At 48.7% G+C, this 57278-nt stretch carries 58 protein-coding genes (1 of these 58 only partly in view); 39 read left to right on the top strand and 19 right to left on the bottom strand.

The annotated features are described in order from the left end of the window. The 8 genes from addA to KNP00_RS10660 form a co-directional block, all read left to right on the top strand. A protein-coding gene (gene addA / locus KNP00_RS10625) for a helicase-exonuclease AddAB subunit AddA (protein WP_215144995.1) crosses the window boundary here: on the top strand, positions 1-1358 show its end. The gene continues 2260 nt to the left of window position 1, outside the view; 1358 of the gene's 3618 nt are visible here — the last part of the coding sequence; its start codon lies beyond the left edge, outside the window; its stop codon occupies positions 1356-1358. Between the two features lie 202 nt (positions 1359-1560). Further along, a complete protein-coding gene (locus tag KNP00_RS10630) occupies positions 1561-1923 on the top strand; it encodes a response regulator (protein ID WP_215144996.1) in 363 nt (120 codons plus the stop codon). Further along, entirely contained in the window at positions 1920-4478 is a 2559-nt protein-coding gene (locus KNP00_RS10635; RefSeq protein WP_215144998.1) for a sensor histidine kinase, read from the top strand. The genes KNP00_RS10630 and KNP00_RS10635 overlap by 4 nt, the downstream gene beginning before the upstream one ends. Positions 4479-4595: 117 nt before the next feature. Then, complete coding sequence (locus KNP00_RS10640) at positions 4596-4976, top strand: YisL family protein (RefSeq protein WP_215145000.1); 381 nt, start codon at positions 4596-4598, stop codon at positions 4974-4976. 103 nt (positions 4977-5079) lie between these two features. Continuing rightward, positions 5080-6111: a class I SAM-dependent methyltransferase gene (locus KNP00_RS10645; RefSeq protein WP_215145002.1), complete on the top strand. Its 1032-nt coding sequence runs from the start codon at positions 5080-5082 to the stop codon at positions 6109-6111. Positions 6112-6180: 69 nt separating this feature from the next. Further along, positions 6181-7674: a phytoene desaturase family protein gene (locus tag KNP00_RS10650; protein WP_215145004.1), complete on the top strand. Its 1494-nt coding sequence runs from the start codon at positions 6181-6183 to the stop codon at positions 7672-7674. Next, positions 7671-9149: a phytoene desaturase family protein gene (locus KNP00_RS10655; protein WP_215145006.1), complete on the top strand. Its 1479-nt coding sequence runs from the start codon at positions 7671-7673 to the stop codon at positions 9147-9149. The genes KNP00_RS10650 and KNP00_RS10655 overlap by 4 nt, the downstream gene beginning before the upstream one ends. Next, complete coding sequence (locus KNP00_RS10660) at positions 9118-9957, top strand: phytoene/squalene synthase family protein (protein ID WP_215145008.1); 840 nt, start codon at positions 9118-9120, stop codon at positions 9955-9957. Before KNP00_RS10655 ends, KNP00_RS10660 begins: the two co-directional genes overlap by 32 nt. Positions 9958-10391: 434 nt before the next feature. On the opposite strand, the gene KNP00_RS10665 is transcribed toward KNP00_RS10660, so the two are convergent. From KNP00_RS10665 to ybaK, 6 genes are all read right to left on the bottom strand, one after another. Then, a complete protein-coding gene (locus tag KNP00_RS10665) occupies positions 10392-11858 on the bottom strand; it encodes a phytoene desaturase family protein (protein ID WP_215145010.1) in 1467 nt (488 codons plus the stop codon). Between the two features lie 23 nt (positions 11859-11881). Further along, complete coding sequence (locus KNP00_RS10670; RefSeq protein ID WP_215145012.1) at positions 11882-12949, bottom strand: glycosyltransferase family 2 protein; 1068 nt, start codon at positions 12947-12949, stop codon at positions 11882-11884. Then, positions 12946-13644: a lysophospholipid acyltransferase family protein gene (locus KNP00_RS10675; RefSeq protein WP_215145013.1), complete on the bottom strand. Its 699-nt coding sequence runs from the start codon at positions 13642-13644 to the stop codon at positions 12946-12948. Before KNP00_RS10675 ends, KNP00_RS10670 begins: the two co-directional genes overlap by 4 nt. Continuing rightward, the gene (locus KNP00_RS10680) at positions 13610-14359 is read right to left on the bottom strand and encodes a carotenoid biosynthesis protein (RefSeq protein ID WP_215145015.1); all 750 of its coding nucleotides are present in this window, start codon (positions 14357-14359) and stop codon (positions 13610-13612) included. Before KNP00_RS10680 ends, KNP00_RS10675 begins: the two co-directional genes overlap by 35 nt. Before the next feature lie 89 nt (positions 14360-14448). Beyond that, complete coding sequence (gene pssA / locus KNP00_RS10685; protein WP_215145017.1) at positions 14449-15147, bottom strand: CDP-diacylglycerol--serine O-phosphatidyltransferase; 699 nt, start codon at positions 15145-15147, stop codon at positions 14449-14451. Between the two features lie 19 nt (positions 15148-15166). Beyond that, complete coding sequence (gene ybaK / locus KNP00_RS10690; protein ID WP_215145025.1) at positions 15167-15631, bottom strand: Cys-tRNA(Pro) deacylase; 465 nt, start codon at positions 15629-15631, stop codon at positions 15167-15169. 144 nt (positions 15632-15775) lie between these two features. On the opposite strand from ybaK, the gene KNP00_RS10695 reads away from it, so the two are divergent. Beyond that, entirely contained in the window at positions 15776-16516 is a 741-nt protein-coding gene (locus tag KNP00_RS10695; RefSeq protein ID WP_240542848.1) for an enoyl-CoA hydratase/isomerase family protein, read from the top strand. Positions 16517-16537: 21 nt separating this feature from the next. On the opposite strand, the gene KNP00_RS10700 is transcribed toward KNP00_RS10695, so the two are convergent. Continuing rightward, positions 16538-17896, bottom strand: a complete 1359-nt coding sequence (locus KNP00_RS10700; protein WP_215145029.1) for an MATE family efflux transporter — start codon at positions 17894-17896, stop codon at positions 16538-16540. Positions 17897-18056: 160 nt separating this feature from the next. After that, a complete protein-coding gene (locus KNP00_RS10705; RefSeq protein WP_215145031.1) occupies positions 18057-19841 on the bottom strand; it encodes a glycoside hydrolase family 13 protein in 1785 nt (594 codons plus the stop codon). Between the two features lie 371 nt (positions 19842-20212). On the opposite strand from KNP00_RS10705, the gene KNP00_RS10710 reads away from it, so the two are divergent. From KNP00_RS10710 to KNP00_RS10735, 6 genes are all read left to right on the top strand, one after another. Then, complete coding sequence (locus KNP00_RS10710) at positions 20213-21478, top strand: extracellular solute-binding protein (RefSeq protein WP_215145033.1); 1266 nt, start codon at positions 20213-20215, stop codon at positions 21476-21478. Between the two features lie 105 nt (positions 21479-21583). Next, complete coding sequence (locus tag KNP00_RS10715) at positions 21584-22936, top strand: sugar ABC transporter permease (RefSeq protein WP_215145035.1); 1353 nt, start codon at positions 21584-21586, stop codon at positions 22934-22936. Between the two features lies 1 nt (position 22937). Continuing rightward, positions 22938-23771, top strand: a complete 834-nt coding sequence (locus tag KNP00_RS10720; RefSeq protein ID WP_215145037.1) for a sugar ABC transporter permease — start codon at positions 22938-22940, stop codon at positions 23769-23771. Between the two features lie 22 nt (positions 23772-23793). Then, on the top strand, positions 23794-25296 hold the full coding sequence (locus KNP00_RS10725; RefSeq protein WP_215145039.1) for an alpha-amylase family glycosyl hydrolase: 1503 nt from the start codon (positions 23794-23796) through the stop codon (positions 25294-25296). A gap of 54 nt (positions 25297-25350) precedes the next feature. Continuing rightward, complete coding sequence (locus KNP00_RS10730; protein ID WP_215145041.1) at positions 25351-26409, top strand: LacI family DNA-binding transcriptional regulator; 1059 nt, start codon at positions 25351-25353, stop codon at positions 26407-26409. 114 nt (positions 26410-26523) lie between these two features. Then, a complete protein-coding gene (locus KNP00_RS10735; protein ID WP_215145043.1) occupies positions 26524-26940 on the top strand; it encodes a YflT domain-containing protein in 417 nt (138 codons plus the stop codon). 102 nt (positions 26941-27042) lie between these two features. On the opposite strand, the gene KNP00_RS10740 is transcribed toward KNP00_RS10735, so the two are convergent. After that, positions 27043-27309 (bottom strand): hypothetical protein, encoded by a 267-nt coding sequence (locus KNP00_RS10740; RefSeq protein ID WP_215145044.1) that lies wholly within the window; start codon positions 27307-27309, stop codon positions 27043-27045. Positions 27310-27642: 333 nt separating this feature from the next. Between KNP00_RS10740 and KNP00_RS10745 the strand changes: the two genes are divergently transcribed. Together KNP00_RS10745 and KNP00_RS10750 are read left to right on the top strand one after the other, a co-directional pair. Then, on the top strand, positions 27643-29940 hold the full coding sequence (locus KNP00_RS10745) for a glycoside hydrolase family 65 protein (RefSeq protein ID WP_215145046.1): 2298 nt from the start codon (positions 27643-27645) through the stop codon (positions 29938-29940). A gap of 146 nt (positions 29941-30086) precedes the next feature. Beyond that, the gene (locus KNP00_RS10750; protein WP_215145048.1) at positions 30087-30935 is read left to right on the top strand and encodes a YitT family protein; all 849 of its coding nucleotides are present in this window, start codon (positions 30087-30089) and stop codon (positions 30933-30935) included. Between the two features lie 48 nt (positions 30936-30983). Here the strand turns inward: KNP00_RS10750 and KNP00_RS10755 are convergent, their stop codons facing one another. Beyond that, positions 30984-31796, bottom strand: a complete 813-nt coding sequence (locus KNP00_RS10755) for a Cof-type HAD-IIB family hydrolase (RefSeq protein ID WP_215145056.1) — start codon at positions 31794-31796, stop codon at positions 30984-30986. Between the two features lie 162 nt (positions 31797-31958). Between KNP00_RS10755 and KNP00_RS10760 the strand changes: the two genes are divergently transcribed. From KNP00_RS10760 to KNP00_RS10810, 11 genes are all read left to right on the top strand, one after another. Next, the gene (locus KNP00_RS10760) at positions 31959-32153 is read left to right on the top strand and encodes a YjzD family protein (RefSeq protein WP_215145058.1); all 195 of its coding nucleotides are present in this window, start codon (positions 31959-31961) and stop codon (positions 32151-32153) included. A 73-nt stretch (positions 32154-32226) separates the two neighbouring features. Further along, positions 32227-32649, top strand: coding sequence for a thioredoxin family protein (locus tag KNP00_RS10765; RefSeq protein WP_215145060.1), 423 nt, complete (start codon positions 32227-32229; stop codon positions 32647-32649). Further along, a complete protein-coding gene (locus tag KNP00_RS10770) occupies positions 32646-33425 on the top strand; it encodes a phosphatidylserine decarboxylase (protein ID WP_215145062.1) in 780 nt (259 codons plus the stop codon). The genes KNP00_RS10765 and KNP00_RS10770 overlap by 4 nt, the downstream gene beginning before the upstream one ends. Before the next feature lie 125 nt (positions 33426-33550). Further along, a complete protein-coding gene (locus KNP00_RS10775; RefSeq protein WP_215145063.1) occupies positions 33551-34177 on the top strand; it encodes a YqeG family HAD IIIA-type phosphatase in 627 nt (208 codons plus the stop codon). Between the two features lie 133 nt (positions 34178-34310). After that, positions 34311-35423: a ribosome biogenesis GTPase YqeH gene (yqeH, locus tag KNP00_RS10780; protein ID WP_215145065.1), complete on the top strand. Its 1113-nt coding sequence runs from the start codon at positions 34311-34313 to the stop codon at positions 35421-35423. After that, on the top strand, positions 35420-36205 hold the full coding sequence (gene aroE, locus KNP00_RS10785) for a shikimate dehydrogenase (protein WP_215145067.1): 786 nt from the start codon (positions 35420-35422) through the stop codon (positions 36203-36205). The genes yqeH and aroE overlap by 4 nt, the downstream gene beginning before the upstream one ends. Positions 36206-36211: 6 nt before the next feature. Beyond that, complete coding sequence (gene yhbY, locus KNP00_RS10790; protein WP_214789614.1) at positions 36212-36508, top strand: ribosome assembly RNA-binding protein YhbY; 297 nt, start codon at positions 36212-36214, stop codon at positions 36506-36508. Beyond that, positions 36505-37074, top strand: a complete 570-nt coding sequence (locus KNP00_RS10795) for a nicotinate-nucleotide adenylyltransferase (RefSeq protein ID WP_215145069.1) — start codon at positions 36505-36507, stop codon at positions 37072-37074. Before yhbY ends, KNP00_RS10795 begins: the two co-directional genes overlap by 4 nt. Then, positions 37064-37621 carry a bis(5'-nucleosyl)-tetraphosphatase (symmetrical) YqeK gene (gene yqeK / locus KNP00_RS10800; protein ID WP_215145070.1) on the top strand — a complete coding sequence of 186 codons (558 nt, stop codon included), beginning with the start codon at positions 37064-37066 and terminating at the stop codon, positions 37619-37621. The genes KNP00_RS10795 and yqeK overlap by 11 nt, the downstream gene beginning before the upstream one ends. A 10-nt stretch (positions 37622-37631) precedes the next feature. Further along, positions 37632-37979: a ribosome silencing factor gene (gene rsfS, locus KNP00_RS10805; protein ID WP_074032684.1), complete on the top strand. Its 348-nt coding sequence runs from the start codon at positions 37632-37634 to the stop codon at positions 37977-37979. Further along, positions 37979-38704 (top strand): class I SAM-dependent DNA methyltransferase, encoded by a 726-nt coding sequence (locus KNP00_RS10810; protein WP_215145072.1) that lies wholly within the window; start codon positions 37979-37981, stop codon positions 38702-38704. The genes rsfS and KNP00_RS10810 overlap by 1 nt, the downstream gene beginning before the upstream one ends. 39 nt (positions 38705-38743) lie before the next feature. On the opposite strand, the gene KNP00_RS10815 is transcribed toward KNP00_RS10810, so the two are convergent. Further along, positions 38744-39157 (bottom strand): VOC family protein, encoded by a 414-nt coding sequence (locus KNP00_RS10815; protein WP_215145074.1) that lies wholly within the window; start codon positions 39155-39157, stop codon positions 38744-38746. A 153-nt stretch (positions 39158-39310) separates the two neighbouring features. Here KNP00_RS10815 and KNP00_RS10820 point away from each other — a divergent pair, with 153 nt between their 5' ends. Then, positions 39311-39907 (top strand): DUF2238 domain-containing protein, encoded by a 597-nt coding sequence (locus KNP00_RS10820; protein ID WP_215145076.1) that lies wholly within the window; start codon positions 39311-39313, stop codon positions 39905-39907. Between the two features lie 83 nt (positions 39908-39990). Beyond that, positions 39991-41460 (top strand): catalase, encoded by a 1470-nt coding sequence (locus tag KNP00_RS10825; protein ID WP_215145078.1) that lies wholly within the window; start codon positions 39991-39993, stop codon positions 41458-41460. 80 nt (positions 41461-41540) lie between these two features. Here the strand turns inward: KNP00_RS10825 and KNP00_RS10830 are convergent, their stop codons facing one another. Beyond that, positions 41541-42422 (bottom strand): DNA/RNA non-specific endonuclease, encoded by an 882-nt coding sequence (locus tag KNP00_RS10830; RefSeq protein WP_215145080.1) that lies wholly within the window; start codon positions 42420-42422, stop codon positions 41541-41543. A gap of 171 nt (positions 42423-42593) precedes the next feature. On the opposite strand from KNP00_RS10830, the gene nfsA reads away from it, so the two are divergent. Next, positions 42594-43343 (top strand): oxygen-insensitive NADPH nitroreductase, encoded by a 750-nt coding sequence (gene nfsA, locus KNP00_RS10835; RefSeq protein WP_215145082.1) that lies wholly within the window; start codon positions 42594-42596, stop codon positions 43341-43343. Positions 43344-43383: 40 nt separating this feature from the next. Here the strand turns inward: nfsA and KNP00_RS14340 are convergent, their stop codons facing one another. From KNP00_RS14340 to KNP00_RS10850, 3 genes are all read right to left on the bottom strand, one after another. Beyond that, positions 43384-44505 (bottom strand): TlpA family protein disulfide reductase, encoded by a 1122-nt coding sequence (locus KNP00_RS14340; RefSeq protein WP_215145084.1) that lies wholly within the window; start codon positions 44503-44505, stop codon positions 43384-43386. 66 nt (positions 44506-44571) lie between these two features. Continuing rightward, positions 44572-45972 carry an MBL fold metallo-hydrolase gene (locus KNP00_RS10845; RefSeq protein WP_215145086.1) on the bottom strand — a complete coding sequence of 467 codons (1401 nt, stop codon included), beginning with the start codon at positions 45970-45972 and terminating at the stop codon, positions 44572-44574. 32 nt (positions 45973-46004) lie between these two features. Continuing rightward, positions 46005-46301, bottom strand: a complete 297-nt coding sequence (locus KNP00_RS10850; protein WP_215145088.1) for a rhodanese-like domain-containing protein — start codon at positions 46299-46301, stop codon at positions 46005-46007. 115 nt (positions 46302-46416) lie between these two features. Here KNP00_RS10850 and KNP00_RS10855 point away from each other — a divergent pair, with 115 nt between their 5' ends. Further along, positions 46417-46791 (top strand): rhodanese-like domain-containing protein, encoded by a 375-nt coding sequence (locus tag KNP00_RS10855; protein WP_240542842.1) that lies wholly within the window; start codon positions 46417-46419, stop codon positions 46789-46791. Between the two features lie 32 nt (positions 46792-46823). Continuing rightward, entirely contained in the window at positions 46824-47603 is a 780-nt protein-coding gene (locus tag KNP00_RS10860) for a sulfite exporter TauE/SafE family protein (protein WP_215145090.1), read from the top strand. Between the two features lie 41 nt (positions 47604-47644). Here the strand turns inward: KNP00_RS10860 and KNP00_RS10865 are convergent, their stop codons facing one another. From KNP00_RS10865 to KNP00_RS10880, 4 genes are all read right to left on the bottom strand, one after another. After that, complete coding sequence (locus KNP00_RS10865; protein WP_338082279.1) at positions 47645-47848, bottom strand: hypothetical protein; 204 nt, start codon at positions 47846-47848, stop codon at positions 47645-47647. A gap of 99 nt (positions 47849-47947) precedes the next feature. After that, positions 47948-48493 (bottom strand): cysteine hydrolase family protein, encoded by a 546-nt coding sequence (locus KNP00_RS10870; RefSeq protein ID WP_215145092.1) that lies wholly within the window; start codon positions 48491-48493, stop codon positions 47948-47950. Between the two features lie 65 nt (positions 48494-48558). Then, positions 48559-49296 carry an ABC transporter permease gene (locus tag KNP00_RS10875; protein ID WP_215145094.1) on the bottom strand — a complete coding sequence of 246 codons (738 nt, stop codon included), beginning with the start codon at positions 49294-49296 and terminating at the stop codon, positions 48559-48561. Beyond that, on the bottom strand, positions 49274-50206 hold the full coding sequence (locus KNP00_RS10880; protein ID WP_215145096.1) for an ABC transporter ATP-binding protein: 933 nt from the start codon (positions 50204-50206) through the stop codon (positions 49274-49276). Before KNP00_RS10880 ends, KNP00_RS10875 begins: the two co-directional genes overlap by 23 nt. A gap of 335 nt (positions 50207-50541) precedes the next feature. Between KNP00_RS10880 and KNP00_RS10885 the strand changes: the two genes are divergently transcribed. The 6 genes from KNP00_RS10885 to KNP00_RS10910 form a co-directional block, all read left to right on the top strand. Continuing rightward, the gene (locus KNP00_RS10885; RefSeq protein WP_215145098.1) at positions 50542-53391 is read left to right on the top strand and encodes a 2-oxoglutarate dehydrogenase E1 component; all 2850 of its coding nucleotides are present in this window, start codon (positions 50542-50544) and stop codon (positions 53389-53391) included. A gap of 18 nt (positions 53392-53409) precedes the next feature. Then, complete coding sequence (odhB, locus tag KNP00_RS10890) at positions 53410-54678, top strand: 2-oxoglutarate dehydrogenase complex dihydrolipoyllysine-residue succinyltransferase (RefSeq protein WP_215145100.1); 1269 nt, start codon at positions 53410-53412, stop codon at positions 54676-54678. Positions 54679-54879: 201 nt separating this feature from the next. Then, entirely contained in the window at positions 54880-55533 is a 654-nt protein-coding gene (locus tag KNP00_RS10895) for a DsbA family protein (protein WP_215145102.1), read from the top strand. Position 55534: 1 nt separating this feature from the next. Beyond that, a complete protein-coding gene (locus tag KNP00_RS10900) occupies positions 55535-55948 on the top strand; it encodes a disulfide oxidoreductase (RefSeq protein WP_215145104.1) in 414 nt (137 codons plus the stop codon). A 28-nt stretch (positions 55949-55976) separates the two neighbouring features. Further along, positions 55977-56540, top strand: coding sequence for an SCO family protein (locus KNP00_RS10905; protein WP_215145120.1), 564 nt, complete (start codon positions 55977-55979; stop codon positions 56538-56540). Between the two features lie 412 nt (positions 56541-56952). After that, positions 56953-57278, top strand: a 326-nt coding sequence (locus KNP00_RS10910) for a helix-turn-helix domain-containing protein (RefSeq protein ID WP_215145106.1), incomplete at its 3' end; no start/stop codon positions are given.

Here is a 57278-nt window from a genome sequence, read left to right on the forward strand (position 1 = left end):
TCGGAGACGAGGAGAACGTCGTTCGCATCATGACCGTGCATAAATCGAAAGGTCTTGAGTTTCCAGTGACCATCGTCGCCCAACTCGGAAAACAATTTAACAAACGTGATCAAATGCAACGCGTCATTTTCCATAAGCAGTATGGGATCTCGCTCGATGCGATCGACGTCGTGACACGTACAAAGTCAGAGACGTTCGTGAAAGAGATGATCCGGCGGGATTTGGATGCGACGATGAAAGCGGAAGAGATGCGCGTCCTCTACGTCGCCTTGACACGGGCGAAAGAAAAACTGATTCTCGTTGGAACGGTGGGCGAACCGCTCAAACATGTTCAGCAGTGGTTACAAGTCGGACGATCCGGAGACTTGTTGGCAAGCGAGGCGAGACGCGAGGCGAAAACTTACCTCGACTGGATTGCTCCGGCCCTTCTTCGCTTATCGAGCGCCTCCACTTGGATTGAGTCGTTCGGCTTCACGGCCCCATCCACCTTTCACGAATCGACGCCATGGATGTATCGCGTGATTGGCGAAGGAGATCTTGCCGAGATTGCGACGCTTCAGGAGATGATGGCGCAACTTCATCACGTCCAGCAATTTGAGACGATCGACTTCCCGATTCAAAACGAAGAAAGAACGGTTCATGCCGTCCGTCAGGCACTGACCTACCAGTATCCGGCGGAGGATGCGGTACGCACGGCGGCGAAACAAACGGTGACCGAACTAAAACGGGCGATGCAACTCGAACAGGCAGCGTTTGAAGATCCGGTCCGTCCGATTGACACGCCGTATCGGGAGCCGAAATGGCGTCAAGTCAAACAAAGCGGTGCGGAGCGAGGGACGACGTTACATCTGATTTTCCAATTGGCTGACCCGAACGAGCCGATTGTCGAACAGATCACCCAGTGGGAGTTGAAGGGGATGCTCAGTCCGGTCGAGGCCGAGACGGCACGCCTAGCCGTCCCTGATATCGAGGCGTTCTTCCATACGGAAGTCGGTCAGGCACTCGCCGGCGCGCTCGAACGAGGAACCGCGTGGCGAGAGTTACCTTTCACCTACACGGTACCGGGTGAACGCGTCAATCCAGATGGGCAATTCACGGATGAGCAAGTATTGATCCAAGGAATCATCGATTGCCTCTATTTTGATGGGACCTCTTACGTCCTGCTCGATTATAAATCAGATGCTGTCACACACTTATCTAGCTCCCGTGAAGATGCACATGAGCGGCTTCGGGAACGATACGCGATTCAATTGCAGTTGTATCGGGAGGCGATTGAAACCATTTGGGACATTCGTGTCGAACAGACTCTTATTTATTCACTCGATTTACAGGAAATCGTGACTGTGGCGACTAAATAATATAGAATTTTTAGAGCGATGTCGGCTGCAGACATCGCTCTTTTCTAATCGCTGAAGAAGTCGATTGAGCGGAATAAATGTTTTCAGGTCAGAGGTTTTGGAAAAAGACGTACGAAGATGAATTTCGTGCGTCTTTTTATTTTGTGTAACAATTACAAATCCGTTAAAATATAAAAATGGGATAAAAAATGGAGGAACGATTATGGTTAAAATCTTGCTTGCTGAAGACGAAGAAGTACTACGTATGCTTGTCATCGATACGTTAGAAGATGAAGGGTATGACATCGACGAGGCTCAGGATGGGATAGAGGCTTATCGATTGATTGAAGAGAACGATTATGACTTGGTCATTGTGGACCATATGATGCCTGGGATGACCGGACTAGAAGTCATTGAAAAAGTACGGAAGCTACCACAGCGACAACATACAAAAGTGATGATGTTGACGGCGAAAAGCCAACAATCTGACCGTGATTGCGCGAATGAGATTGGTGTCGACTATTTCATCTCGAAACCGTTTAGCCCAATTGAACTTGTCAAAATTATAGGAGGCATCGTGAATTGAAAAGGTGGTTTAAACAAAAACTCGGACGTGACATCATGGTCGTCCTCTATTCATTTCTCGTCATCGCATTGGTCGGGTCGGTATTGACATATGTCTATATCGAGAACCGATTAGAGGCAAACGAAGCGAAGTTGCGTCAAGTCGATGAACGAGTCGATCGACTGACGACGATGTGGGATGAATGGCAGGCCGATCAGTACGATACACGAGGTTATTTATTGTTCGGTGATATGGAATCTCTCGAACGAGCGAGCGCGAACGAAGCGAAGTTTCAGCAGGAAATCAACTGGTTCAAAGCGCAAGTCATTACTCGTCAAGGAGAATTGTTCGCAGAGGACCTTCAACAGTTTCATAACTTTTATTATGACGTCATCATCCCGGTGACATACGAATACGCACAGGCGCAACAAGATGGTGAAATCACAGAAACATTTGTCGATGCACAAACGATTGCCGAGCTACCTACGGCTGAACGCCTGATCGAGCAGGGGCTCGTGCAGTTCAATCCGGAGCGGGGAATCGACATTTTAGGACCGATCGATGAAGTTGAATCGGCACTCGTCAACTATCGTCAGCTTATGGCATCCGAAAAAGAGAGCGTCTATGCAGAATGGCGTCAAAACAATAATATGCTTCAATTGTTGTGGATTACGAGCATCGTTTCATTTGCCGCATTGATCTTATTGTTCGTCCAACCGTTCCTTCGTCGTCAAACACGTCTTATTTCTAAACTTTCGATTGCGTCAAATCGATTATTAAAAGGCGAAATCGTGGATTTGAGCGATCAAATGAAGCGAGAAGATGAGATTGGTACGATGTCCCGCTCGTTCCATAAGATGGCCGAGACACTTCGGGATAACGAGCGACATTTGATTGAAAAGAATCATGAGCTGCAAGCGCAACAAGAAGAATTGATTGCACAACAAGAAGAACTCCAGGCGCAGCAGCAAGAACTCGAAGAAATTTTAGAACAAACCCAACAAAACGAGCAGCATCTCGCTTACCGAAATGAACTGACCGAGACGTTGGCATCGCGCGATTCGCTCACGGCGTATCCGGAAATTATTGAGAAACTCGTCATGATTACCGACTCAGAGGTCGGGGCTCTCGTCTTTGTCGATGAGACGGGGTCGTATAAAGTGACAAGCCATGGATTGAATGACACGTTGTCACGTCAGTTGCTCGAAAGTGAGAATTCAGTGCTGACACGGGCGATGTCGTTGAAGACGACAGTTCATTCGTCGAAACAAGTCGCAAGTGATCATCCGCTACCGTATCCGTATTATATGTTTGAGACGGCGGTACCGGTTCATGACCCGACCGATAATTCAATCATCGCCTTCATCTATCTCGTTCGTTATAAGGATCGTTTCACACAGACGCAGATGGGTGACATCATGTCGTTCGCTCGTCAGCTCTCCCTCTCTCTCTTACGGATGCGTCTATTCGAGGAGATGAAGCGTGAGAAAGGGAAAACAGAGCGCATCCTCGACTCGATTCGGGAAGCGGTCGTCTATATCGAACATTCGACTGATGACGTATTCGTCAACCGTCCATTGTACGAGATGTTCCCAGAACTGAGTGATGTCACATCAGTCGACCTAGAGGAACAGACATGGGAAGAGTGGCGAAACCAATTGGTTGAAACCGTCGATCAGTCTGAAGATTTCATGAAATACACAAATCGTTTGTTCACCGAAGACTTCCCGCATGACAGCGTCAGCTTCTCCATTCGTAAAGGGGAGATGAACTTGCAGATGTATGCAGAACGGATTGTCGTCGGAGGTCTCTCGAAAGGGACGCTTCTTGTCTTCCGGGACATTACGAGTGAGACAGAGGCTGAACGATTGAAGAGTGAGTTCATCTCAACGATTTCGCACGAATTGCGCACACCGCTGTCATCCATTTATGGATTCACAGAACTGATGGTGAAAAAGCAGCTTCCGAATGAAAAACAGGCGAAATATTTGGAGACCATCCATGCGGAGACGGAACGCCTGACACATCTCGTAAACGACTTCCTCGATGTTCAGCGCATGGAATCGGGTAGTCAAATGTATGACCGAGAACAGCTTGATATCGAACCGGTCGTACGAGATATGTTGACGTTTTATGAGGCATCGTCTTTGAAGCATGAATTTGAAATGATTGCGGATGATTCACGGCCTTACGAGTTGTTCGTAGACTGCCAAAAGTTCAAACAGCTGATGAGTAATCTATTGTCAAACGCCGTCAAATATTCTCCGCGCGGCGGAAAAATCACAGTAGAACTCGCACACCATGAACAAGTCGTTGCGATTAAAGTGAAGGACGAGGGAATCGGAATCCCGAGCGAAGCGCTCGATCGATTGTTCGATAAGTTCTATCGCGTGGATAACTCTGACAGCCGAGAAATCGGCGGGACGGGACTCGGCTTACCGATTTGCCAAGAAATCGTCCGTGGCCATAACGGACAGATTCATGTGGAATCGATTCAACATGAGGGGTCGACCTTCATCGTTGAAATTCCAAGCTACGAATACGCCATCCAAGAATCAGAGACGACACTCGTATAAAGAAATGAGCCATCCGATGAGGGATGGCTCATTTTTGAATAAAGCGTTCACTTGACCACATGTCAGTTGATTCGTGTACAATGAAGACTGTACAACATCATAAAGGGGGACACTAGAATGCCGCTAATTGCATTCTTGCACACGCACGTCACGAGTTGGGTACTATTACTTATTTTGTTTGCCGTTGCCTACGTCGGTTATAAGAATGGGAATAAGAGCGGAAAAATCGCACACATGGCGTTTCGACTCATGTTACTCATCGCTTTCGGAACGGGATTGTACCTTTACCTTCAACTGAATGGGGGCGGTGCGTTCTATCACGTGAAAATCACGGTCGGGTTACTCGCTCTGATTTTTGGTGAGATGACGCTCGTCAAGCTGAAGAAGAACAAACCATCGAACGTCATGTTCGGCGGATTTGTGATTTTAACGCTTGCCACCATCTTCGTCGGTTATGCATTACCGTATGGATTATCTTTCTTTAACAGTTTTATTTGATCTGACTTTCCCACTTCGCATGCCGAAGTGGGATTTTTTTGTTTGTACATAAATTATTAGGGGAAAATAAAAAAATCAGTAATCATGATGATGAGGTGAAACAATGGATCAACAAGTGATGGAATGGACACGCGTGTTACATGCGCGGAAATGGATGAAGCAGACGGAATCGTTTTTACCATTATGGCACGGTTATATCGGGTATAAATTCGGGCTATTCGATGCACTACAAGGTGGGGCGAGTCGGGCTGAGATGAATTTACGATTAAAACAACCGCTGACACAGCTCGCCTTAGAGCGTTGGTTGGAGGTCGGGGTCGCTGTGCGTCATTTGAAGAAAAGAGGGTGGCGCTATTATCCGACACGGGGACTGAAGTATCAATTATCCGGTAACGACGAACGAAGTATCGGATTCATGCTTCAAGAGATGATGGAACTTCACATTCCTGCATTGATCGCCTATCCAGAATTTTTAGAGTCTGGGAAACAGAAAACGTTCGATGGTGCCGAACACGGTCAAGTCGTGGCGAAGACGTCGACGCTCGTCGGAACGGTCGCGTTTCCGATCGTGCAACAGCTGTTGCGTCAAGCGAATGTCCGTTCAATGCTTGATGTCGGTTGCGGTCACGGCGGATATTTGCGTAAGCTACAAGGTCTTGAACCAGACTGGGAGTTGACGGGAATCGATTTAGAAGAAGAAGTGATTGAAGAGGCGCGCTTGCAAGATGAGCGTGGCGAGATTCATTTCGAAGTCGCTGATTTCATGAACTGGGAAACAGAGGAGCGTTTTGATGCGGTCATGATGAACAATATGCTCTATTACTTCTCACCTGAAGAGCGGGTCAAGTTGTTAGAAAGGCTTCGGGATCGACTAGAAGAAAATGGGGTTGCGGTACTCGTGACACCGCTCGCTGAAACAGCTCTTGGCGGGCGATTCGCCTCAGCGTTCAATGCGTTCATGACGCTTCACGATAACCTGTACCCGCTTCCGACCATCTCAAGGTTACGTAGACAGATGCAAGAGGTCGGGTTCGATCAAATTCGGTTCATTCCATTCATTCCGGAAGGGTCCTGGTATATCGTGATTGCCGGCCGTGGAAAGGAGAACCTGCTCAATCAACCGATTCAGAATTGAACTTGTCTCCAGTCATTTCTATAATGATAGAGAAGCATAAGAGACTATTCACATAGGGAGTTGTTGAGTGTGTCGAAACAAAGAGTTGCCGTGATTGGGGCAGGACCAGGTGGATTGGCTGCCGCGATGCTACTGTCGCATCGTGGGGTAGACGTCACTGTATTCGAGAAACAACCATTCGTAGGAGGGAGAACGTCACGTTTAGAAGTAGGCGAGTTCGCGTTCGACCGAGGACCTACTTTTTTAAACATGCCTTATATTCTGGAAGAAATGTTTGAGGAGACTGGACGTAATCTGCATGATTACGTCGAGATGAAACGACTAGAACCAATGTACGATCTATATTTCGATCGTGGAACGAGACGGCTCTCGATGACGACAGATCGTGACCAGATGCATCGAGACATTGAAGAGCAGTTTCCTGGTAACGGGGAAGGGTATGAGCGGTTCATGAGTGAACAGGCGATCAAACTGTCTAAGTTGATGCCCGTGCTTCAAACCGCCCATGACAAACTAACCGATTATGTATCGTTGCGAGTGTTGAAGGCACTTCCGTTTCTCTCGATCGGTAAATCATTATATGACGTCTTGTCCGAGTACTTTACGAGCGAAGAGTTGAAATATGCGTTCACATTTCAGGCAAAATATTTAGGGATGTCCGCTTGGGAGTGTCCGGGTGGTTTTTCGATTTTGTCCTATATGGAACACGCCTATGGAGTCCATCACCCGATTGGGGGAGTGAATCAGCTCTGTCATGCAATGGCTAAAGTAGTCGAAGAAGAGGGTGGCGTCATTCGTTTAGGTCAACCAGTAGAACGTCTCCTGATCGATGGTCAGAATGTGACCGGACTCGTATCAGGAAGCGTCCATTACGCCTTCGACGAAGTCATTATCGGTGCTGATTTCGCACATGCGATGACGTCTTTAGTTCCGGATGGCACGTTATCGAAGTGGAGTCCGACACAACTCAAGAAGAAACGTTACTCTTGTTCGACGTTCATGCTCTACCTCGGGCTCGATCACATCTATGAGGACGTGGCACACCATTCGATTCACTTTGCGGACGATTATGAATCGAACGTCAAAGAGATGACGCAAGAATTGAAGTTGAGCGAAGACTTCTCGTTTTACGTACAAAACGCCTCACGCATCGATCCGACACTCGCACCTAATGGGAAGTCGTCGCTATATGTGCTCGTACCGGTACCGAACAATCTGTCCGGTCTCTCGTGGGATGCATTGCAGGCGACGATGACAGAACGTGTCCTCGACGCGCTTGAAACACGTTCCCCGTATCGGAACATTCGTCAACACATCGAGGTGATGGAGACGCTGACTCCAAGGGATTGGGAGGCGTTCGGCGTATATGAAGGCGCAACGTTCAACCTAGGTCACAATTTGTCGCAAATGATGTATTTCCGTCCGCACAACCAATTCGAAGAACTCGACAACGTCTGGCTCGTCGGTGGCGGGACCCACCCAGGGAGCGGGCTTCCAACCATCTTTGAATCAGCTCGAATCACATCGAACCTTTTGCGTGACCGGGCAGGTGTCGGCCGATGAAAATCAGTTTTGTAGGAGCCGGTGTCGGAACGCTTTACGCTGCCCTTTTACTGACAAAACGAAATCCGTCGCTTCAAATCACGATCTATGAGAAAGAGACTCGTGTCGGCGGTCGGTTGAACTATGTTGAATTCGAAAATGGTGCGAAGATCGACGAAGGTCCTACGATTGTCTTATTACCGAGTAAACTCAAACAACAATTGCTAGAAGCGGGTCTTCCTGAACATGAAGTCGAACTGATTGAAGTCGATCCGCTCTATCGTTTGCGCTATCAGGACGGGATGTCGTTTTATAAGTATCGGGACATTGAGCGGCAGGCTGAAGAAATTGAGCGGGCATTCGGTGAAGGGGATGCATTCCGCCACTATATGGCACAGAAAAAAGAAGAGTATCGGATCGGGTTCGATACGTTTTTGGATCGTAGCTACGAATCGAAAACAGAGTTGTTCGAACCGAGATTGTTACTGCTCCTCATGCGCTTAAAAGCTTACGAGACGGCCCATGCGAACATGAAACGATTCTTCGAGGATGAACGGTTACGTGTGGCCTATAGTCTACAGACACTTTATATAGGCGGGAATCCGTACGCGACCCCTTCTTTATACGGACTCATTCCTTATCGAGAGCAGGAAGAAGGGGTTTGGTACGTAAAAGGAGGATATTTCTCGCTCGTGACGAAGATGGAACAAGAGTTGAAACGACGAGGTGTCCAGTTCGTCATGAACGCCCACGTCGATCGCGTTCACGTCACGGATGGGGTGGCAAACGGCGTCACAGTCAATCAAGAGCATGTGCCGTATGATGCAGTCGTCGTGAACGGAGATTTTCCACTCATGGAGCGACTCATCGATGGCGTGACCCCGAAAGCGTATGAACCGTCTAGTGGCACGTTGCTCCTTTATTTCACCGTCAAAGGGGATCTTGATTTACCGGTTCATCAATTCGATTTACCGAATGATTTTGAGGGATCGATGCGCACGATCTTCGAGGATGGTAAACTAAGTGAGTACCCGGCGATGTACACGTTCAACCCGTCACGGATCGATGCGACACTGGCGCCAAAGGGAACGAGCGTGCTATACGTACTCGTCCCGGTTCCGCGGAAACTAGAACGCGTCGACTTTAAGACACGAGGGACGATCGAGCATTTATTAGGTCGAATCGAGACGTTACTACCCGATTTCCGTGAACGTGTGATCGAGATGAAAGTGCGGACCCCGATGGATGCCGAGCGGTTCGGTTTGTTCGAAGGAGGGAGCTTTGGGATTGCACCGAAGTTATCCCAGTCGGCCGCGTTCAAACCACAGGCGAGACCATACTCGAAAATCGAACGGCTGTATGCGGTAGGCGCATCTGTCCATCCGTGCGGCGGCGTACCAATCGTCATGATTGGATCACAGTTACTCGTAAAAAAAATGGAAGAAGAAATGGGGGCAATACATCGTGACGACACAAGAAGCGTATCGTCAATGTGAGGAAATCATGAAGAAAGGTTCGTTGACCTTTTATCGGGCCTTCTCTTTGCTCTCTAAACCAGATCGGCAAGCGGTTATGGCCGTATATACATTTTGCCGGACGCTTGATGATGCGGTCGATGAATCAGACCGCCCAGAAGAGAGTTTGGCGACGTTTTTGCATGCATTCGATCGTTTCTTGGCTGGTGATCATCAAGAGGAAGCATTATGGATTGCCCTTCGCGACGTATGGCAACGCTACGAAATGGACGTCGACCCATTCTTTGAGTTGGCAGAAGGAATGAAGTGGGACTTACATAAGTCACGATATGAGACGCTTGAGGAGACGGAACAGTACAGCTATTATGCGGCGAGTACGGTCGGTCTGATGCTTCTTCCGATCCTAGTCCCGAATCAGGATGCCTCGACGAAGCGTCAGCTAAGGCAGGGCGCCATCGATCTCGGCGTTGCCATGCAATTGACGAACATTTTACGAGATGTCGGAGAAGATTTGACCCGTGATCGAATTTATTTGCCACGTGCGATGATGCGACAATATGGAGTGAGTGAAGAGATGTTACGTCAACGAGAAGTAACACCATCATTCATTCAATTGTGGGAAGCATTGGCGGCACGCGCGGCATCTCTGTATGAACAGGCTAGGGAGACACACCATTTGTACCCGCCTGCAAGTCGTAAACCGGTGCAAGCGGCGGCCCTTCTGTATGAAGGGATTTTAGATGCTGCTCGCGCAAATCGATACGACGTTTTCACAAAACGAGCATATGTGACGACTTTGCAAAAAGGGAAGTTGTTGGCGAAACTATGAGATCGAATGAACTGTAGCGCATCATGCGACTGCAGTTTTTTCATACAAAAAAACCACTTTTGGCGGGGGACCAAAAGTGGCGTAAGCGTTTTGCGATCCATTCATCGGGGAAATGAATGGATCTCTTTGTGATGAAACCCTAAAAATGTGCCGGGACTCATGGGGAATGAGTCGATGGGACATCTTTGTCGACACAGGATGCTTGATGGACTAAGGGGGAACATCATACGCATGCTGTCTCGACTACGGGATACGAGTGGGGAAACTCGTTCATCACTTTCTCGGGTGTGACAAGTTCAAAACGCGATTTGGCTCGGGGAAGCCACTCGATCGCTACAGGTGTAACCGATGTTACAAAACTGTTTGAACTCGAATATGATATTATCACGTCTCAAACTTGTCGACAAGTGTCGAAACTCACGTTCACAAAATGTTCATATTGTCAGAGGTATGTCCTCTAACATCGACCGTGCGGCGAATTGTCCTGAAAGCGTGACCATTGGGCTACCGCCTCCAGGATGGGTGGAGCCACCGGCAAACCAAATGTTCGACACGTCCGTCGACCGGGCAGCCGGTCGGAAGAAGGCCCCTTTTTTTGAGTTGGCCGATGTTCCATATAGCGCACCATAATATGCATAAAAGTCACGGGACAAATCTTGAGGCGTGACGCGTTTATGATAAGTCACTTCTTCATCTTTCCAGTCCACACCGAACTGACGAAGGCGACGACGAATCAAATGCTCGTACGTATCCGCATCGATCTCGGTCAGATGAGCGGGTGCATTGATGAGGATGAACAAGTTGTCACCCGCTTCGCCCATCGACGGATCGGTCGCAGATGAATTGGATATATATATTGTCGGTTCATCCGCATAGCGCTCTTCTTGGAAAAGTGACTGAAACTCGCGTTCATAATCGTCTGAAAAATAGACGTTATGATGGGCGAGGTTCAATCTTTTTGATAATCCGATCATCATGACGAATGCAGAAATCGATGGTTCGACGGTATCACGCGTCGGGACAGGGAAGGACGGGCGATCCTTGGCATCGATGAGTCGTGGGTATTGAGTGAGCAATTCTCCATTTAGAAGAACCGCATCACACGAGAGGCTCTCCTGTTCATCTATGATGACCTCGCGTGCCTTCCCGTCCAACACTTCAATCTTCGTGACTTCATGTCCGAGTCGGAACGTCACACCAAGCTCACTTGCCCGCTTGGCGAACCCTTTCGCAATGGTCCAGTTTCCTCCTTTTGCGAAGTATACTCCTTCATTCAGCTCTAAATGCGCAATGAGAGCGAACGTGCCGGGTGTCACGTACGGACTGCTCCCGATATATGTCGCGTATCGATCGAGTGCCTGGATGATGCGCGGGTCTTTGAAGTATTTCTTATGAAGGGCGTGCAAAGTTTGAAGTGGATGTACCTTCACCATGTCTGCCCAAAGACCAGGGTCTACTTTTGTCTCCATCCGAGTAAAGAATCGTTCATTTGCGATACGGAACAGTTTCTCCGCCTCGTCTAAATATGCATGTAATTGATTTTTTTTCATTTGATCATTCGTCAATCGCCTTACTTCCGCCTCGAGTTGTGCCCGATCAGCACTGAACGTGAGTGAGGAGCCATCCGAGTAATGGTTGACGGTATGATGGTCAAGCTTGATCAATTCAAAGTAGTCGTCTGGATTGGCCCCGCTGTTTCGGATGACAGAGCGAAATACATCCGGCATCGTGATTGTATTCGGACCGAAATCGAACCGATGTCCGTCAGTGATGACAGGCATGAGCTTTCCACCAACATGTTCATTCTTTTCGATGACCGTGACGTCATAACCACGAGCCGCAAGCGTGACTGCGGCGCTGAGTCCACCGAGTCCAGCTCCAATCACAACAATCTTTTTCATACGTGTGTCCCCCTTAAGACGCGTTAAGAATAGTGACGACCTTTCCAAGTGATGGGCATCCGCCTCCACTTTCGAATGACGGCGTTCCCGAGTAAGGTCAAATAAACGAGTATACTAAGTGGATGTAACCATGTACCGGTTCCGTTTGCCTTCCAATCGACAGCGAGGCGGGCGAGAATCACGAAAAGTGCTGCACTGACCGTTTGCCAGCTCGGATCAAATATCCATGCGACCATTCCCGTCAATTGAATCGAATAATACGTCAGAAAGTACAAGGCGAGTCCTACTGATTCATTCATTCCCTTGAAAACGTTTTTTGAAAACCCGGACCATACTTCTTCGTTCGTTTCATACATATCGCAAGAGATGAACGGAGAGACTTGAACGAGTGACGTGATTTTTTTTTGGCGCTTGAACGTTCGGCATAAATCGATATCATCAATCAAAGATGTTCGAATCGCAGCGTGCCCGCCAACCTCTTCATAACTCTTCCTTTCGACGAGTACGTTCATCCCGTTCGCTGCTGCGAACGCCGGATGTTTTACTTTTCGCCAAAACAGTGGAAGGTGTTGGGCGATGAGTACATGTTGCATCGGAATGATCAATTTCCCGAGAAATCTCGACGTCGGGAATCGAGGGAATCCTGATAAAAATACGGCTCGTTCGCGACTGAGCGTGGCATGCATGCGTGCAATAAAGCTGGGGTCGATCGTGACGTCCGCATCTAAAAAGAGAAGATACGGTTCGGTCGTGCGCATCGCAAGCTGATGACAAGCATGGACTTTGCCGGCCCAGTCTTGAGGCAAGGGGACGCCTTTGATGATTGTAAAGCGGTCGTCGTCTGCGATGGCACGCTCCAATTTTTCGTATGTATCGTCTTCGGAGCGGTCTTCGTAAATGTAGACGTGGACCTTTTCCGGTATCGCCGTCTTCAGATTGGAAATCAGGTTGTCGACATGGCGAGACTCGTTCCGCATCGGGATACAGACGGCCGTTGCTGGTGTTTGTCCCGGACTTGAGAGTGGTCTCAAGAACAGCAGATTGACGATCGTGAAGATGAGCATAAAGAGGGTGATCAGCCATAATATCATGAGCCTCCCCTCCCGATTCGAAAGATTGTTTCGGTCCACTCGGCGAGGTTTCGGCGTGACCGAAACAGTGGGATATAGGCGTTTGAATGTGTGATGACGTCATGTCTTACATCGTCATACAGTTGTTCGAGTGCTTGCGCAATCTCTTGTTTCTGCGCCCTTCTTGTTGTTGCTGTCACGTTATACTTTCGAAAGCGAACATAGACAACCGGCTCCGCATGGCTTTCAAATGCGTAATACATGGCACAGAGATGGAAAGGTCGATCATTGAGTAGGAGGGTTGCTCCCGATTCGATTTCGACGGGGCGACGTTCTTGCGGCACCTCTCGACCTTGTGGATACAACCATACAGATTTACCAGACTCAAGTAACGTATTCGCATAGGCGAGGGAGGCACGAACGTCAGATAAACTTCCCTTTTTTACAGAAAATGCTCCGAGATGACGAAAGAACGGGAAGCGACGGAGTCCGTCCTCATCCATCAACACATGAATGTCATGTCTTAAAAAATGCTCGTTCACCATATACATGATGAGCCCATCCCACCAGGCGCTATGTGTGCTTAAGAATAGTCCTGGCGTCGGCACGTCGTCTGCTCTGATGTAGACGTTGTGAAACGTCGGCCGAATTTGACGCTCTCGTACGAATGTGGAGAATATATCATTGAACCATTTCTGTTTGTGTGACTCGATCATCGCGACCTCTCCTTTCTAGAAGAATCACCCCGGAAGTGATGACGCTTAGGAAGCCGATCCCGTATAGACCTGCGTTCACCGCTGTCACACCGAAGAGGACGTGTAGCATGACGAACAAGTACACCCCGTGTCGAATGAACAAAGAGTCGACAGTGCGTTCATGACGCTGTAACAGCCATGAAAAAATGAGGGATAACCCGAACCATCCGACGAAGTTTTGTGTCGGGATATCATAGTATAACCCGTCATTGGCCCATAGCCAGTAACCCTTTACATTTGCCGCGACCGGATCAATCGCCATATCGAGCCATACCGCAAGAATCGGGACGAGCCATAAAATCTTGTTACGGAATGTGAAGAGGCGGGCCACGGCAAAGCTAGAACCGATGACCGCGAGCCATGCCGCTCCGATCGTGACGGGCACGCCGAACACTGTCGGGCCAAACGCCTCGGCATAAATGTACTCGCTGAACGGGAAACCGGTTTTCACACCGAGCGTCTCCACTGCGATCGAACCGAAAAAGATAAAAGGAACGATCCAAATCCCTTGGCGCAATCCTTGATAGAGAATCGTTCCGCCGATTGCACCGGCCAACCATAAAAAGACCGGGTTCGCCCACTCCAACCATGGCGGTAGAAGGTCGAATCCGACCAAAATCAAACCGACAACATACCATAAAATAAACCACTTCCAAATAAACGGATACACTTTCATTTCATCACCTCTTCTTTCATTCTAAAGCTCATTTCAATCTTCGTCTAACAAATGTGTGTATGAAAAAAGAGCCTCGATGAGCGAGACTCTTAATTGGCGACACGTTTTCGTTTTTTCACAAATGAAAAGGCGATGAATAAGACGTAAAACGGAACGGCGATAAACCAAAATGTCGGCCATTCTTTCCACCGGGCGAACATCATATATGTCACGTAGACGAGGCTGATGGTGATGATGAATGAATGGCGAGGTAGAGGTACGTCCTTAAAACTTGGGATACGGACGCGACTCACCATTAACAAGGCAAGCCCTGTAAAGAAAATCGGTGTCAGTAGTTCGCTGACCCGGTCTCCAAACGTCGTGATGACGGCGAGGAGTCCACCAGCGGCCGTGATTGGCACCCCAGAGAAGTAACTCGCTGCAACATTCGTCGCGGATAAATTGAAGCGGGCGAGACGATATGCCCCGAATAACGGGAAGAGCGCCGCAAAAAACAATCCATAATTGCCGTAATCAATAAAGAAGGTGTAGTAAGCGAGCATCGCCGGTGCGACTCCGAACGTGACGATGTCAGCAAGTGAATCTAGTTCTTTCCCGAAGTCTCCTGCGACTCCGAGCATGCGTGCGAGGCGCCCGTCCAAACTGTCGAGCATCATCGCGATGATAATCAACAGCGTGGCGTTAGAGAAGTCACCACGAGCGGCATAGACGATGGCGATGATACCACAAAATAAATTTCCGAACGTAAAGGAGTTTGGGATCCACGAACGGATGCGTTCTTTCCACATAATTTTGCCCCCAGTAAGGTCACTGGCTGAACCAGTGACCGTTTGTGAATTGCAGTAAATCTTCAGGTGTTAATTCGATTTGGTAACCCCGTTTCCCGGCAGAGATCGTGATCGTTTTTCTATCTTTGGCAGCTTCATGGAGATAGACGGGAAACAGTTTTTTCGCCCCGATCGGAGAGACGCCACCCCGAATATAACCGGTCAAGCCCTCGAGCTCCTTCATTGGGACTGGCGATGCTTTCTTCGCTCCCCAAGCTTTTGCAGCTGCCTTTAAATCAATGTCTCGTTCTCCTGATATGAGAAAGAAGGCGTATTGTTTGTTCTCGTTCGTGAGACAAATCGTTTTGTACAGTTCATCGAGCGGTTTATTTAACGTCATCGCCACATGTTTGGCAGAGACATCGGCTTCATCGACTTCATACGTATGATAAGTGAATGGAATCTTCTTTTGTTTCAGTTGCCGAGCGGCATTTGTCAGTTGCATCTGACTCATCCTTTCGTGACCGACTCCTTTTAGAATAGCAAATCAACCAACTTCCCGGCAATTGAACTTCAAAAAACTTTTCAGCAAAGGAAGGAGTATGACGGAATGATGAAGAAATGAACAGTGATTCATTTTAAAGGGGGAATGAAAGTGGAAACGATTCAATTGACGACACATAACGGGGTAGGGTGGTTGAAATTGAACCGGCCTGAAAAACTGAACGCCTTGAACGAGACGTTACTTCGTGAAATGAAAACGGCAATCGATTCATTTGAACAAGATGACGCAGTTCGCGTCATTGTCCTTGTTGGCGAAGGACGGGCATTCTCATCCGGACAAGATTTGACGATTGAGAGCGACGCAGACTACGGGGAATATTTAGAAGAGGTATATCATCCACTCGTTCGGTCGCTTCACTCGTGCAGTAAACCACTAATCGCAGGGATTCATGGCGTAGTGGCAGGGGCGGGACTCAGCTTAGCCCTTGCGGCAGATGTTCGGATTGTCGCCAAATCGACGAAGTTCAGCTCGGCGTTCATCAAAATCGGGTTGGTGGCGGATGCGGGTGGACCTTATCACTTACGTCGACTCATGCGAGACGATCTTGCGTTAGATTGGTTATGGAGTGGCAGTACGATTGACTCGGAGGTCGCGCATACATTCGGGCTCGTCACCAAGCTCGTGGAAGATGCGATGTATACAGAGCGATTGACTTCATATGCGGAGGCACTCGCGGCGAAATCACCGGTCGCTGTTCAAGGAATGAAGGCGCTCATGCGAGCCACTTCATTTGAGGACGGATTGAATGAAGAAATCGACTGGCAACGGAAGTGTGGGGACACGGATGTGCATCGTCAGGCGATGCAGGCATTCTTGACGAAATAAAAAGCGGCCGCGGCCGCTTTTTTAGGTGATTGATTTTGCTTCGAACTGGAAGCCTTTTTGTTGCCACGTTCCGTATTTCCAACGCCGATATGCGAAAAATCCACGGAACCACTCATCGAGAGAGAAAGCGAGCCAAATCCCGAGAATCCCGAGTCCCATTTGGAGACCGAACAAGTAGCTGAACGCCACGGCGACGCCCCACATCGAGGCGATACCAATCATGACCGGGAAGCGGACGTCGCCGACTGACTTCAACGAGCCCATCAAGACGATGTTCATCGCACGTCCCGGTTCTAAAATGAGCGTCGCCCATAGTAGTGGGACACCGACCGCGATGATGTCAGGGTTTGACGTGAATAGGCCAAGGAGTGATTCACTATTAAATGCTAACAGAAGAGCAGCGATAAGAGAGACGAACATGGCGATCTTTAATGTTTTGACACCACGGTGATACGCTTCTTTAAATCGTTTCCCCCCCACATCACGGGCAATCAAAAGCTGTGTGCCTTGAGCGATGGCGACAGTGAACAAGAAGGCGAGCATTGATAAGTTCATGACATACACACGTGCGGCGAGGGAAGCCTCGCCCATCGTCGCGATGAACCCGGTGATGACGATTTGTGACGCCTGATACGACAAGTTCTCCCCGGCAGAAGGGACACCGATTTTAAGGAGTGACTGGATGTCGTCTTTCTTCGGACGAATCACTTCTTTTAACGGGAAATGAATCGTCAGTTTCTGTTTGACGAGCCAAAATAATAGAATCATTGCAGAAAAACGTGCAATCACGATGGCCCAGGCAACCCCGGCAACGCCCGTGACCGGAAGTCCGAACAAGCCGCTGACGGAAAGGATCGCTCCGGCCGCAGTGATGAGGTTGATTAACATTGTCGCGAGCATGGCATGCTTCGTCATGCCGTGACTGCGTAGAATCGAACTGAGTGCCATGATGAGTGCTTCGGTGAACAATGACAGGCCGACAATCTGGAGGAACAACAGACCGTGTTTGAACAGTTCATCCGATAGTCCGAACAAGCGTAAAAATGTCTCGCCGAACAAGAAGATGACGCCGACCATGATTGCCCCGAGCCACATGTTCAAACTGACGGCAGAGCGGGCAAAATCACGACTCTTCTTCATACGCTGGGCACCGATGGCCTGACCGATCAAGATAGTGGCCCCGACAGACGTCACACTGAATACGATTAAAAAGATGTTCAAAATCTGGTTGGCAACCCCGACGGCCGAAGCGGCAGCATCTGAGTAGTGGGCGAGCATCAATGTGGCGATGATTCCCGTTCCCATGTGAAGGGAAAGCTCGATGAAGATTGGCCAAGACAATTTGAACAGACTGAGCTGCTCTGGTTGTTTTGTCTGCATGTGGTGGATTCTCCTTTTTCTCTATAATTCTTTCTGTTAACTATTTGTTTTGTAAAAATGTCAAAGGTCATCTTACTCCTTATGAAATGAAAAAGAAAGGGGTTTGCTGAATTATTTCCAACAAGAAAAATCACCCGAAACAATCAGGTGATTTTCGAAATTATTTCAGTTTTAAAATAGCCGCATTAAACGGTGCGAGCTCGATTTCGAGTGATTCGAGATCACGGTCATTCAACAGATCGTAAGCGGGGCCGCTGTATCCGAGCGGGTTTAGTTTCGAAGTCGAGTCGGAATTGTTGAAGTAGACCAAATACGTCTCGTCCTTCGTGCAACGCTCGATGATGACCGCATTGTTCGTATCGTCGACCAAGTTGAAACGATACGAGCCGGCGTTTGCGAGCACCGGATGATCTTTTCGGAGTTGGATCAATTTTTGAATGTAGCGGAAGAGAGAACGATCTTCCTCGGCTTCATCCCACGGCATACAACGACGGCAGCCCGGGTCTTGTTCCCCTTCAAGTCCAATTTCGTCTCCGTAGTAGATACACGGACTACCAGTGTATGTGAGCATCGAGGTCATCAAGAGTTTGAACTTACCTTTATGACCTTTCGCTCGTGTCAAGGCGCGTGGTGTGTCGTGTGAGTCGATCAAGTTGAACGTGACTTCGTTGACGTTCATCGTGTTCATCATCTCGACACGCGTCAACTCGTTTCGGAACTCGGAAGCGGTCGTCCGGTCAAGCGCGAAATAGTTGAGGCTTGCGTTTGTGAACGGGTAGTTCATGACGGCATCGAACTGGTCGCCTTGTAACCACGGCTGAGCATCGTGCCAAATTTCCCCGAGGATGTAAGCTTCAGGGTTCGCTTGTTTGACGGCTTTACGGAAGTCACGCCAGAAAGCATGATCGACTTCATTGGCGACGTCAAGACGCCATCCATCGATTCCAAACTCTTCGACCCAGTAACGAGCAACTTCTAATAAGTATGCTTTTAATTCTGGATGCTCCGTGTTGATTTTCGGCATATTTTTCTCAAACGCGAACGTGTCGTAATTCGGCTTCGGTTCTGTCGTGATCGGGAAATCACGAAGGTAGAACCAATCGCGGTACTCAGAAGACGGACCGTTCTCTACGACATCCTGGAACCACGGGTGATGATATCCGACGTGGTTAAAGACGGCATCGAGCATGACCTTAATCCCGTTATCATGCAACAGGTCGACCATCTCTTTAAATTTCTCTTTCGTTCCGAACTGTGGATCGATTTCCATGTAGTCGAGTGTGTCGTATTTATGGTTCGTCGTCGCCTTAAAGATCGGGCAGAAGTAAATCCCTGTGATGCCGAGTTCGACCAAATGATCGATATGGTCGATTACTCCTTGGAAATCACCACCGAAGAAGTTTGTCGTCGTCGGTTCGGTCGAGTTCCAAGCGAGTGTCTCTTTTGGATTGAGCGACTCATCTCCGTTGGCGAAACGATCAGGGAAGATTTGGTACCAGACCGTGTCTTTCACCCATGAAGGTGCGTGGAAGATGTCAATCGGGTTAATGAACGGTACACAGAAGTAATAGCCCGTATCATCGAGTGGTTTTTCATCGAACCAACCTTTTTCCGTGTAAACGGCCGTTTCTTGTCCGTCATTCAAGCGGAACCCATATCGAAGACGTCGGAACGGCGGCTTGACGGCGATGAACCAATAGTCGAATGTATCGTCATACCCAATCTTCTCCATTGGAGTCTCATATGTACGCCAATAGCTCGGCTTGTCTGGGTCAAAGTTCCACATTGCCGGGTCTTCGGCATGCCAATCGTAAGGGTCGTTCCAAATCAAGTCTACTGATTCAATGTCGTCACGTTTCGTATGGAAACGGATATGGACCGTCTCACGATCGTATTTGTAGACGAACGGTGACATGGCGCGATGGTAAATCGATTCTTTCATCATAAGGAAAACAATCCTTTCTATAATTGGGGATGACATCATTTTACAACACCGATTATCTAAGAGAATAGGAGTTGCGAAAACGTTTGCTCAAGCAAAGGTTAATAAAGCGTTTACATTTTGTCAATTGCTGAAACGTATAAAATGGGATGAATTTTGAACAAAAAATTAAAAATTACATAAATGGGTCAACAGACGTAAAAAAAGTGTAAAAAAAGACTTGTAAAACGCTTTCACAACTGTATAATAAAAATTGAGGTGAGGATGCAAACGTTTTCACTACCGTGTCAATTTCGTAGCGGAGTTTTAAAATTGATGCGGTCGTGCGGTTGCGCAAATCTGACCATACTATTTCCTTGGGGAGGTTTTTCATCATGAAGATGAAAAAAATGGTAGCAGGACTTTCAACAGCAGTATTCGCATTCGGTGCACTTGCTGCATGTGGTGGCGGAACAGACAACGAGACTTCGAATGAAGGTGGTTCTTCAAACGAGAACAAACCTGAGAAGATCGTCATTTGGGAAGACATCGAAAAGTCTGAGACAACGAAAGAAGTTGCGAAAGCATTCGAAGAAGAGCATGGCGTAAAAGTTGAAGTCGTTGAAGTACAGATGACAGACCAAAAAGACAAGCTTGCGCTTGACGGCCCGGCTGGTAAAGGTCCAGACATCGTACTCGTACCACACGACCAACTTGGTACAATTGCAGACCAAGGTCACTTGACTCCGATCACTGACGAAGGAACACTCGATCCTTTCACAGACGCTGCGAAATCAGCTGTCATGTTCGACGGTCAAGCATACGGTTATCCAAAATCAGTTGAGACACCAGTTCTCATGTACAACAAAGACTTGATGTCTGAAGCTCCTGCATCAATGGACGACCTTTACAAGTTGTCAAACGATGTAAAAGCTGACGGCGAATATGGATTCCTTGCACTTTGGGATAACTTCTACTTCGCACACGGTGTGATTGCTGGATTTGGCGGATATGTCTTCCAAGAAGACGGTGGCGCACTCGACCCAATGGACATCGGTTTGAACAACGAAGGAGCTGTTGAAGGATTCGAGTACATCGGTAAATGGTACGAAGAAGGCCTCTTCCCTAAAGGGTTGATCGGTGAGTCTGGCGGCCAAGCGATGGACCAACTCTTCACTGAGAAGAAAGCTCATTCAGTCATGAACGGACCTTGGGCTGTAGCTGGTTATTCAGATGCAGGCGTGAACCTCGGTGCGGCTCCGATGCCGACACTTCCGAACGGTGAGCCAATCAAAACGTTCATGGGTGTGAAAACATATGCCCTTTCAGCTTACACAGAAAACCAAGAGTGGGCTGAGATGTTCCTTCAAGAGTTAACGAATGAAGAAAACGCATTGGCGATGTTTGAAGCATACAACGAAATCCCACCAGTAGCAGCACTCGAGTCGAACGAGACAATCACGTCGAACGAAGTTGCGAAAGCGGTATTCGACCAAGCGACAAATGCAATCCCAATGCCGAACATTCCTGAAATGGGACAAGTTTGGGAGCCGATGGCACAAGCCCTTCAGCTTGTAGCGACTGGTAAACAAGATGCACAAAAATCTGCAGACGATGCAGTAAAAGTCATCGAACAACAAATCCAAGCGAACAACCAATAAGGAATTGAAATGACGGGGTACGCCATAAGGCGTTCCCCATCATTTTCTAACATTGAGCAAACGTTTGCTTTATTGATTTGCTCAAATCGAAAGGAGAAACTGAGGATGGCTGCAATTGCGAACCCTAAATCACCGGACCAACGCCCGGATAAGCCTACAAACCATGCTCGGAACGCGGGATTACTTTCCATCATTCCGGGACTGGGCCAGTTATACAACAAACAATACGCGAAGGCGGTAGCGTTCTTTATCGTCGTCGTATCCTATTTTGCCGTAAACTATGATCTGTTTTTCAAAGGGGCGGGTGCCGGACCAGGTGACCGTGGAGGACTTTGGGGATTGATCACGCTTGGTGAAGTGCCAGGACCTCGTAACGACCACTCCATCTTCTTGATGGTCGAGGGGATTGTCGCGTTAATCTTACTATTCTTTGGAATCGCATTCTATGTTTGGAATATTCGTGACGCCTATCGTGTCGGTCGCGCTCGTGATCAGCATCTAAATCTACCATCGTTCCAAATGCAGCTACGCAACTTGCGTGACCATGGATTCCCATATTTAATGTTAATCCCATCACTCATCTTGCTTGTATTTACAGTTATTCTTCCGTTGATCTTTACGTTCTTGATCGCCTTTACGAACTATCGCTATAACAATGCTCCACCAGCGAAACTGGTTGAATGGGTCGGATTCGAGAACTTTACACGTATTTTTGAAATCGATATTTTCCGTGACACGTTCTTCGGTGTACTCGGCTGGACACTTGTGTGGACGGTCGCATCAACGACAGGTGTCATCGCAATCGGTATTTTCCTTGCTGTCATTTTGAACCAAGAAGGACTTCGTTTCCGTCGCTTGTTCCGTTCGATCTTGATTCTCTCTTGGGCGGTTCCAGCATTCATTACGATCTTGATTTTCCGTTCGATGTTCAACGAATCGTTCGGGGTGTTCAATACGACGATTCTACCGGCACTCGGGCTCGACCCGGTCGATTGGTTTACAAACCCGACCGCGACAAGATCGGCACTCGTACTCATTCAGTGGTGGCTCGGATTCCCGTTCATCATGACACTCATGACAGGTGTGCTTCAGTCGATTCCTGGTGACTTGTACGAAGCGGCGACGATTGACGGAGCGACAATCTTTGATAAGTTCCGCTTGATCACTTTGCCGATGCTCTTGTTCGCAACTGCACCGATTTTGATTACGCAGTTCACGTTCAACTTTAACAACTTCAACATTATTTATCTCTTTAATGGCGGTGGCCCTGCTGTACCTGGACAAACGGCCGGCGGTACCGACATTCTGATCTCCTGGATTTACAAATTGTCTCTCGGTGCCAACCCGCAATACGGACTTGCGGCTGCGATTACGCTCATTCTGTCATTCTTCATCATGACACTTGCGGTCATCCAGTTCCGTCGGACAAAATCTTTCAAAGACGAGGATATGATCTGATATGAAAAAACAAAAACGAATCAATTTGGCGATCTCGTATGTCATCTTGACGCTTGCGTCGATCATCATTCTCTATCCGATGCTTTGGGTACTTGGAACATCGTTTAACCCAGGGCGTACGATTACGTCAACTATCATTCCGACTAACCCGACGCTTGTTCACTATAAAAACTTGTTTGATTTAACGATTTCAGATTATAGTTTATGGTATGTGAACACGTTGAAAATCGCTTTCATTACGATGGCACTTGCAGTTATTTTGGTGACGATTACTGGATATGTTTTCTCACGTTACCGTTTCGTCGGACGAAAGAACTCGCTCATCATGTTCCTCGTTCTTCAAATGGTGCCACAGTTCGTTGCGATCATCGCGATTTATGTGCTTCTCAACATGCTTGGTCTTCTTGACACGCACACAGCGCTCATCCTGCTTTATGCGGGTGGCGCAATCCCGATGAACACGTACTTGGCAAAAGGGTATTTCGACACGATTCCGAAAGAACTTGACGAAGCTGCCCGTATGGATGGTGCTGGTCACCTCCGAATCTTCTGGCAAATCATCTTGCCACTTGCGAAGCCGATTGTCGCTACGATTGCTCTCTTCAACTTCATGGGACCATTCAACGACTTCATCTTGGCTTCACTCGTCCTTCGTTCACCGGAGAAACAAACGTTGGCAGTTGGTCTTTACAACATGATTTCAAGACAGTTCGATAACAACTTCACATTGTTTGCGGCAGGTGCTGTTCTTTCAGCCCTTCCAATCGTGATCTTGTTCTTCATGTTCCAACGCTATTTCGTTTCGGGTCTCACTGCAGGTGGTACGAAAGGATAATTCTTAAAAAGGAGGAAGCGATATGAGGCGAGGCGTCGTGCTCGTTCTCCTGTCGCTTCTTTTGTTTCCGACCGTTGTCGGGGCAAAGGAAGCCGCTACTTGGGAACAAGAACGCATGTATTTTATTATGGTCGATCGATTCTTTGACGGGAATCCGGACAACAATGAGCAGGTGGATTTGAATGACCCGAAAGCCTTTCATGGCGGTGATATTCCAGGTGTCATTGAAAAGCTTGATTACATCGAATCTCTCGGGTTCACTTCGATTTGGTTGACACCTGTTTTTGAAAACATGCCGGATGGCTATCACGGGTATTGGATTAAAGATTTTTACAACATTGACCCACAATTTGGGACGAAAGAAGATTTGCAGAAGCTTGTCAATGAAGCGCACAAGCGTGACATGAAAGTCATTCTCGACTTCGTCGTCAACCATGTCGGACCAAACCATCCATGGGTAGAGGAAAAACCAGAGTGGTTCCACGAACAGCTCCCAATCGTATTTTGGAAAGACCAGGAGCAGGTCGAAACGCATTGGTTGTTCGACTTGCCTGATTTTAAAACAGAAGACCCAGAAGTCAAATCGTATTTGATTGATGCAGCGAAGTATTGGATTGAAGAGACAGGGGTCGATGGATATCGACTCGACACGGTCCGTCACGTCGACAAAGCGTTCTGGAAAGACTTTGTCGAGAGCGTCCGTTCGGTCGACCCGGACTTTTACTTACTCGCTGAAGTATTTGACCCGGACCCACAATACGTCGCCGAGTATGATGATCTCGGGTTCAATAGCATCACAAACTTTACATTTTACGACCGAGTATCAAAAACGATGACGCAGAAACAAGCGAATGTCGATGAGATCGATGTTGCCGCAAGCTATGCCGAGACGTTTTTCAACGACCCGAATCAAATGGCGACATTCCTCGATAACCATGATGTCGAACGATTCATGCACATGGCGGACCTCGGGGGCGTGGAGTCGGCAGAGCGTCGCTTGAGACTCGGATTGTTCGCACTTTATGCATCACCTGGCATGCCGATTGTCTACCACGGGACAGAAAACGCCCAAACCGGTGGGGCAGACCCAGCCAACCGGGTCATGACAGATTTCCCGGGAAACGAAGACTTGCATGAGTACGTCGCAACGATGAATCGTATGCGTGAAGAGTACCCGGTCTTTGCGACTGGTGAGCAGCGCATGATCGCCTCGGAAGACGGGATGGCTGTCTTTGAACGAAAAGACGGAGATGAAGTCGCGTTATACGCCATCAACATGAACAGTGAGGATCGAGAGATTGACATCGATGTCAGTGAAATCGGGGAAGATACAAGACTTCGTGGTCTTTTATTCTCACAACTGGTCACAGATCAGCGTGGAACGTTTACAATTGAACTATCTGGTGAAAGTGCGAACGCTTACATTGTTGAGGAGTCATCGGTAAACCCGTGGATGGTTGGGTTACTCGTCGTCACGATTCCGATTTTCTTGACAGGTTTGGTCATGTGGAAACGTCGCAAATAAATAGATGAACGCCGAAAGGCACGAATTGAATTCACGGAAGCAGGGGGGAACACCATGCAAATTACAATCAAAGATGTTGCGAAACATGCGAACGTCGCACCGTCGACAGTATCTCGTGTCATCGCCAACAGCCCAAGAATTAGTCAAAAGACAAAAGAACGGGTCAGAAGCTCGATGGAAGAGCTCGGATATCATCCGAACATTCATGCAAGAAGTCTCGCCAACCGCTCGACACAGTCGATTGGTCTCGTCATGCCGAGTGCGGCGACAAAGACTCTCCAAAACCCATTCTTCCCGGAAGTGTTGCGAGGAATCAGCACGAAGGCGCATCAGAATGGGTACTCGCTCTACATGACGACCGGGGTGACAGAGGAAGAAGTATTGTCCGGTGTCATTGAGATGGTACAGGGACGCCGTGTCGACGGTGTCATCGTCCTCTATTCACGTGAAGACGATCAAGTTGTCCAATATTTACGTCAAACGAAGTTTCCATTCGTCGTGGTCGGGAAGCCGTTCGGGGATGCTTCATCGATCACATATGTCGATACGGACAACTATTTGGCCGGACGCGAAGTGACGAAACATCTCTATAATTTAGGACATCGACGAATTGCCTTCATCGGTGGGTCGGACAAACTCGCCGTGACACAAGACCGTCGAAACGGTTATGCGACCGCCCTTATGGAAGCGGGCATCCCGGTATGTGAAGACTACATTGCGCGGGCTGAGTTTATGACAAAAGGTGGGGCCAGAGCCGTACGTGAGTTGCTACAAAATGAAGAACCGCCGACCGCGGTCGTTGTCAGCGATGATATGATGGCGCTCGGTGTCATCAGCACACTTAGTGAGATGGGGCTAAAAATCCCGGAAGATGTGGCGGTTGTCAGTTTCAACAACGTGTATATCGCAGAACATTCGAACCCACCGCTCACATCAGTCGAAATCAATATTTTCGGTCTTGGTTTTGAGGCGACGAATTGCTTGATTGAACAAATCAGTGATAGTGCCCCACCTTATGGAAAGCGCGTCATCGTCCCTCATTATTTGGTCATCCGTCAATCGTGTGGTCAGAAGAACGGGAAAAAGTCGCAAACAATAGAATCGAATATTTGACTGGATGGACGACTTCACGAAAATGGGGTCGTTCTTTCTATATCTTCTTGATTGAATTGGAGCGAATAAGGGAACAGCTTACACGAACGAAAGAAATTGAAAGGATGAACTGAAATGAGTCAAAGACGATTTGTCGGGACATATGAGGAAAAAGGGAACGTGCTTTCCAAAATCAATGAACTAAAAGAAAATGGATATGACGAAGGCGAGCTATACGTCGTGACAGAGCAAGATGACGCCGTCCATGTCATCAAACGAAAGACCAATGTGAAAGTCGAAGAAGGGGATACCTCTTGGTTAGAGCATTTCAAAGACAATTCCGACCAAGAACAGGATATGAGACGAGCTCTCGAAAACCTAGGGATTTCAGATGACGAGGTCGAGCAGGCGATGTCTCAAATTAAGCAAGGTGGGTATGCACTCATCATCGACGAACCGGACACGGGATTCAATGACGGACGGAGCGCCTTGTTCGAAGGGCATGAGGCGAATGCGGCATTCGGTAAGGATCAAGAAAAAGAAAATAGTTGAGGCAACTGGTCATGTTCACGCGATATGTAAACGGCATCATTCCCCTTCATTTGTTTGAAAGGGAATGGTGCTTTTTTCGTATAGCTCCTGACTATGTATGCCTTAACTGATCCATTCCATCGCCCTTAAAGCCAGCACCACATAATAAAGCGTCGGAATCATCGTAATGGATAAACCGATCCATATTGTTCGTCCTCTGAACTGCAGGATGAAACCGATCGTCCAAAGCACAAACCACAACATGAAGTGCCATCGATAATCGGGTGTATCCGTTTCAGCGATTCCAGGGCCACTCAACCAAAGTGAACAGAGTAGTACAAACAAGCCTGAAAGTACGTTCCAACTGTGCCGCAACATTTTTTCTACCATACATAATACCCTCTCTCGTTGATTGATCAATCCAAACGAAACTGATTAATCATTCATTCGATATTTGGAGAAAATACCCTTTTGTAGGTAGAGCTAAAAGATACCCGTGTATCTATTTGATTGTCGCTTACTCCTTCTCCGAAAGACGGAATTGATTAAGTAAAAAATGTGACGAAAAAAAGAAAGAAAAAGTTTTATGCAAACGATTGCATTCTGAGTTTAATTGTGTAAAATGAAAGGTGAGAATAAATACAGCGCTTTCATAGACAAACGGTTGCACAAGCGGATTGTCCATCGAAGGTAGTCTTGTAGAGAAAAAGGAGTGGCAGACAGATGAAACGATTGTTTGCAGTCGATGAATGGAAAGTAACAGAAGAAGGTCTTCACCCGAAAGAAAACCGTCTTGCTGAATCGCTCACATCGCTCGGGAACGGGCATATGGGCATGCGAGGTAATTTTGAAGAAGATTACTCGAATGACACGCACCAAGGGTTCTATGTAGCGGGTGTCTACTACCCTGACAAAACCCGTGTCGGTTGGTGGAAGAATGGCTATCCTGAATACTTTGCAAAAGTATTGAACGCGACAAACGTCATCGGTCTACGTGTTGTCATCAATGGTACACCTGTTGATTTAGCGAAGTGGGATGTAAAAGATTTCACACGTGAGCTCGACATGCAACGCGGCGTCTTGACACGAACGTTCACTTTGTTGAATGGAACAGAAGAGACGAAAGTTGAAGTCATCCGATTTTTCTCGATCGTCGATAAAGAAGTATTGGCAATCCGTTATAACGTCACACCGGTAAACTATGAAGCGAAAATCGAGTTCACCCCTTACTTAGATGGTGATGTCGTCAATGAAGACTCGAACTATGACGAGAAGTTTTGGCTTCCTGTCGATCGTGGCATCGAAGAACGTTTCGGATTCGTAACTACGAAGACGAAAAAACTCGATTGGCACGTCACGGCATCGATGATTGCGGACGTAGAAGGGGCTCGTTGTGAAGTGGTCGAAGCGACAGACTTGTTCGTAGCAAACAAGTTTACGGTCGACACGACAGCGGGTGAGACGGCGACTGCTTATAAGTATGTTTCTGTCGTGACAAACCGTGACCATGCAATCGATGAGTTACAGTCTGCAGGGATGACAAGCGTTGAGGCGGCGTTTGAGAAGGGGTTCGAAACACTTCTCGCTGAACAGACGGAAGCATGGCTCGCACGTTGGGAAGATGCAGACGTTCGAATCGATGGGGACGTCGAAGCCCAACAAGGCATTCGTTTCAATATCTTCAACATGTATCAAACATATACAGGCGAAGATTCACGCCTCAACATCGGTCCGAAAGGATTCACTGGAGAGAAGTACGGCGGTGCGACATATTGGGACACGGAAGCATACTGCCTCCACTTCTACTTGGCAACTGCAAAACCGGAAGTCTCATGGAACTTGCTCAAGTACCGTCACAATCAATTGCCGCAAGCGAAAGAGAACTCGGTTAAAAACGTTGGTATGGAAGGCGCCCTGTATCCGATGGTGACGATGAACGGGGAAGAGTGTCACAACGAGTGGGAAATCACACATGAAGAGATTCACCGAAATGGTGCGATTGCGCACGCCATCTTCAACTATACGAACTTTACAGGTGATAAATCATACCTCGGTCAATACGGACTTGAAGTATTGGTTGAAATCTCACGCTACTGGGCTAGCCGTGTCAACTTCGTGCCACATAAGGACGTCTATATGATCCTCGGTGTCACGGGACCGAACGAGTATGATAACAACGTCAACAACAACTGGTACACGAACTTGATCGCTGCGTGGACACTCGAGTACACGCAAGAAGTATATGACTACTTGAAAGAAACAGAGCCAGCACGTCTTGAAGAGCTCATTTCGACACTCGGCATCACAGACGCAGAACTCGCGAAGTGGGCGGACATCCAAACGAAAATGTACTATCCGAAAGACGACCTCGTGCCTGATGTCTTCATGCAACAAGACGGCTTCATGGATAAAGAGCAAATCTTGGTGAAAGACCTCGATCCGAAGCACTTGCCGCTCAACCAAAACTGGTCTTGGGACCGCATTCTCCGTTCGAACTTTATTAAGCAGGCGGATGTGCTACAAGGACTTTACACGTTCAGTGACCGCTTCACAGTCGAGCAGAAGCGTGCAAACTTCGATTTCTATGAGCCGCGTACGGTTCACGAGTCAAGCTTGTCGCCATGTGTCTACTCGATCATCGCGGCTGAAGTTGGGTATGAGGACAAAGCCGTCGAATTGTATCAACGTTCGGCACGTCTTGACCTCGACAACTATAACAATGACACGGAAGACGGATTGCATATCACATCGATGGTCGGTTCGTGGATGTCGATCGTACATGGATTCGCAGGAATGCGTATTCAAAACGATGAACTTTCATTCAGTCCAATGATTCCAAAGGACTGGAACGGCTACTCGTTCAACATGCTCTGGCGTGGTCACCACTTGACGGTCACTTCATCACGTGAACAAGTGACGATTAAACAAACAGGTGGTACAGACGTAGCAATCAATGTGTATGGAAATACAGTAACGGTTCCTGCGAATGAATCGATTGCAATCGAAACAGTGAAAGCGTAATCAATTGTTTCATACGAACAAGCCGACTTCGGTCGGCTTGTTTTTGTGTGAAAATCGGATTGGTTTTCTTGCATATTTGTTGTATGCATCGTGAATAATCTATGTTATCTTGATTCTTAGCTATTTTGAGAAAGGGGAGTTGAAGCTTGACGGAAGCCGTTAAAGAACATACACGGATCGGGGTCGTCTCGATTATCGGAGGATTGTTCGTTGCCTTATCTATGACATTGTTTTTGATTCCAGCCGGCGTCTATTCGACAGGGTTTACGGGTCTTGCCCAAATCTTGACGACATTGTTTGCCGACACACCGTTCGAACTAGGGGAAGGTATTTGGTTCTTTATTCTGAACACCCCATTGCTCGTTGTCAGTTATTTTATGCTCGGACGAAACATGATGGTCCATACGCTTGTCAGTGTCGCCTCGGTCACATTGTTCATTCGCTTGCTTCCACAATCTCAACTCATCTCGGACGACCCGCTCTTGAACGCGGTTTTTGGTGGGGTGCTCTTGGCGATTGGATCGGGTATTACGATTCGATACGGGGCATCGACGGGAGGATTTGATATCGTCGCGTTGATTTTAGCGAAGTTCACGAACAATTCGGTCGGTGTTTATCTTTTCTTGATGAACATGATGATCGCGCTCGCAGCAGGTGCTCTGTTCGGATGGCCGACGGCACTCTACACGATCGTGTTCTTGTACGTGACATCTAAAGTGATCGATGAGATCTATACGAACACGCAGCGACAAACGCTCTTCATCGTGACGAATCATCCGGATGAGGTGACGAAAGAACTTCATCAGCACGTGTTCCGTGGCATCACGCTCATGCCGGCAATCGGGACGTACTCGAAAGTCGAGAAAGCGACGCTCATGATGGTCGCACAACGACACGAGGTTCGCGAAATCACGCGCATCTGTAAAGATGCCGACCCGTCTGTCTGGATCAATATCTTACCGACAGAAGACGTCGAAGGGACGTTCCGTCGCTAACACGTATACGAATCACAAAAGCACCGACTTTTTAGGTCGGTGCTTTCCTTATGATTTGATCCCGAGCTTTTCTTCTAAGAAGAGGGCGATCCCGTCGTCCATATTTGAAGCCGTCACTTCGTTGGCTACATTTTTCAATTGGTCGATGGCGTTCCCCATCGCGACACCGGTGCCGACGTAGTCGAGCATCTCGAGGTCGTTCTCTTCGTCACCGAACGCGATGATATGCTTCCGGTCGATATTCAGATGTTTCGAGACTTCTTGAAGACCGAGAGCTTTCGATGTGTGTTTACTCATGACTTCAATCATGTGCTCCGGCATGCGCCACTGACGATTCAATACCGCTTCGGCATGGATGTCATCAAGTTGCGAGCGGACGTGGTCGACGTGATCTTTTGTCGCATGAATCAATAGTGATGTCGGTTCATCCTGCAAATGCGTCAACAAGTTACCAGATGTGACGCTGAGCGCGCGCTCTGCATACGGGCTATAGAATTCTTGCGGGTCTTTTTGGAAGTAAACATGGTCCGTCACTTCGACGACGATATTGTGTGCCTTCGTATCCGCTACTTCTTCAATGATGTCATGGGCGGTCTTGAGCGGGATCGGGCGGTGTGTCACCGCATAGCTTGTATCTTTTGGATGGTGTACGAGCGCACCGTTAAAGTTGACGATTGGCGTTGTCAATCCGAGTTGCTCGTAGTACATGATGGAGTGACGTTTTGGACGTCCTGTGGCAATCATCACCTCATGTCCCATCTCACGCGCTACCTGAAGGGCGCGAAGGTTTCGTTCACTAATTGTTTTATCATCTCTCAATAAAGTACCGTCTAAATCAACTGCGATTAAATATCGTGACATGAGTCATCCTCTTTTCTTCACAATGATGTTTCTACGACCGTATCATACTTTCAGAGTGGACGGAAAGAATATACAATCTCAGTCGCATATTCCGTTCGAACAATGCTATACTAATGTCGTATGAATTTTTACGAATCATCTGTGAGATGGAGGGGACGTTCAATGCGTTATGTAGTGACATTGATCTGGGCGATTGTGCTCTCGAATACAGCGGTATTTATCATTTCTGCTGTTGATGGTGTACAGTTCGACGCGATGCTTGCGACAGGATTTGGCGTAGTCATCACAATCTTCGTTGCACTTCTCGATGCCTTAAACAAAGACATGGGGATTAGCGACGTTGCACAAGAAAAGTAAGCCGTCTACAATCAAACTGACTCAAGCTTGAGTCAGTCTTTTTCTTTATCTGAATTAGAGGAGGATCACACATATGAAAAACCCTGAGAAACGCGCGAATTTCATCACGTTCGCCATTATCGGTGCGATTATCATCATCGGAATCGGTCTGTTATACTTTTTAAACGGATCCAATACAGAAGATGGCGTCAACGCCGTCACGGCAGATGAATTGCAACAACAATTAAATCAAGATGGTGAAGTCGTCGCCTACTTCTGGCAAACGGGCTGTGAATACTGTGAGCAAGTGAAGCCGTACGTCGAGCCTCTCATCGAAGAATATGATGCGGTCTCCATCAACTTGGCCGACCATAACGTATGGGAGACATATGGCATCAATGGCACGCCGACCATCATCCGCTTTGAGGATGGAAAAGAAGTCGGTCGCATTGAAGGTGCCGTCTCTGAACAACAATACGAGACGTTCTTTAAAAATGAGGAGGCTAAAGAGGAATGATGCGTCGAATGTATCAAACGTTATTTGAGCTGAACGCCTCGCCTCGGATTGCCTCGCGCCTCAAGCGTTTCGCAGAATCAAAGGTGAGTCGTCACTTGATTCCATCGTTTGCAAACGTGTTTAATATCGCTGTCGAAGAAGCCGAACTCCCTCTTCATGCGTATCCATCACTGCATGCGTTCTTTACCCGTCACTTGAAGCCGGGAGCGCGTACGATTGATGAGTCGTCCGATACCCTCGTGTCACCGTGCGACGGCAAGTTATCGGTCATCGAATCGATTTCAGAAGACAGTCGTTTCGAGGTGAAGGGTCAGTCATATACACTTGCGGAACTACTCGGCTCCCAACAAGAAGCGAGACGTTATGCAGGTGGGACGGTCGTCGTCCTTTACCTTAGCCCACGTGACTATCACCGCGTCCACACACCGCTCTCTGGTCGTGTGCTCAGTCACTATGAACTCGGGGACCGTTCGGCACCGGTGAATGAAATCGGATTGACGGAGACGGTTCGACCGCTCTCACGCAACTATCGTCGTGTGACGCGCTTTGACAGCCCAGCCGGCACGTATGAACATATCATGGTCGGAGCCTTGAACGTCAACACGATTGCATGGACGCTCGAAGGAGACCGGGCGGGCAAAGGAGAAGAAGTCGGATACTTCTCGTTCGGTTCGACCGTCGTCCTTTGTTTTGAGAAGGATACGATCCAAATGGACCGTGAAAAGATCGGTCCGGTTCGACTCGGTGAGGTCATCGGGACAATCAAATCCAACTAATTTTGTGTCAATTTTCTTCCGACCGAACGATACACTAGTCGTTTGGTCGGTTTTCGTTTACCATAGAAGGGATATCAATACTTGTATAAGTAGTTGAATCGTTTAGCTAATTGGAGGAATTTTACGTGTTTAATCGACTTTATCCGAAACAGTTCGTCGCATCTGTGTTTGACATCGACCTAGAAGAATTGAAAGACCGTGGGGTGCGCGTCATTTTGACGGACCTTGATAACACGCTCGTGGCGTGGGATGTCCCGCACGCACCTGAGCTTTTATTGATGTGGCTTGAAAAAGTGAAATCATACGGTTTCGATGTGATTGTCGTATCAAATAACAACGAGAATCGTGTACGAACGTTTACGGAGCCGCTCGGCCTTCACTATGTCGCTCGCGCTCGAAAACCTTTACCATCCGGTTTTAAAGCGGCGCTCTCGAAATATGGATACTCGCCAAAAGAAGCGATTTTCTTAGGGGACCAGCTGTTCACGGACGTGCTTGGTGCCAACATGGCGGGTATTCATGTCATCCATGTACAACCGGTCGTCAAAACGGACGGGCTCGTCACGAAATTCAATCGGATGCTTGAGAAAGTAGTGTTTGCTCACATGAAGCGCCGTGGGAAGTATGTATTGATCACGAAAAAAGTGGAAGAGATTGCTGTTGACGCGCAGCGGGCAAAAGTCGCGGTTGCCGAAAAAATCGGCGAGGCGATGCACCCACGTTCCGAAGATTCACATAAAAAAGATGAATAAGACCTCGAACGCACAGAAAGAAGGAGGCTGCCCATGTACGGCGACCAAGGCGTCGGAATTAACGCTTCAGGAGTAGCAGCGAGGTGCTACAATGAATGAAGAAGGGGAAACCTGAACGGCAGTAAGTATAACTATGGAAGAAACGAAACGATATTGCGCTGGGTGCGGCGTGGCCATCCAAACGGAAGACCCGAGCGGGGTCGGCTATGCACCTAAATCGGCACTTGACCGTGAAATTGTCATTTGCCAACGTTGTTTTAAACTAAAGCACTACAACCAAGTTCAAGATGTGGAGTTATCAGATGATGACTTCTTGCGCATCTTGAACGGCATCAGTTCAAAAGAAGCACTCGTCATCAAAATCGTCGATATTTTCGACTTCAATGGTAGTTGGCTTCCGGGACTTCAACGTTCCGTCGGCTCGAATCCGGTACTGTTGGTCGGGAACAAGGTCGACTTGTTACCGAAGTCGGTCAACCCGAACCGGATGGCGAACTGGATGAAGGCAGAGGCGAAAGAGCTCGGTTTGAATCCGATCGACGTTCATTTGATCAGTGCGAAAAAAGGACACGGCATCGATGAACTTGCTGAAAAGATTGAGTATTACCGGAAAGGCAAGGACGTCTTCGTCGTCGGTTGTACGAACGTCGGGAAGTCGACACTCATCAATCAGGTGATCAAACGCTTCGGTGAAGAAGATGAAGCCATTATCACCGTCAGTCATTTCCCGGGAACGACGCTTGACTTGATCGACATTCCGCTCGATGATGATGCGAACTTGTACGATACGCCAGGGATTATCAACCGTCATCAAATGGCACATTACGTCGACGCCAAAGATTTGAAGACGATTACTCCGAAAAAAGAAATCAAGCCGCATGTGTTCCAATTGAACCCGCAACAGACGCTCTACTTCGGAGGGTTGGCACGCTTGGATTACTTGGAAGGCAATAAACGGTCGTTCGTCATCTACATGTCGAACGAGTTGAAAGCACACCGTACGAAACTCGAACGTGCCGATGAGCTCTATGACCAACATATTGGGAAGATGCTCAACCCGCCGAATGAGAAGACACTCGAAATCTTACCGCCACTCGTACGCCATGAATTCAGCTTACGGGACGGCGTGAAAACGGATATCGTGTTCAGTGGTCTCGGTTGGGTCGCGATTCACGGAAAAGGTGGCCGTATCGCAGCATGGGCTCCGAAAGGCGTCGCGGTCACACTTCGCGAGGCGCTCGTATGAATCTGGCCGTCATCGGTCACCCGATTGCTCATTCGCTCTCTCCACAGCTGCACGAGCAGTGGTTGAGGGCGTCTGGGCTTTTCGGGCGTTATGAGGCCATCGATGCCACACCGGATGAACTCCCGGCTTTATTTGTAGCGATGCGGGAAGGGGACTGGGATGGATTCAACGTCACCATTCCCTATAAAGAAGCAGTCGTTCGTTACGTGGATGAACTCGATGAGGCAGCGAAACATGCTGGAGCCGTCAACACGGTGTATAAACGAGACGGGCGACTCATCGGGACGAACACGGACGGTGCCGGTCTAGTCCAAGCACTGATACCGTTCACAGACTTTACAGGACGTGTGCTCATCGTCGGTGCTGGAGGTGCCGCCCGTGGAATTGTCCAAGCTCTCCCGGCGCGCGACGTGACGATCGTCAATCGGACAGTCGAACGGGCAAAAGCGCTCGCCGACACGTTCGGTGTCTCGTATACGACATTTGAAAAGGTCGACGTCTCACGATTTGATATCATCATTCAGACCACTTCTGTCGGGATGGACGAGAGATCGACACCACTTTCATTAGAAGGTTTACGACAAAACACGGTCGTTTGTGATATCATATATCGTCCACTTGTCACCCCGATGCTACAGGAAGCGAAGCGTCGCGGGGCAGTCGTTGTGTCAGGTGTAGCCATGTTCGTCGGTCAGGGCGCGCTCTCGTTCGAAAAATGGACGGGCGTGAAACCGGACGAAACCATCGGAAAAAAGTTAATTGAAGGATTATTGGAGGAATAATATACTATGCTATCAGGTAAACAAAAACGTTTTTTACGCGCGGAAGCGCATCATCTTTCACCAATCTATCAAGTTGGAAAGAATGGGGTCAGCGAAGCGATGTGTAAAGATATCGTAGATGCACTCGAAAAGCGCGAATTGATCAAAGTTCAAGTGCTTCAAAACTGCATGGACACACCAAAAGATGTGGCCGGTGAGTTGTCAGAAGGTACACGAGCTGAAGTCGTTCAAGTCATCGGTAAAGTCATCGTCTTATATAAAGAGGCGACTGAGAAAGAAAATCGCCAAATCAAACTCCCATGAGCCGCATCGGTTTGATGGGGGGGACGTTCGACCCGCCTCATCTCGGTCATCTGTTGATCGCCGAACAAGCTCGCGAACAGCTAGAACTTGATGAAGTTTGGTTTTTGCCGGCCGCGATCCCACCGCATAAGATTGGATTTAGCTCGGCAGACCATCGGATTGAGATGACGCGACGTGCCATTCGAGACCAGTCCGACTTCAAGTTGAACTTGATTGAGTTTGAGCGGAGCGAGCCGTCTTATACGGTCGAGACGATGAAACGGCTGATCGAACAGTATCCGAATGACGAGTTCTACTTTTTGATTGGCGCCGATTCACTCGTATCGCTCGAATCATGGCACGACTATGAGACGCTCATCCGTCTCGTCACGTTCGGTGCGGTCGCTCGCCCAGGGACGCGTTATTTGATTCCGGAGAAGGCAGACGTTCGTCCAATCGACATGCCACAGCTTGAAATCTCGTCGACGGACATCCGGGAACGGGCGAAACGAGGGAAATCCATCAAATATTTGGTCCCGGCGCCAGTCGAGACGTATGTGAAGGAGCACAGGCTGTATGACGTTTGAAGAAGCGCACGTGTTAATCAAACAGACGCTACCAGAAAAACGCTATATTCATACGCTCGGTGTCGTCGAGACAGCAGAGCGCTTGGCTATACAATACGGTGAAGATGTCGAACAGGCTCGCCTTGCTGCCATGCTTCATGATTATGCGAAATACTTTGACATCGAAGAGATGCGCCAGGTCGTCATCGAAGAAGGACTTGATTTAAATCTTCTTCAATACGGGGACGAGTTGTTGCATGCGCCGGTCGGTGCGGTTTTGCTTGCCCGTCAATATGATCTTGATCAAGCGGTGCTCTCGGCCATTCGGAACCATACGACAGGAGAACCCGGGATGTCCCGCCTCGACCAAATTCTGTTCGTGGCCGACGCCATCGAACCGAATCGGAATTATCCGGGCGTCGAACTGTTGCGAGCAGAAGCAGCGCATTCGCTCGAAGCGGCGGTTGTCGCGACACTGAAGCAAACGATTGAATTTTTATTGAAGAAGTCGGTGCGCATTTTTCCACTGACGATTGAAACGTATAATGATTTTGTGAATACACCTTAGGAGGGTCAATATGACTGCAAGAGAAGAATTAGAATTGATTGTAAAAGCGGCTGACGATAAACGTGCCGAGGAAATCGTCGTACTCGACATGGAAGGCATCTCGCCGATCGCGGATTACTTCGTCATCTGTCACGGGAACTCGGAGAAGCAAGTCGAAGCGATCGCGCGTGAAATCAAAGATGTCGCAGGTGAAAATGACTTGCCGCTCCATAAGTTCGAAGGAATGGATACGGCACGTTGGGTTCTCGCTGACCTCGAGAACGTCGTCGTCCACATCTTCCATCGTGACGACCGTGATTACTACAACTTAGAGAAATTGTGGGCTGACGCGCCGCACGTCGAAGTGGAAGTCGGCTAATGGCATACGAAGGATTCGCCTATGTATACGACGAGTTGATGAAAGACGCGCCGTATGATGAGTGGGTCGCTTTCGTGCGTCGTCATGTCCAAGATGGCGCGACACTCGCGGATGTTGGATGCGGGACCGGGTCGGCCACGATTCGCCTCGCCGAACATTATGACGTCATGGGAATCGACTTATCGGAGTCGATGCTCGAAGTCGCACAAGAAAAGGCGCTCGAGGCAGAAATCGAGTTGCCCCTTTGGGAACAGGATATGCGAGAGCTAGAACTACCTGAGCCGGTCGATGCGGTGACGATTCTCTGTGACTCGCTCTGCTATCTACAGGATGAGGCAGATGTGATCGATACGTTCGAATCGGTCTATAATCAGCTCAAACCAGGTGGGCTGTTTCTATTTGATGTGCACGCCCCGAACAAGATGCAGACGCTCTTCAATCAAAAGACGTACGCATCTAACGAGGAAGACTGCTCGTATATTTGGTTTGCCGACCCGGGAGAGGCACCGCTCTCGGTCGTTCACGATTTGACGTTCTTCGTCGCGCATGAAGACGGGACGTACGAACGGATCGAAGAGACACACGAACAACGGACGTATGAACCAGGGCAGTATATGCAATGGTTGATCGGTGCCGGGTTCCACGTCAAATCGGTCACTTCTGATTTCACAGAACATGCACCAGGAGCGGATGCCGAGCGCATCTTCTTCGTTGCTCAAAAATAAGCTAATCCCTGATTCTTACGAATCGGGGATTTTTTGTCGTTATGCTTCGTGGCTGAATTGCCAATAGACACCGAACTGGTCTTCGAGCATGCCATACGCCTTGCTCCAAAACGTTTCTTGAAGCGGCATCAGGACACGTCCGTTCACAGAGAGTGCTTCGAACTCGCGGTGGATGGCATCAAGGTCATCCGTGACGACGACGAGTGTGAGATTGTCGCCGAACGTGACCGGCCCGTCAGGCATTGCATCGGAAAACATGAGCGATGAGCCGTGAATCGATAGTCGGGTATGCAACACGAGATTGGCCATTTCACTCGGCGCTGGTTGACCGTCCGGACCAGGCTGGTCACCGAACGTCATGATGTCTGGAGCGGCGTGGTTGAACACATCGGCATAAAAGGTTACGGCATCACGACAGTTCCCGTTAAAGTTGAGATATGGATTGATTGGCATAGCAAGTTCCTCCTCGGATTCATAATACTAATTATAGAACGTATGTTCGTAAATAACAAGTGTGTCCAATTAAATTACATCGTGTAGGTTGAACGCGATTGAGAGTTGGGAATAGACCATATAGAGAACAAACTAGAAAGAAGGCGAAGCATCATGAAGTTCACGAAAGGGCGTTTCCTTGAGTTTGGATTCGTCTTGTTCATGGCGGTCATACTCGTCACAGCGATCATTGAAGAATCCTGGTTCGATGCGAGTGTGGCGGGGGCCGGAATCATTTCCGGACTCATCCCATTTTTCATTGAAAAGACGTTCAAAACAGAACTCGATAGTAAGATGAAGGTGGCGTATATCCTGTTCTTGTTCGCCTCACAGTATTTAGGGTCGATCGTCGGATTGTATGGGAATGGCTGGTGGGACACGTTCCTTCATCTGTTGAGTGGCATCTTTCTCGCATTCCTCGGATTTGATTTCTTCAGCCGGCTCGATGACGACATTCGGACCGAGATTCCGAAACGATTTCTATTCGTATACATCGTCGTCTTTTCCATGGCCGGGGCGGCGCTCTGGGAGATGTATGAATTCACATCCGACGTTGTCTTGAACACGACGATGCAAGGAAACGGAAACGACGATACGATGGTCGATATCATCGCCGGGTCCCTCGGTGGAGTGCTCGCCGCGTTCTTCGTCGTGACCCTCCATCAACGTGAAAAAGCCAAACAAAAGAGACGCATGAAAAAAAGTTCGTGATTCACGAGCTTTTTATTTGTAATCATTATAATCTTTGATTAATATCAAGATTGTAATGATTATAAATAATGGGAGGCAATCATATGGATCAACACCGTCAACTAACTACTAACCAAGGCGCACCAATCGGGGATAACGCCAACTCCATCACTGCGGGTCGTCGGGGCCCGACGCTTCTCGAAGACTACCAACTAATTGAGAAATTAGCGCATTTCGATCGTGAACGTGTACCAGAACGAGTCGTTCACGCTAGAGGGGCAGGGGCGCACGGTGTCTTCACTGTAAAAAATAGTATGAAACGATACACGAAAGCCGCATTCTTGCAAGAAAAGGGGCAAGAGACGCCCGTATTCGCGCGTTTCTCGACCGTCATCCACGGTTTAGGCTCACCGGAGACGCTTCGTGATCCACGTGGCTTCGCCGTCAAGTTTTATACGGAAGAAGGGAACTATGATTTCGTCGGAAACAACTTGCCGGTCTTCTTCATCCGTGACGCGATTAAGTTCCCGGACGTGATTCACTCGCTCAAACCAGACCCACAGACGAACCTTCAAGACCCAGACCGCTTCTTCGACTTCATGTCGCTCACACCGGAATCGACGAACATGCTCGTGCATCTCTTCAGTGACGAAGGCATCCCGGCATCGTATCGCCACATGCGCGGATCGTCCGTCCATTCTTTCAAATGGGTGAATGAGTTCGGAAACACGGTGTACATAAAGTTGCGCTGGGTACCGAAACAGGGGATTCAAAACTTGTCGATGGAAGAAGCGGCGAAAGTTCAAGCAGAGGACTTCAACCATGCGACGCGTGATTTGTTCAACGCGATCGATAACGGGGACTATCCGGAATGGGATCTATATGTACAAATTTTAGACCCGGCGGACATGGATCACTTCGACTTCGATCCGCTCGATGCGACGAAGGATTGGTTTGAAGACGTCATCCCGTATCAATTGGTTGGAACGATGACCCTCAATAAAAACGTCGACAACTTCTTCGCCGAGACTGAATCTGTCGGTTTCAACCCGGGTGTTCTCGTCCCAGGGATCCAGCCGTCAGAAGACAAGATGCTCCAAGGACGACTCTTCTCATATTCGGATACGCAGCGTCACCGTATCGGACCGAACTATCTCCAACTTCCGATCAACTGCCCATTCGCTCAAGTGGCGAACAACCAGCGTGACGGGGCGATGCCGTTCAAACAACAGACGAGCCCGGTCAACTATGAGCCAAACCGTTATGAAGACGCACCGAAGCCGAATGCGGATTACATCGAGACGCCACAACCGATCACAGGCGTGACGGGTCGTCAGAAGATTGAAAAGACGAACGACTTCGGTCAGGCCGGAGAGGTGTATCGCCGTTATTCTCAAGAAGAGAAGGACGCGCTCATCCGTAACCTCGTCGCTCACATCAAAGAAGTTCGTCATGAGAAGACGGTTCTTCTCTTGATTTGTAACTTCTATCGTGCGGATCGTGAGCTCGGAGAACGTCTTTCGAACGAGTTGAACGTCGATCTCGCACCATTCTTGAATCAAATGTCGAACTAAACATGTAGCCGCGGTCTTGTACCGCGGTTTTTTGTATGCAAAAAGACGTCTCTCCTAGAGAAACGTCTCGTTCGTCATCGTTATTCCCCGACCATCCCGTCACCGTCCCGGTCGTCCATGTACTTATACAACCAGTGGTCACGCGTGATCGGCATCTCGAATCCTGCGTTCTTTGCTTCTTTGATCGTCACTTGCCCGTTCCCGTCAAGGTCGATATCGGATAATTCTCGCTCCTCGACCGGCTCCGTCGTCACTGCAGGAGGTGAGTCGTCCGTTAAATCGAGCGATTCGTTCACTTCTTCTGGGTCTGCGTTATCATACGTATCCGTGACCGTGTTCCCTCGAACGGTATACGTGTATTGATAGCGGGAAGGGATTTGGGTCGTCGTGTTCGGATAGGTGATGATGGCTTCGAAGTCTTTCGCTCCACCCGCTTTTCGGATGGCATCTTCCATGAACGCCTGGTCCCCGTAGCGGTTGAGCGCACTATTTTGCGGTGTGATGTTATAGGCGTTCGAGACGCCACCGAGCGAATCGGCGATGATATGACCTTCGTCGAGATTCGGGTCTTCGACACCCGGCACTTTCGCCTCATCGGAATAATAACGCCCGGACGAATTGACGTCTTCCGTCTCATCATCTTGAAGGGTGATTTCATCGGCGATTACGCGAACCAACTGACCGTGTTCATTCGTGAACGCCCAATACTCACGGTCACCGAAGCCGATATCGACGACGACATTCGCCTCGCGTGTCCCGGATTGGTCGCCACCGTCGACATCGATTCTCGTATAACCTTCAAATAGATCTTCTGAAGACGTCTCGGCTGTCTGATTTTCTTGTGTCGTTTCCTCTTCGACCGTTTCTTCCGTTGACGACGGAACGTTTACATCGGCTTCCGTGCAACCAGAGAGGAGTAGCGCTCCAAGAAGGAATGGAATGTAAAATGGTATTCTTTTCATTATATATCGCTCCTTATTCGAAGTTACGCTATCGTATTCTATGTGTAGTCTATAATGATAGCACAACAATACAAGATGGTACCGCACCTCTTCAAAATAGACTCGACGGATTCCTCTCATTTGTGGATTCGCATCGCGTGTGCCAAGATTGAAAAAAAGGGGGAAGAGCGTATGAACGAAGTGATTGATACATTATTGAACCACCGTTCCGTCCGCGATTTTACGGACGAGAAATTGACAGACAAACAAATCCAGACCATCGTCGAGAGCGCACAACGGGCATCGACATCGAGCTTTATCCAAGCCTACTCGATCATCGGGGTGACCGATGAAGCGAAAAAGAAACGACTCGCCGAGATTGCGGGCAATCAGGACTACGTGGTCGAGAACGGTCACTTCTTCGTCTTTTGTGCGGATTTGCATCGTCATGAAATGATTGGTGAGCTACAGGAAACGGAAGTATCCGCGACACTTGAGACCGATGAGAAGCTCTTGGTCGCTGTGATTGACGCGGCACTCGCCTCGCAAAATGCGGCAGTGGCGGCAGAGTCGATGGGACTCGGCATCTGTTATATCGGTGGCATTCGGAACGACCTCTTTGCGGTCAAGGAAGTGCTCGAGTTACCAGAACGGGTCATTCCGCTCTTCGGGATGGCCGTCGGTGTACCGGCTACAGTCGAAGATCAAAAACCAAGACTCCCATTCCATCATGTCTACCATGAGAACACTTACGAGGCGAACCCGGAACGCATGAAGCAATCACTTTCGGATTACGATGCGTTGATTCACGATTACTATATGGTTCGTGGCTCGAACCCGCGTAAAGACACGTGGACCGGGCAGATGGGGCGCATGCTGTCGAAATCGACCCGTCTTGACGTCAAAGATTTCTTGAAAGCACAAGGTTATTTGAAGCAATGATAAAACCGCCGACAAATCACTGTCGGCGGTTTTATCATGTTCAGTTCAGTTGGGCGTCGAGCCAGTTCTTGTCGATGGCACCAAATTGTTTCGCAATGATCACACCGGATTCATCGAGCACATACGTCGTCGGCATCGCTTGAATCCGGTATGCATCACCGACTTGACCGTCACGGTCATAGACGACGGTAAATGCATCTTCATACGGTTCGACAAAGGCGATTGCATTGTCCGGGTCACGTTCACTCGTCGTCGTGTTGACGGCGACGATCGTCACGTCTTCTCGTTCTTTCGCGAACGCCGCCATGTCCGGCATCTCCGCGCGACATGGCGGGCACCAGGACGCCCAGAAGTTCACGACGACTTGTTGACCACGTAGTGATGTCAAGTCGAATGTGCTCCCATCAGTTCGTTGTAACTCGAACGAAGGGGGGATTTGCCCGATGCTCAATCCGGTCGACGCCGTCTCTGTCGTGACAGTTTGTGTCGCACGTTCTGGCAGGACAGCATTCACGACCGCGAGAACGACGAGGACTCCGATACTAACTTGAATCGCTTTCTTTGAAGGACGGGCGAGAAAGACGCTCAATCCGAACAGGACGAGGGTGATAGCGATCATCCACCATTGGATTTGTCCAACCGCATATGACTTAAACAGCCAGATACCAGATGCACCGAGGGCGGTCCAAAGAATGTTTCCACGAGTCGGTTCACGCATCCATCGCCACGTCACCCCGAATAGTAGAAGGATGAAGGTGGCGCTCCATAGATGAATCGGCTGGTCGGGGAAGCTCAAAACTGTCCCATATACCGGAATCGCGAGCGTCATCCCGAGCCAGATGAGAAGTCCACTCAGCATCCAATATCCTAAAAGGTCCCGGTCGAGTCGATAGGCGAACCAAAGGATAACAGCGGCAGCAATCCATTGAGACCATACGCCTCCCGTAGCGTAGAGGGCAAGAGAAAGGTCACGAGTCGTCAACAGACCGATGATTATCGCGCTTCCTTTCCAGGCGAGGAATCCATAGAACCATGTCCCGATGACGGCTTCACGCTCTTTACTCGTCAAACCGAGGAAGCGGAAGATGCCATAAAGGACACCAAGGCTTACTAAAAAAATAAGTAAATCGAAACGAATGTTAAGTGGACCGATGGCAACCACGTCTTTCCCTCCTAAACAAAAGGCGCCCCTCTCGAAGCGGGCGCCATATTCATAGTCAGTATAGCATTACTTGATTTGTTGAGCGTTCAAGACGGTCTTCATCGCGCCGTACCCACCCAAGACGTTGTGGATGTCTTTGTAGCCGAGCGATTGAAGGACACTTGCCGCCATGCGTGAGCGGACGCCTGACGCACAGTGGACCGCAATCGTTTGGTCTGTCGGGAGACCTTCATAGTCACGCGCGAGTTTTCCAAGCAAGATGCGCTCTGCCTTTTCGTAATGGCTCGCGTTCCATTCTGTCGCGTTTCGAACGTCGAGGACGAAGACGTCACCTTTTTCAGCAGCTTCGATTGCCTCTTCTGCCGTCACGTCCGTATACGTTTCCGTCAAACGTGATGCGTCGAGCTCTTCGACTGGGATGATGAAACGAAGACGATCGAGACCGATTGATTGAAGGTCGGTCTGTACTTGATCGATGTCATCCGCGCTTGCGATCAGCGTGATGTCTTTGTCGAAGTTGACGAGCCAGCCAGCCCACGAGACGAACTTGTTGTTGTACGGGATATTGATCGTCCCTGGTACGTGTCCGTTCGCGAAGTCTTCACCTTTACGCATGTCGACGACTTGTGTCTCTTCGACGAGTGTATCAAGGCGATCTGACCCGACGACTTCAGGACGAGCGACGTCCGTCGTCACTTGGATACCTTCTTTGTTCACTTTCTTCATCATGGCGAAGTAGTTCGGTGGTTCGGGTTGATCCGTCGTCAACTCTTTGATGAAGGCATCTTTATCCGTCATTTGAAGCGCCCAGTTCGTCGCTTTCTCGTAACCGACCGTCGACGTCGGGATCGCGCCGAGCGCCTTCCCGCAAGCACTGCCCGCGCCGTGTCCTGGCCAAACTTGAACGAAGTCAGGAAGCGCCATGAACTTTTTGAGCGAGTCAAACATTTGTTCCGCGCCGATTGCTGTCGTTCCTTTCACACCGGCTGCCTCCTCGAGGAGGTCAGGGCGACCGATATCGCCGACGAAGACGAAGTCGCCTGTGAAGATGCCCATCGGTTGTGTTTGATTCCGATCATAAAGTAAGAACGAAATGTGTTCTGGTGTATGACCGGGCGTATGCATGACTTCAAGCGTTACGTTTCCGACTTTGAACGTGTCGCCTTCTTTGACGAGTTGTGCGTCGATGTCTTTCGCGAACGCATACTTCCATGAAGCATCCCCCTCGTCGGATAGATAGGCTTTTGAACCTGTCCGCTTCGCGAGTTCGAATGAACCTGATACAAAGTCCGCATGGATATGCGTCTCTGCTGTTGCGACAATGTTCATGCCTTCTTTCTTTGCTTCTTGAAGGTATGGCTCGATGTTACGGGCCGGATCGATGACGATCGCCTCTCCTGTCATTTGGCAACCGACCATATATGAAGCTTGTGCTAATTTTTCATCATAAAAATAACGTAATAACATGTAAATTTCCCCCTATGACCTAGAGTAATGGTTTATTCGACTTCGCCTTGCCAGCTCATCATCCCGCCGTCGACGTTCGTGACGTCGAACCCGAGTGAGTCCAGATAAGCAGATGCATTCATGCTACGTCCACCAGCTGCGCAAATGACGTGAATCGGTTTAGAGCGATCGAGCTCATCGACTTTCGCCCCGAATTCAGAAAGTGGTACGTTTTTCGCTTGTTTGATGTGACCTCCAGCATATTCATCGGTCTCACGCACATCGATTAAGTTGAGTGAGTCATCTGCTTGAAGTAACGTTTCTAATTCCGTAGTCGTAATCGTCTTCATGAGTCTTTGATCTCCTTTTCATTTCTAAGTGATTTGGCAACGAGAATGTTTCGTTGGCTTTAATATACCCCCTAAGGTATAATGAGTGCAAGTGAAAAGATTTGGAGGGGAAAACATGAAGAAAATTTCCTTATTTGTTGGGATTTTGGCTGTCATGGTGATTTTTATCTTTGTAATCACATCAGAAAAAGATGGAATTAGGAAAATTGACGTTAAAACTCTACAAAACAAATTGGAAAACGAAGAAATAACGCTCCTTGATGTCAGAGAAGTGTCTGAATACGAGGGGGGGCATATCGAGGAGGCGGTGAATGCACCACTTTCTTCATTTGACGCCACCCGGTTGCCCTATCCGAAAGACGCTCCGATCTACGTCATCTGTCGGAGCGGTAATCGGAGCGCTCAAGCTGCCATGCAGTTGATAGACGCCGGATATACAGAAATCTATGACGTCTCAGGCGGTATGATTTCTTGGGAAGCGAATGAATAAGAAGAGAATACGGAGATAATGGAGGAGTCAATATGGAGTTCGGGTTTATCATTACAATCTTTCTAATTGGGTTCATCGGGTCGTTCATTTCAGGGATGGTCGGAATTGGTGGGTCCATCATCAAGTATCCGATGTTGTTATACATCCCACCACTATTAGGGTTCGGCGCGTTCAGCGCGCATGAAGTATCGGGAATCAGTGCGATTCAAGTGTTCTTTGCGACAATCGGCGGGATTTATGCTTATCGTAAAGGCGGATACTTAAACAAGCAGTTGATTCTCTACATGGGTGTTTCGGTATTGATTGGTAGTTTCATCGGTGGATACGGATCGACCATTTTGTCGGAGACGATGATCAATGTCGTCTACGCCGTGCTCGCAACGATTGCCACAATTATGATGTTCTTACCGAAGCCGCAAGTGGACGACATGCCGCTTGACCAAGTACAGTTCAATAAGATGATTGCCGCAAGCTCAGCGTTTGTCGTAGGTATCGCCGCAGGGATCGTCGGGGCGGCCGGGGCATTCATTCTCATGCCAATCATGCTCGTCGTGTTGCGCATTCCGACAAAGATGGCAATCGCAAGTTCACTCGCCATCACGTTCATCTCGTCGATTGGCTCGACGTTCGGTAAGATCATCACCGATCAAATCGTCTGGGCCCCCGCGGTCATTATGATCATTGCGAGTCTGATTGCCGCACCGATTGGGGCGAATGTCGGGAAAAATATGAATACGAAAGCACTTCAATGGATTTTGGCGTTACTCATCTTAGCGAGTACCATCAAAATTTGGAGCGACTTGATCGCTTAAAAAATCACGATGCCTATATCCAGGCATCGTGATTTTTTGCGTTACTTCGTAATGAAATAGTAGAGAAGTCCGAGTCCGATAAACGAGACAGGGAGCAAGATGATGTAGAGCCAAGAAACCATCGACAAGCTTTTCTTTTGACTATACGAGGAGCGGTCTTTCCCGAGACCGACCATGATGGTGAATATGAGTGCGATCAAACAGACGAGCAATGCTAAACCGATTGTTAGGTACAAAATCAACACACCCCTTACTGACCTTTATACAATAAGAATATCTAATAGAAGAGCTTGAAAACGTTCTGATTGTTGGGATTGTGTGACAGCAATAAGAAATCTAAATCACTATTGAACATGATTCAAATATTCAGACACAGGAGATGTTTCGATTCCTAGCGCCTCATCAATAATTGTCAGGGCACTTTCGTGACGTTTTACTGTTTCTGCTGCCACGCAATCGCGAGGGATATAAAGGTCATAGTTACGCATATATGCATCATTGGCAGAAAAGAGGATACAAATATCTGTCGCGACCCCGGTTAAAATTAGTTTCGTCACGTTTAACTGTCGGAGTAGAATATCCAATTGAGTTCCAAAGAAGATAGAGTGCCTTGGTTTGATAATAAAATACTCTTCATCTGCCGGTTCGATTTGCAAGGCAATCTGTTTTCCTTTTGATGCTTTTACATAATCAATGATGTCTTCTGTGCTATCTTTCCACTGTCCAAAATTATCATTGCAATAAATGACAGGTAAATCTGTCTCTTTAAAATGTTTTTTAAGCTCGAGAATCGGTTCAATAATCATTTTCGTATGTTTACGTAGCATGTCGCCACCTTCAAAATCAAAATCATTGAACAGATCAATAATGAGCAATGCTGTCTTAGACATAGAAATACCTCCTTACTAAAAAACTCCTATAGCAAAGAGGTACCACTTTTTCTTATGAAGTATGCTTATTCAGCGAACGTTTTACTCCGGAACATGAACGCCGTGATGAGATAGAAGGCGATGATATGAAGGGCGACATAGAAAATCGAGAAGCCCATCGTAGCGTCCATCGCTTTCATGAACTCTGGGTTCAGGTCATAGACTGAAAGATCTGCATGAAGGAAGACGATCCATTTTGCAATTTCAGGCTTCCATGCGACGAGAAGGCCGCCGATGATACTCGACGCAAAGTTCGCGAGCACCGTGAAACCGATGACGACACCGACCGACTTGAAAACGACCGAGAACATGAGCGTCAAGAAGATGATGAAGATCGGTCCGCTCACACTGATGAGAATCGGACTGATGACGTCCCATGCGACAGAGCCGTCTAACGTGAGTGAGAACCCGAACGCGACGACTAAGATGAAGGCGAACTGAAGCAACATGACGAGGACGGCCATGACGAGTTTTGACAACAAGATACGGTCGCGAGAGTAGGGACTCATCAAGAGATGTTTCAACGTATCAAACTTCAACTCATTCCCGACCATCTCGGCAGTGAAGACGATTGTAAAAATACTGAGGAAAGCGATGGCACCCATCGTTGAGAATTCAAAGAACGATGCGGCTTCTGGTGTACCGTCCCCGCTAGCCAATACAGCGTATACGATGAGAATGATTGCCGTATACACGCCTAAGGCGACGTAAGGTTTAATCGTACGACGCCATTTCATCCATTCATTGCTGAGTAATGAACGCATTGTTCGTACCTCCTTCTTTTTTCGTCAATTTCAAGAATTGTTCTTCGAGCGACTCGTGCTTCATCCCGATTTGGTAGACAGCGATGTCACGTTCGATCAACTGTTTCAACAAGACCGGAATATCCGTCTCTTGACGTGGGACGATGAACGATTCGGCAGACTGTTGAATGATTTTCACATCATCAAAAGCGAGCGCTGCGACGTCGAGCGCCTCATTCATCTGCTCTTTGGCAACTTTACAGAGGATGACACTCTCCGCTTTCGTCTGTCCGTCTTCTACCGATTTGATTTGACCTTGGTCGATGATGGCGAAGCGGTCGGTGATCATTTCCATCTCGCTCAACAAATGGCTCGAGATGAGGATGGCGATCCCACGATGGTCGGCAAGGTGGCGTAAGTAATTCCGAAGGTCGGCAATCCCGGCTGGGTCGAGGCCGTTCGTCGGCTCATCTAAAATGAGCACTTTCGGATTATGCAACAGAGCACGGGCGATCCCGAGGCGTTGTTTCATCCCGAGCGAGTACTGCTTCACTTTCATGTCGAGCTTACCGTCGAGTCCGACGAGTGCACCGAGGGCGTTTATGTCGACTTTTTTCAAGTTTGGAATCAAGTTCATCGCGTGAATCAAGTTTTCCCGGCCGGTCATGTAAGGATAGAACGCCGGGTTCTCTACGATGGCCCCGATTCGGCTGAGCGCTTCTTGACGATTGTTCGCCACGTCATATCCATCGACTGTCACGGTCCCGTGTGTGGCAGGCATAAGGCCTGTGATAATACGAATGGTCGTCGTTTTTCCGGCCCCGTTCGGTCCGAGGAACCCGAATATTTCTCCTGGAACGACGTCAAAGCTGACATTCGTCAATACCGTCGCTTTTCCCATCTTCTTATGGACATTTTGTACGGATAACATGTGGTCACCTAGCTTTCTTTAAGAGTAATAGTGTAATTGCTACACTCCCTAATACGGGGTCGTCTGAAATAAGGTTTCATCTTTTTTTGAAATGTTTATAACAAATTGATGATGACACATTTGTTCGATAAGCAAAACTTATCGAAATAGTATGGACGAATTGTGAATTCGTAAGGGTTTTTCTAGTACGAAAGGTGTAGTATGAAGTTGAGCGTAAGAGGCAGAAGTCGGTTTGTTCATCAAGGTAGGAGAAAGATGAACTGCTTCGGGCTACATGGTAAAATGAAAGCGTTCACAGATTGGGCGTTTAGGAATGGATAAGGGGGATTTATTCAATGGGAGAGTCGTCGAATGTTCACGAGAAATCGAATGCATTTTATGGTCCTAACTTAGGCTACATCATTGAACTATACGATCAATATTTGGAAGACCCGTCATCGGTCGATGAAGAGACACGTCGATACTTCGATGAATTTGGGGCACCGGAATCGGCACCGAAAGAGGTAGTCTCGGGTCCATCGTTTGATTTAGAGAAGGTCGTCTCTGCGACCCGGCTCATCAACGACATCCGTGCATTCGGTCATAAGGCGGCCGACATTTATCCGCTGAAAGACCACCCGCGTGAACAGGAACTATTCGAACTGTCACGCTATGATTTGACAGAAGAGGATTTGGTACAAATTCCGGCCCGTCTTCTTTCGGATGATGCACCAAAGCCGAACGCGAATGCACTAGAGTTATTCCGTCATTTGCTTGACGTCTACACGGGGACCGTCGCAATTGAACTTCGTCATTTAGATGATATGGAAGAGAAAAAGTGGATTCGTCGTCAAGTTGAGCAAGGCGCATTACAACAAACTTTTTCAAAAGAAGAAAAGCTTGAACTGTTTGAACGTCTAGCTGAAACTGAACTGTTTGAATCGTTCCTCCATAAGACGTATGTCGGACAAAAGCGCTTCTCGATCGAAGGTTTGGATGCGATGGTGCCACTTCTTGATGCGATGGTCGGTGGCCTCATTTCGAGCGGTTCTGAACATATCAATATCGGGATGGCTCACCGGGGTCGTTTGAACGTACTCGCCCACGTGCTCGGGAAACCGTATGAGATGATCTTTGCAGAGTTCCAACACGCACCGAACAAAGAGTTGATTCCGTCTGAAGGGTCGATCGGCATCAACTTCGGTTGGTCGGGCGATGTGAAATATCACCTCGGTCTTGACCGTAGAGTGATCGAACAGCAAAAAGAAGTTCGTCTCAATTTAGCGAACAACCCGAGTCACCTTGAGTTCGTCGGGTCTGTCGTCGAAGGGTATACGCGTGCCGCACAGGATGACCGATCTGAAAAAGGATCGGCTGTACAACATGACGATTTGGCAGCATCGATTTTGATTCACGGAGATGCGGCCTTCCCAGGTCAAGGAATCGTCGCCGAGACACTCAATATGACGAACTTAGCGGGTTACCGTACAGGCGGGACGGTCCACGTCATCGCCAACAACACGATCGGTTTCACGACGGACCCGAACGATTCACGTTCGACACGTTATGCGAGTGACATCGCAAAAGGCTATGAAATCCCGGTATTCCATGTCAACGCGGATGATCCGGAAGCGTGTGTCGCCGTCGCGAAGTTGATCAGTGAGTATCGTGCCAAATTCCATAAGGACATCCTTGTCGATTTGATTGGGTATCGCCGTTACGGACATAACGAAATGGACGAACCGATGAACACGAACCCGGTTCTCTATAAAGCGATCAAAGAACATCAGTCTGTCCGTCATGTCTATGCCACGCAACTTGAATCAGAAGGCGTCATGACAAAAGAAGAAAAAGCGCAAATCGAACAAAAGATTGAAGAGGCACTAAAGTCGGCGCGTGATCTCGTTCCTTCTGAAGAAGAGGATGCGGACATCGTCTTGCCGGATGCGGTCCATAAAGGCTTCCCAAAAATCGATACGAGCGTGGGACTAGAGTTCCTCACCCAATTGAACGAGGAATTGCTTGACTGGCCGGAAGGCTTCGGTGTCTTCCATAAGCTTCAAAAAGTGCTCGACCGTCGACGGGATGCTTTCGGTGAAGGTGGAAAGATCGACTGGGGTCACGCGGAAACGCTCGCCTTTGCTTCCATTCTTTCTGACGGTACGCCTGTCCGTTTAAGCGGTCAAGATTCTGAGCGCGGGACGTTCGCCCAACGAAACATCATGTTGAACGACGTCGAATCAGGGAAAAAGTTCTCACCACTCCATCAACTGTCGACTGCACAAGCGTCGTTCTCGGTGTATAATAGCCCGCTTTCAGAAGGTTCGGTGCTCGGATTTGAATATGGTTACAACGTATTCGCACAAGACACGCTCGTGCTGTGGGAAGCGCAGTACGGAGACTTTGCGAACTCGGCACAAGTCATGTTCGACCAGTTCATCTCGGCGGGACGCGCGAAGTGGGGTCAAAAATCCGGGCTCGTCATGCTCTTGCCACACGGGTACGAAGGACAAGGGCCGGAGCACTCGAGCGCACGGATGGAACGTTACTTGACGCTTGCGGGAGAGAAAAACTGGACGGTCGCAAACCTTTCTTCTGCGGCACAGTACTTCCACATCCTTCGTCGTCAGGCAGAGATGCTCGGAAAAGAAGAGATTCGTCCGATGATCATCATGACACCGAAGAGTCTGCTTCGTCACCCGCTCGCCACGTCACCGATTGAGGCGTTCACGGAAGAGAGTTTTAAACCAATCGTTGAACAGCCAGGCCTCGGTGAGGATGAGGAGAAAGTCGAACGTCTCGTCTTCTGCACAGGGAAGGTCGCGATTGACCTTGCAGAAGCGGTCGGTAAGTCAGAAGAGTCACTCGACTACTTGCACATCATCCGTGTCGAAGAAATTTACCCGTTCCCGGTTCGTGAGATTCGTGACGTCATCAGCCGTTATCCGAACGCACGCGAAATCGTCTGGGTTCAAGAAGAACCGAAAAACATGGGGGCTTGGACATATATCGAGCCTCGTTTAGAAGCGGTCACAACGAACCGACTCGATGTCCGTTACATCGGCCGTCGCCGTCGTTCGAGCCCGGCTGAAGGGAATCCGACAGCTCATAAACAAGAACAAGCACGCATCATCCGTGAAGCACTCTCTCGTGACGTCGTCTCGAGCGGTGCAACAACGAGCACATACCAAAAAGATCGTAAATAAGTTAAGGGGGAACTCATTGTGATCGAAATCAAAGTACCAGAATTAGCAGAGTCCATTACGGAAGGAACGGTCGCGACATGGCTCAAACAGCCAGGCGACCAGGTTGAAAAAGGAGAGGCCATCGTCGAGCTCGAGACAGATAAAGTTAACATCGAAGTCCCGGCTGACGAGGCGGGCGTGTTGGAAGAACAACTCGCCGGTGAAGGAGACACCGTTCAAGTCGGTGACGTCATCGCACGTCTCGGTTCAGGTTCTGGTGGCGGAACGGCCGTCGCGACGAAGACAAAGACAGAGAATGCGACGGAAACGAAAACAGAAGCGCCGACCGAGAAGAAGACGGAGTCTGTCGAAGAAGGAAAAAAAGTCGAGAAGCGTGAAGAGCATGTGGCGAGCCCGGGTAAAGGGCCGATCGCAACACCTGCTGCCCGTAAACTCGCTCGTGAGAAAGGCATCGACCTTTCAGCCGTTCAAACGAACGATCCGATGGGACGCATCAACGTCCATGACGTTTCAAAACACGAAGACAAACCAGCCGTAAAAGAGCAAAAACCAGCTGCTTCTACACCGCAACCGGCTGCGAGCGGGAAAGAGGAAGAACGCATCAAGATGACGCGTCGTCGTCAAACGATCGCGAACCGCCTCGTCGAAGTCCAACAGACGGCAGCGATGCTCACGACGTTCAACGAGGTCGACATGTCGGCGGTCATGGCACTCCGTAAACGTCGCCAAGAGAAGTTCGTGAAAGACAACGATGTCAAACTCGGCTTCATGTCATTCTTCACGAAAGCGGCAGTGGCGGCCCTTAAGCGCATGCCTTACTTGAACGCTGAAATCCAAGGCAACGAAATCGTCTTGAAGAAATATTACGACATCGGGATCGCTGTATCGGCGCCAGATGGTCTCGTCGTTCCGGTCGTCCGTGAAGCGGACCGCAAAAACTTTGGGGAAATCGAGAAGGACATCCTTCACCTCGCGGACAAAGCACGTAACAACAAGCTTGGGTTGAGCGACTTGACAGGTGGTACGTTCACGATCACGAACGGGGGCGTGTTCGGTTCACTCCTCTCAACGCCAATCTTGAACGGGCCCCAAGTTGCCATCCTCGGGATGCACTCGATTCAACTCCGCCCGGTCGCCATCGATGCGGACACGATGGAAAACCGTCCGATGATGTATGTCGCCCTCTCATATGACCACCGGATTGTGGATGGTCGTGAGGCTGTGACATTCCTCAAGCACATTAAAGATATGATTGAAGACCCAGAACAATTGTTGTTCGAAGCGTAAATTCCAAAAGCACTCACTTCCATCATGGAAATGAGTGCTTTTTTCAAGGTGTCATATAGAATGAAAGCTGTTGCTTCCCGTTCGCTTTGGACCGAAATTTTGAAATAAAGTCAATTATGAAAAAGCGAACGGATAACATGATAGGTGAATCAGCTTCCGCTATAATGAGAGACGAGTCGAAAATAGATAGAGGTGAAGAGAATGAAAAAGAATCAACTGTTGGTCATTCTGACCATCATCGCGGTCGCACTGATCGCAATCGTCTTCGTCTTGCTCAATCAAGAGGAGACGACAGTCGACCGTGGCAACCATGTCTCGATTGAAGGACAACCGACACTCGGGGACCGGGACGCGAAAGTATCCGTCGTTGAGTTCGGAGATTATAAATGTCCGTCATGTAAACAATGGGGTGAATCGATTTACCCGCAGCTGAAAGCGGATTATCTTGACAAGGAAGACGTCAGCTTCAGCTATATTAACGTCTTGTTCCATGGGCAAGAATCGATTTTGGCATCCCTTGCTTCCGAGTCGGTATACGAGCAAGATCCCGAGTCGTTTTGGGCATTTCACAAAGCGCTCTATGACGCACAACCGGCCTCGCAGCAACATGATGACGTGTGGGTGACGGTCGAGAAATTGAAGGAAATCGCTAGCGAGACGACATCGGTCGACTTGGCGCAGTTCGAACAAGACCTCGGGGAAGAATCGACCGTGCTCGAAAACGTCAGTACGGATGATGGTCTTGTGAGCGAGAATGGTGTTCAGTTCACGCCTTCGATCATGATCAATGGCGTGATGCTTGAGGACCCATTCGATTACGAGCAGATTCAACAATTGATTGAGCAGGATCTATAACATGAAATCATTTTTCGGAAAATATGGATTGTATCTCGCTTGGCTCATCTCGTTGACGGCGACGCTCGGGAGTCTCTTCTTCAGCGAGATCCGAGAGTTCGTGCCATGTGAGCTATGTTGGATTCAGCGCATCTTTATGTACCCACTGACGATTCTGTTGGGAATCGCCGTCTTCACGGACGATCGGGCGATACGTAAATATGTGTTACCGCTCTCAATCATAGGTGGTTTCGTATCACTTTACCATTACTTGGTTCAAAAGGTGCCAGGTTTCGCACAGGTTCAACCTTGTGCCCAAGGAGTACCGTGTAGCGGTCAATATATCAACTGGCTCGGGTTCATCACAATCCCGTTCCTCGCATTGACAGCTTTCACGCTCATCACCATACTAGTTTGGAATATAAAAAAGCGATAAGGAGTTGGAACGCGTGAAGAAATGGTGGATGGTTAGTTTGATGACGGTGCTCGTCGTCCTAGCAGGATGCGGACAAGAAATCGAAGAACCGCTCAATTGGGAAGTCGAATCGTTTGAATACATGAATCAAGAGGAAGAGATGGTCAGCCTCGAAGATTTGAAAGGAAACGTATGGATGGCGGATTTTGTCTTCACAAGTTGTGAGACGGTCTGCCCACCGATGACGTATAACATGACGAAGCTCAATGAAGCGCTCGAAGAAGAGGGTGTCGAGAATGTACAATTCGTCTCGTTCAGCGTCGACCCCGAGGTGGACACTCCAGAGAAAATGAGAGAGTTCATGAGTGGTTACGACCTTGCGAACGCCGATTGGAATTTCCTTTCGGGCTACTCACAAGAGGAAATCGAAACGTTTGCTCAAGAGAGCTTTAAAGCGCTTGTCCGTAAACCTGATGAAGGAACACAAGTCGATCACGGTACATATTTCTATTTGGTCGATCAGGAAGGAAAGATTATGAAGGCTTATTCTGGTTTCCAAAATGTACCGATTGATGATATCGTCAATGATATCAAAATATTGCAAAAATCTTGAGAACGGCATCACGCCGTTCTTTTGTATTGGATGAATGATAAAATGAAGTGCAACAAACGAACAGAAAGCCCATAGCAACATCCTCGTGTAGAATGAAGTTACCACAACGCACATTCAGACGAAACGAGTCATCCTATTTTTTTAAGTTCATTTATTACATGACTGACTGCGAGTTTTGTGATTTCAGTATCTACTTCGTTTAACTAAATCAGGCGAGAATTCTCCCTCCTCTAAGCGTCTCGGGGCGAAGCTCGGCGTAGGTGGGAGATGAATCGCCCGGTCCAAAACTCTTCTCTCCCTGTGACAGATAGGACGAACAAAAGTTCGTGATTCCGTCAGATTCTCCCTCCCCCTCCGCGGGTATCGGATGAGGAAGACACATCACAATCTGCTGGAGGGAGGAGGGACGGACATGCTGAAAGGCTACACATACAGGCTCCACCCGACGCCGGTACAGGCCGAGTTCCTCATCAAGACGATCGGCTGCGCCCGGTTCATCTACAACAAGCTGCTCGAGGACCGCATCGCCATCCGCGAGGAGGCGAAAGCGGGAATCGTGACGAGACGGAAACCGGCGACACCTGCCTCCTACAAGCCCCTGTTCCCGTTCCTCGCCGAGGCGGACAGCCTCGCGCTCGCGAACGCGAAGCTGAACCTCGACGCCGCGTTCGCAAAGTTCTTCGCCGGGACGGCCGGCTTCCCGGCGTTCAAGTCGAGACGGCGGTCGCGCGCCTCCTA

Source organism: Exiguobacterium qingdaonense (assembly GCF_018617855.1).
Lineage (GTDB): Bacteria > Bacillota > Bacilli > Exiguobacteriales > Exiguobacteriaceae > Exiguobacterium > Exiguobacterium qingdaonense.

What these genes read in the sequence shown, in the direction of transcription:
- KNP00_RS10630 (WP_215144996.1), top strand. Translation starts at nt 1,561, where the DNA reads ATGGTTAAAATCTTGCTTGCTGAAGACGAAGAAGTACTACGTATGCTT.
- KNP00_RS10640 (WP_215145000.1), top strand. Translation starts at nt 4,596, where the DNA reads ATGCCGCTAATTGCATTCTTGCACACGCACGTCACGAGTTGGGTACTA.
- KNP00_RS10645 (WP_215145002.1), top strand. Translation starts at nt 5,080, where the DNA reads ATGGATCAACAAGTGATGGAATGGACACGCGTGTTACATGCGCGGAAA.
- KNP00_RS10655 (WP_215145006.1), top strand. Translation starts at nt 7,671, where the DNA reads ATGAAAATCAGTTTTGTAGGAGCCGGTGTCGGAACGCTTTACGCTGCC.
- KNP00_RS10665 (WP_215145010.1), bottom strand. Translation starts at nt 11,858, where the DNA reads ATGAAAAAGATTGTTGTGATTGGAGCTGGACTCGGTGGACTCAGCGCC.
- KNP00_RS10670 (WP_215145012.1), bottom strand. Translation starts at nt 12,949, where the DNA reads ATGATATTATGGCTGATCACCCTCTTTATGCTCATCTTCACGATCGTC.
- KNP00_RS10675 (WP_215145013.1), bottom strand. Translation starts at nt 13,644, where the DNA reads ATGATCGAGTCACACAAACAGAAATGGTTCAATGATATATTCTCCACA.
- KNP00_RS10680 (WP_215145015.1), bottom strand. Translation starts at nt 14,359, where the DNA reads ATGAAAGTGTATCCGTTTATTTGGAAGTGGTTTATTTTATGGTATGTT.
- pssA (WP_215145017.1), bottom strand. Translation starts at nt 15,147, where the DNA reads ATGTGGAAAGAACGCATCCGTTCGTGGATCCCAAACTCCTTTACGTTC.
- ybaK (WP_215145025.1), bottom strand. Translation starts at nt 15,631, where the DNA reads ATGCAACTGACAAATGCCGCTCGGCAACTGAAACAAAAGAAGATTCCA.
- KNP00_RS10695 (WP_240542848.1), top strand. Translation starts at nt 15,776, where the DNA reads ATGAAAGTGGAAACGATTCAATTGACGACACATAACGGGGTAGGGTGG.
- KNP00_RS10700 (WP_215145029.1), bottom strand. Translation starts at nt 17,896, where the DNA reads ATGCAGACAAAACAACCAGAGCAGCTCAGTCTGTTCAAATTGTCTTGG.
- KNP00_RS10705 (WP_215145031.1), bottom strand. Translation starts at nt 19,841, where the DNA reads ATGATGAAAGAATCGATTTACCATCGCGCCATGTCACCGTTCGTCTAC.
- KNP00_RS10710 (WP_215145033.1), top strand. Translation starts at nt 20,213, where the DNA reads ATGAAGATGAAAAAAATGGTAGCAGGACTTTCAACAGCAGTATTCGCA.
- KNP00_RS10715 (WP_215145035.1), top strand. Translation starts at nt 21,584, where the DNA reads ATGGCTGCAATTGCGAACCCTAAATCACCGGACCAACGCCCGGATAAG.
- KNP00_RS10720 (WP_215145037.1), top strand. Translation starts at nt 22,938, where the DNA reads ATGAAAAAACAAAAACGAATCAATTTGGCGATCTCGTATGTCATCTTG.
- KNP00_RS10725 (WP_215145039.1), top strand. Translation starts at nt 23,794, where the DNA reads ATGAGGCGAGGCGTCGTGCTCGTTCTCCTGTCGCTTCTTTTGTTTCCG.
- KNP00_RS10730 (WP_215145041.1), top strand. Translation starts at nt 25,351, where the DNA reads ATGCAAATTACAATCAAAGATGTTGCGAAACATGCGAACGTCGCACCG.
- KNP00_RS10735 (WP_215145043.1), top strand. Translation starts at nt 26,524, where the DNA reads ATGAGTCAAAGACGATTTGTCGGGACATATGAGGAAAAAGGGAACGTG.
- KNP00_RS10740 (WP_215145044.1), bottom strand. Translation starts at nt 27,309, where the DNA reads ATGGTAGAAAAAATGTTGCGGCACAGTTGGAACGTACTTTCAGGCTTG.
- KNP00_RS10745 (WP_215145046.1), top strand. Translation starts at nt 27,643, where the DNA reads ATGAAACGATTGTTTGCAGTCGATGAATGGAAAGTAACAGAAGAAGGT.
- KNP00_RS10755 (WP_215145056.1), bottom strand. Translation starts at nt 31,796, where the DNA reads ATGTCACGATATTTAATCGCAGTTGATTTAGACGGTACTTTATTGAGA.
- KNP00_RS10760 (WP_215145058.1), top strand. Translation starts at nt 31,959, where the DNA reads ATGCGTTATGTAGTGACATTGATCTGGGCGATTGTGCTCTCGAATACA.
- KNP00_RS10765 (WP_215145060.1), top strand. Translation starts at nt 32,227, where the DNA reads ATGAAAAACCCTGAGAAACGCGCGAATTTCATCACGTTCGCCATTATC.
- KNP00_RS10770 (WP_215145062.1), top strand. Translation starts at nt 32,646, where the DNA reads ATGATGCGTCGAATGTATCAAACGTTATTTGAGCTGAACGCCTCGCCT.
- yqeH (WP_215145065.1), top strand. Translation starts at nt 34,311, where the DNA reads ATGGAAGAAACGAAACGATATTGCGCTGGGTGCGGCGTGGCCATCCAA.
- aroE (WP_215145067.1), top strand. Translation starts at nt 35,420, where the DNA reads ATGAATCTGGCCGTCATCGGTCACCCGATTGCTCATTCGCTCTCTCCA.
- yhbY (WP_214789614.1), top strand. Translation starts at nt 36,212, where the DNA reads ATGCTATCAGGTAAACAAAAACGTTTTTTACGCGCGGAAGCGCATCAT.
- KNP00_RS10795 (WP_215145069.1), top strand. Translation starts at nt 36,505, where the DNA reads ATGAGCCGCATCGGTTTGATGGGGGGGACGTTCGACCCGCCTCATCTC.
- yqeK (WP_215145070.1), top strand. Translation starts at nt 37,064, where the DNA reads ATGACGTTTGAAGAAGCGCACGTGTTAATCAAACAGACGCTACCAGAA.
- rsfS (WP_074032684.1), top strand. Translation starts at nt 37,632, where the DNA reads ATGACTGCAAGAGAAGAATTAGAATTGATTGTAAAAGCGGCTGACGAT.
- KNP00_RS10810 (WP_215145072.1), top strand. Translation starts at nt 37,979, where the DNA reads ATGGCATACGAAGGATTCGCCTATGTATACGACGAGTTGATGAAAGAC.
- KNP00_RS10815 (WP_215145074.1), bottom strand. Translation starts at nt 39,157, where the DNA reads ATGCCAATCAATCCATATCTCAACTTTAACGGGAACTGTCGTGATGCC.
- KNP00_RS10820 (WP_215145076.1), top strand. Translation starts at nt 39,311, where the DNA reads ATGAAGTTCACGAAAGGGCGTTTCCTTGAGTTTGGATTCGTCTTGTTC.
- KNP00_RS10825 (WP_215145078.1), top strand. Translation starts at nt 39,991, where the DNA reads ATGGATCAACACCGTCAACTAACTACTAACCAAGGCGCACCAATCGGG.
- KNP00_RS10830 (WP_215145080.1), bottom strand. Translation starts at nt 42,422, where the DNA reads ATGAAAAGAATACCATTTTACATTCCATTCCTTCTTGGAGCGCTACTC.
- nfsA (WP_215145082.1), top strand. Translation starts at nt 42,594, where the DNA reads ATGAACGAAGTGATTGATACATTATTGAACCACCGTTCCGTCCGCGAT.
- KNP00_RS10845 (WP_215145086.1), bottom strand. Translation starts at nt 45,972, where the DNA reads ATGTTATTACGTTATTTTTATGATGAAAAATTAGCACAAGCTTCATAT.
- KNP00_RS10850 (WP_215145088.1), bottom strand. Translation starts at nt 46,301, where the DNA reads ATGAAGACGATTACGACTACGGAATTAGAAACGTTACTTCAAGCAGAT.
- KNP00_RS10855 (WP_240542842.1), top strand. Translation starts at nt 46,417, where the DNA reads ATGAAGAAAATTTCCTTATTTGTTGGGATTTTGGCTGTCATGGTGATT.
- KNP00_RS10860 (WP_215145090.1), top strand. Translation starts at nt 46,824, where the DNA reads ATGGAGTTCGGGTTTATCATTACAATCTTTCTAATTGGGTTCATCGGG.
- KNP00_RS10870 (WP_215145092.1), bottom strand. Translation starts at nt 48,493, where the DNA reads ATGTCTAAGACAGCATTGCTCATTATTGATCTGTTCAATGATTTTGAT.
- KNP00_RS10875 (WP_215145094.1), bottom strand. Translation starts at nt 49,296, where the DNA reads ATGCGTTCATTACTCAGCAATGAATGGATGAAATGGCGTCGTACGATT.
- KNP00_RS10880 (WP_215145096.1), bottom strand. Translation starts at nt 50,206, where the DNA reads ATGTTATCCGTACAAAATGTCCATAAGAAGATGGGAAAAGCGACGGTA.
- KNP00_RS10885 (WP_215145098.1), top strand. Translation starts at nt 50,542, where the DNA reads ATGGGAGAGTCGTCGAATGTTCACGAGAAATCGAATGCATTTTATGGT.
- KNP00_RS10895 (WP_215145102.1), top strand. Translation starts at nt 54,880, where the DNA reads ATGAAAAAGAATCAACTGTTGGTCATTCTGACCATCATCGCGGTCGCA.
- KNP00_RS10900 (WP_215145104.1), top strand. Translation starts at nt 55,535, where the DNA reads ATGAAATCATTTTTCGGAAAATATGGATTGTATCTCGCTTGGCTCATC.
- KNP00_RS10905 (WP_215145120.1), top strand. Translation starts at nt 55,977, where the DNA reads ATGGTTAGTTTGATGACGGTGCTCGTCGTCCTAGCAGGATGCGGACAA.